Source organism: Streptomyces sp. B8-7 (genome assembly GCF_058833805.1).
This window is the reverse complement of record NZ_JBYRRL010000001.1, coordinates 1-56,122: the sequence shown is the minus strand read 5'-3', so window position 1 is coordinate 56,122 and position 56,122 is coordinate 1. Positions and strand designations below refer to the sequence as shown.

The following is a 56,122-nucleotide window of genomic DNA, read 5'->3' as shown; positions in this document are numbered from 1 at the left end:
GAGGCGGTCGCCGGGTGCCAGTCCCTCCGCGATCAGCCCCTTCGCCAGGGCCAGCACCTGGGCGGCGAACTCGGCCGCCGTCACGTCCTGCCAGCCGCCGTCCGGGGTACGGCGGGTGAGGACGGCGCGGTCCGGATCGGCGGCCGCGTTCTCGAACGGCAGGTCGGCGAGCGAGCCGTGCGTGACCGGCGGCACGAGGGGCGGTACGGCGGCCTCGCGCACCTCGCCGTCCAGTCGGCGCAGCTCCGGCTGCACGAGCACCGGGCCGGCGTCCGGGTCGTAGTCCACAGAGGACTCCGGGGAGGGCGGGGACGACGCCGCCGAGGACTCCACGGACGGCTGGGGTGCCGGCGCGGGCAGGAAAGGGCGCGAGGACGCGGAGGGGGCCGGGGTCGCGAGCGGAGGCGAGGACGCGGGCCGGAACGGGGACGGAGACGGGAGCGGGAAGGAGGACGGGTACGGGGACGGAGACGGGGGCCGGGAGGGGAATGGGGACGGGTATGGGGACGGCGACGGGGATGGGGACGGCGACGGCGACGGGGACGGCGACGGGGACGGCGACAGGGACGGGGACGGGGAATCGGACGAGTACGAGATCGGCATGTCGGCTCCTGAGACCTGTAGCTGCGTCCTGGACTGGCGGTATGGAGTACGCGGGGCCCGTACGGGGGTGTTCAGGGACCGCTGCCGCCGGGCGCGCGACGCACGGGGTCTTCGGCGGTCGGGGCGTGATCGTACGGGGCCCACGTGCGGGGGCGGTGCGGGTTCCGGGGTGGTCCGGAGGTGGTCCGGGGCCGGGCCTGTGCAGCCTCTCCCGGCGGCGCTCACCCCTTGCGGTTCTTGGGTTTACCTACGGTAACCTTACTGTCGAGTAGGAAGACAGAGCCGTGCGCCGAATCGCCGAACGCACCGGGAGCCGCCCCATGCCCGAGGTCACCCTCACCGGCCCGCCCGCCCTCGCCCCGCTCCTGCTGCGCGGCGCGCTGCGCTCCCCCTTCAAGCGGCCCGGACCGGATCCGGTGTGCCCGCGGGACCGGCTGGTGCTGCCCGGGGTGCGGGTCGATCCGGCGCGCCTCGCCCGGTACGAGCGGGTGTGCGGCTTCCCCACCGGGGAGGACTCGCTGCCGGTCACCTATCCGTATGTGCTCGGATTCCCGCTGGCGGTGCGGCTGATGAGCGTCCGTGAGTTCCCGCTGCCGCTGCTCGGCCTGGTGCACACCTCGGTCACGGTGACCCGGCACCGTGCGCTGCCGTCCGCCGCGGAGTACGAACTCGCCGTGCACATCGCCGGGTTGGCCCCGCACCGGCGCGGCACGGAGGCGACCGTCGTGACGCAGGCGCGGCTGGGCGGGACGGTGGTGTGGGAGTCCGCCAGCACCTATCTCGCGCGGCACCGCGACGGGCGGGGCACGGCGGTCGAGCGGCTCGGTGCGGAGCCGCTGCCGGTGCGGGCGCGCTGGGAACTCGGCGGGGACGTGGGGCGGCACTACGCCGCGGTCTCCGGCGACCACAACCCCATCCACCTCTCCCCGCTGGCCGCACGCGCGTTCGGCTTCCGCCGGGCCGTCGCGCACGGGATGTGGACCGTGGCCCGCTGCCTGGCCGCCTACGGGGTGGCACGGCAGTCGGCGGTGGAGGTCGCTGCGGAGTTCCGGGCGCCGGTGCCGCTGCCGGGTGCCGTGGAGTACGGAGCCGGCGGCGGCCGCTTCGAACTGCGCGGCGGCGGACGGCTGTTCCTCTCCGGCAGCGTCCGCCTGCACTGACCGTCCCGGTGACCGGGACGGCGGCCCGGGACAGTCGGCCGACCGGCCGGGCTCTGCCGGGGCTGCCCGGCCGGTGGCCCCGGCAGTCGCCGCTACGGCCGGCTCGGGTCGCGGCCCGTGGCGGAGCCGAAGCCCAGCCAGGTGTGCCGGTTGCCGGCCCAGCACCAGCCGATCTTGGGGGCGTTGCGGCGTTCGCGGCCGTCCCGCCCGGTGCCGTTGCTGACCCAGATCGCCGGGGTGCGGGCGTCCAGGGCACCGCCGGGCCTGCGCAGCCGGGAGCCGATGGTCATGAAGCAGTGCCCGCGCTCCAGGGCGGCGGGCTGCTGGAGCACCCAGTGGATGCCTTCGGTGAGCAGCAGGGGCGTTCGGCCCTCGGCGTGCAGGGCGGGCAGCGCCTCGTTCGGGCTCCAGCCGGCCATCCGGTCGCCGCGGTCGAGGCCGGTGAGGAGGTAGAGGGGGGTGTCGGGCAGCGTGACCGTGTCGAGCGGGGCGAAGAGGTCGACGTCGGTCATGTCGGAGACGACGAAGCCCGCCCGGCCGTGGTGCCGGAGCAGGGGGGCCAGGGCGGAGGCGGGGGCCCGGTCGGGGTGCACGGCGAGCAGGGCACGGCCACCGCCCGCCTCGGCCGTCGCGTTCCCCGCGCGCCCCTCGGCCGTTTCGGCGAAGGCGTGCACCTCGGCGGCGGACAGCCCCGCGACCTCGTGCACACCCGTCGCGACAAGCCGCTCGGCCTGGGCGCGGAGGGGCGGAAGGACGGGAAGGACGGGAAGGACGGGAAGAGCGGGGCCAGCGGGAAGATCGGGGCGAGCGGCGGAGGCGGCGGGCGAGTCGCCGGAGCCCGCGCACTCGGCGGACTCGGCGGCGGCGGTGGCGGCGCTGTCGGCGGCACTGTCGGCGGCGGCGCTGTCGGCGGCGGCGGCGGTGGCGGCGGCGTTGTCGGCGGAGGCGGCGTTGTCGGCGGCGGCGGCGCTGTCGGCGGCGGCGGTGGCGGCGTTGTCGGCGGCGGCGGTGGCGGCGTTGTCGGCGGCGGGCAGGGCGGCAGACCTGGCGTCGTGCACGATGCTCCCGGGGATGGCGGGTGGACGGTGCCGGGGTCAACGACACGAGCCGGTGGATCGTTCCCGGGGGCACCCGGTGTGCGGCGCTACCCGGGCGCTCCGCCCCGCTGCGTCAGCAGGCTGCCCAGCCCCTGCCAGGCGAAGTCCATCAGGGTGGCCGCGGTCTGCCGGGCGGTGACGCCCTCCGTGGCGTTGGCCCAGGTCGCGAGGGACTCGGCGGCACCCACCAGGGCCTCGGCCAGCCCCGCCACCTCGTGGTCGGTGAGGTCGCGGTCCGGGTGGGCCTCCCGGGCGGCGACGGCGAACAGGTCGGTGACGAAGGCCACCATCTCGGCGCGCAGCGCGGCGACCTCGCCGCGAAAGCGCTCACCGTGGGTACGGGCCTGGAGGTGCAGGACGGACCAGGCGTCGGGGTGCCGGGAGGTGTGGGTGAAGAAGGCCAGCAGGCCGTCCCACAGCCTCCGGTCCACGGGCTGGTCGAGGCGGACGGCGGCGCGGACGGCCCGGGTGAGGGCCGCGGCCTCGCGGCGGATGACCGCGGTGAAGAGGTCGTCCTTGGAGTTGAGGTACAGGTACACCAACGGCTTGGACACACCGGCGAGTTCGGCGATGTCGTCCATGGACGCGGCCGTGTAGCCCCGTTGACCGAAGATCCGTACCGCGGCGTCCAGCATCTGCTGTTCACGGACTGCGCGCGGCATCCGCTTGGTCTTCACAGCTCCCATGGGAGCAAGGGTAGTTACGAGGCCTGGGTGCGGGCCGCCTCGTCGAGCGCCGCGTCCTCCTGGCCGGCCTCGGCCTCGAAGCGCGCCTTGGCCCGCTCGACCCTGGGAGCGAGCTTCATCGAGGCCCGGTCGCGCTCCTTGCGCAGGGCCACGAAGCTGATGGGCGCCGAGATCACCAGGGACAGCAGCAGGATCCACATGCCGTTGGAGTCGCCGAGACCGCGGGGGAGGATGCCGTAGCGGACGAGGCCCCAGACGACCACGAGGCAGCCCGCGAAGATTCCGAGGCGCATCAGCGTGTAGCGGAGCATCGCATTTCCACTCTTCCGATTCCAAACAGGACGACAGTCCAGTGAACCACGGCGTACGGCCGATCTTGCAGGGGGCCTCGGGCGGCGGGGAGGCCGGGAGCGCCGCACGCGGGCTCCGGCGGGCCGGGACCGGGCCGCAGAGGGCCGCCGGCCGGAGGAGGTCCCGGCCGGCGGGAGCCGGCGGCCGGAAGGAGCTGCTCGTCCGGACGGAACCGCCCGCCGGGACGGAGCCGCTCGGCGCGAGAGGGGCCGGCTGCCGGGGCGCCGGTCCTCATCCGAGGGGCAGCAGCATGATCACGTCGTCGCGGTCGTCGCCGGGGGCCACCCGGATCGCGCCGGGGACCCGGCCGACCTCCTTGTACCCGCAGGAGCCGTAGAAGCGCTCCAGGCCGAGGCCGCCCCGGCAGGTGAGGCGGATCGCCTCGACGCCGTCCAGGGTGCGGGCCGCCCGCTCGGCGGCGGCGAGCAGGTCGCGGCCGGCGCCCCGGCCCTGGTGGCGGGGGTGGACCATCACCGTGTAGAGCCACACCCAGTGCGTCATCAGCCGGTGGGTGTTGCGGGTGAGGAAGGCGGCGGCCGCCACCCCGCCCTCCTCGTCGTGGCCGACGAGCAGCCGGGTGGTGCCCTCGGTCATCGCCGCGAAGTGCTTGAGCAGGGCCGGGCGGACGTCCTCCCGCGCGACCGGCGGCAGGAAGCCGACCGCGCCGCCCGCGTTGGAGACGTCCGCCCACAGGTCGAGGAGGCCGTCGCGCAGGTCCGGGGTGACGGCGGGGTCGAACGAGAAAGTAAGTGCCACACAGGCATCGTACCTATTACGTTCGAACGGCGGACGTCCCCCCGGCCAACGTGCGGCGAACCGCGGTCAGAGACGCATCGGCTGCGGCGACTCCCGGCGCAGCGGGTCCGGGCCGCCGTACTCGCGGATGACCTCGTAGCGCGTGTTGCGCTCCACCGGGCGGAAGCCGGCGTCACGGATCAGGTCCAGCAGGTCGTCCCGGGTGAGCTTGTTCGGGGTGCCGTACTGGTCCGCGTCATGGGTGATCTTGTACTCGACGACCGAGCCGTCCATGTCGTCGGCGCCGTGCAGCAGGGCGAGCTGGGCGGTCTGCACGCCGTGCATCACCCAGAACACCTTGACGTGCGGCACGTTGTCGAACAGCAGGCGGGACACCGCGAAGGTCTTCAGGGCCTCGGCCGGGGTGGCCATGGTGGTGCGGGCCTGGAGGGTGTTGCGGACCTTGCCGTCCTGCATGTCGACGAAGTCGTGCTGATAGCGCAGCGGGATGAAGACCTGGAAGCCGCCGGTCTCGTCCTGGAGCTCACGCAGCCGCAGCACGTGGTCGACGCGGTGGCGGGGCTCCTCGATGTGGCCGTAGAGCATGGTGCACGGGGTCTTCAGGCCCTTCTGGTGCGCCAGGCGGTGGATACGGGACCAGTCCTCCCAGTGGGTGCGGTGGTCCACGATGTGCTGCCGGACCTCCCAGTCGAAGATCTCCGCGCCGCCGCCGGTCAGCGACTCCAGGCCGGCGTCGATCAGTTCGTCGAGGATCTCCGAGGCCGACAGCCCGCTGATCGTCTCGAAGTGGTGGATCTCCGTCGCGGTGAACGCCTTCAGCGACACCTCGGGCAGGGCCGCCTTCAGCTCCCGCAGCGAACGCGGGTAGTAGCGCCAGGGGAGGTTCGGGTGCAGGCCGTTGACGATGTGCAGCTCGGTGAGGTTGTCGCCCTCCATCGCCCGGGCGAGCTTGACGGCCTCCTCGATGCGCATCGTGTAGGCGTCCTTCTCGCCGGGCTTGCGCTGGAAGGAGCAGTAGGCGCAGGACGCCGTGCACACGTTGGTCATGTTGAGGTGGCGGTTGACGTTGAAGTGCACGACGTCGCCGTTCTTGCGGGTGCGCACCTCGTGGGCCAGCCCGCCGAGCCAGGCCAGGTCGTCCGACTCGTACAGCGCGATGCCGTCCTCGCGGGACAGCCGCTCACCGGAGCGGACCTTCTCCTCCAGCTCGCGCTTGAGCCCGACGTCCATGCCAATGCCCTTTCTCCGACAGCCCGGCCCACGTTACTCCCCCGCCCGAGGCCCGCGGCCACCCGCACTCCCTCCGCCCCGGCAGGCGGCCGCCCGGGCCGGACCGGGTGCGCGCCCCGGCCGGCGGACGGGCCGGACCGGGGCGCACCGGGCCGCGCCGGGGACACCCGGGGCCGGGCGGCGTGCCCCTGGCCGGGGCGCGCCGGGGCCGGGGGCAAGCCCGGCCGGGAGCAGGCCCGGCCGGGGCGTGCCGGGTGGCTACACCTCCTCGGGCAGCTCGCCCACGCGGTTCTCCCACTTGGTGGAGAGCACGATGGTGGTGCGGGTCCGGGAGACGCCCTTCGTGCCCGACAGCCGCCGGATGATGCGCTCCAGCCCGTCCACGTCGCCCGCCCGCACCTTGAGCATGTACGAGTCGTCGCCGGCGATGAACCAGCAGTCCTCGATCTCGGTGAAGTCCTTCATCCGTCGCGCCACGTCCTCGTGGTCGGTGGCGTCGGACAGCGAGATGCCGATGAGGGCGGTGACGCCGAGGCCGAGGGAGGCGGCGTCGACCGTGGCCCGGTAGCCGGTGATGACGCCGGCCGCCTCCAGCCGGTTGATGCGGTCGGTGACGCTGGGGCCCGACAGGCCGACGAGGCGCCCCAGCTCCGCGTAAGAGGCCCGGCCGTTCTCTCTCAGGGCCTGGATGAGCTGCCTGTCCACCGCGTCCATGCGATCGAAGCCTTCCGAGATTCAAGAGGGACAAAAGAAAGAAAGAGGGACAAAGAGGAGTGGGGGGTTGGTCCGGCGGCCGGTCGCCCGGTGCGGGGCGCCCGCCGGTCAGGAGGGGCGCGCTCCGCCGAGGTCGCCCTCCCAGCGGCGGTAGAGGCCGTGTCGGACGCCCGCCGCGTCCAGCACGCGTCCGGCCACGAAGTCCACCAGGTCCTGGATGTGCGTGGCCCCGGCGTAGAAGGCGGGCGAGGCGGGCACGACGGCGGCGCCGGCGTCGTCGAGGGTGACCAGGTGGCGCAGGGTCTGCCCGTTCAGCGGGGTCTCCCGGACGGCCACGACCAGCGTGCGGCGCTCCTTGAGGGTGACGCTCGCCGCCCGCTGGAGCAGGTCCTTCGACAGGCCGAGCGCGACCCCGGCGACGCAGGCCGTGGAGGCGGGCACGATCAGCATGCCCCGGGTGGGATACGAGCCCGAGGACGGCCCGGCGGCCAGGTCCCCGGCGTTCCAGTACCGCACCGCCGACAGCTCGACGTCGAAGGTGCCGGGCTTGCCGTCGGCCCCGCGGCCCAGCCAGGCGCGCAGGTCGTCCCGCCAGTGCGCGTCCCGGAAGGAGATCCCGGTCTCGTCCAGCAGCGTCAGCCGCGAGGCCCGGCTGACCACCAGGTCGACGCTCTCCCCGGCCTCCAGCAGCGCCCGCAGCACAGCCGCCGCGTAGGGCGTCCCGGACGCCCCGGACACCCCCACGATCCAAGGCCTGCGCTGCGATTCTCCTGCGTTCACCTCTTGAGCGTACCGGTGGGACGGGTGTGGCTCAGGCCGGGGCGTGCGCCCGCGGGTCCACCGGCATGCGCCCGGTGGGGATCGTCGGCCGTCCCCAGGGGGCGTCGGCCTCGACGTCCGGGCCGTACGGAACCAGATCGCGTCCCCGGTGGCCGTCCGGTCCGGGGTTCCACAGCGTGGCCAGGTGCCCCTCGTCGAGCGGGTCCAGGACCAGGTGGTGGGCGGCCCCGCGCCCGGCGTACCGGAGGGGCTTGAGCTCGTGGTCCCGGCGGATGCTCTCGGGGGAGACCACCTCGGCGACGAGCTCGATGAGGTCGACGAGCTCGATGAGGTCGATGAGGTCGATGAGGTCGGCAGGGTACGCACTGCGGTTCGCGGCCTCGGCCCCGGCCCGGGTTCACGGCGAGGCCGGGGCAGAACTCGTCGGAGCCGTCGAAGACGAACGCCGCGCCGCTCACCAGGGCCAGGTCCGAGGGAAACGGGGCGTCGACGATCGCCCACAGCCGCTGAACGGTCTTCCCGTGGAACGGCCTGACCGGGTTCATCACGATGCCGCCTCGACGGTCTCCGTCAGAAAGCCGGGGAACATGTCCGCCGGCCTGCTGGGCCGCGCGTGCAGGCGGTCGGTTCCGGAGACGGTCACGGTGGCCTCCCTCGGGTCCCGTCCTCGATGGCTGGCCGCACCGTATTCAGACGGTCAGCCCCCGGGCCAGCAGGTCCAGCAGTGCGCACCCGAACAGGGCGATGCCGATGAACCCGTTGACGCTGAAGAACGCGCGGTTGAGGCGGGACAGGTCGTGCGGGCGGACGATGCTGTGCTCGTAGAGGAAGGCGCCGGCCACGACGAGCAGCCCCAGCCAGAAGAACGCGCCGGCGTCCGTGACCAGGGCGTACCAGGCGAGCAGGGCCGTCGTGACGGCGTGGCAGGCCCGGGCGCCCCGGATCGCCGCGGGGACGCCGAAGCGGGCCGGCACCGACAGGACCCCGGTCTCGCGGTCGGTCTCGACGTCCTGGCAGGCGTAGATCAGGTCGAAGCCGCCGATCCAGACGCCGACGGCCAGGCCGAGGATCACCGCGTCCCACGACCACTGCCCGGTGATCGCCAGCCAGCCGCCCACCGGGCCCATGGCCTGGGCGAGGCCGAGGATGGCCTGCGGGAAGTTCGTGAACCGCTTCCCGTAGGGGTAGACCACCATCGGGATCACCGCGACCGGCGCGAGCGCCAGGCAGAGCGGGTTCAGCAGGGCGGCCGCCCCGAGGAAGACGACCAGGGCGATCAGGGCGCCGGTCCAGGCGTGCCGCACGGACACCGCCCCGGTCACCAGCTCGCGCTGCGCCGTGCGCGGGTTGCGCGCGTCGATCTCCCGGTCGATGATCCGGTTGACGGCCATCGCGAAGGTGCGCAGGCCGACCATGCAGACGGTGACCAGCAGCAGCTTGCCCCAGTGGATGGTGCGGTCCCACTGGTACATGGCGGTGAGCGCGGCGATGTAGGCGAAGGGCAGCGCGAAGACCGAGTGCTCGATCATCACGAGCCTCAGGAACGCCCGGGTGCGTCCCGGCTGCGGGATCGCGGCGGAGGCGGAGCTCACCGGCGCCACCCCGCAGCGGTGGCGCCGCGGCCCGGAACGCTCGCCCCGTGCCCCGGAGCGTCCGCACCGTAGGCCGGAACCGCCGCGGCGCGTCCCGGAGCGTTTCCACAGTGCCCGGCCCGGTCCCCACAGTGCCCGGGCCGGTTCCCGCCGTGCCCCGGCGCGTCCCCGCCGTACGCGGGAACGTTCCCGCGGCGGCCGGGGCGGGCCGGCTCCGCGCCGCCCCGCGGCATCGTCTCGGCGCCCGTCACAGGCCGTACTCCTTCCAGCGTCGGGTGACCCGCTCGGCGGTCTCCGGGTCCGGCAGGACCATCTCGGGCCAGCCGCCGTCGCGCGTGTAGCCCTCCTCGGGCCACTTCCGGGTCGCGTCGATGCCCGCTTTCCCGCCCCAGAACTGCTGGTAGGAGGCGTGGTCGAGGTGGTCGACGGGTCCTTCCACCACGGTCAGGTCGCGGGCGTAGTCGGTGTTGCCCAGCGCCCGCCAGGCGACCTCGTGCAGGTCGTGGACGTCGCAGTCGGAGTCCACGACCACGATCAGCTTGGTCAGGGACATCATGTGGGCGCCCCACACGGCGTGCATGACCTTCTGGGCGTGCTTGGGGTACTTCTTGTCGATCGAGAGGATCGCGCAGTTGTGGAAGCCGCCCGCCTCGGGCAGGTGGTAGTCCACGATGTCCGGGATGATCACCTTCAGCAGCGGCAGGAAGAACCGCTCGGTGGCGCGGCCCAGCGGGCCGTCCTCCGTCGGCGGCCGGCCGACCACGATGGACTGCAGCAGCGGGCGCCGCCGCATCGTCACGCAGTCGACGGTGAGCGCGGGGAACGGCTCCTGCGGGGTGTAGAAGCCGGTGTGGTCGCCGAACGGCCCCTCCGGCAGCATCTCTCCCGGCTCCAGCCAGCCCTCCAGCACGACCTCCGCCTGCGCGGGCACCTGGAGCGGGACGGTCCTGCAGTCGACCATCTCGATCCGCTTGCCGGCGACGAACCCGGCGAAGAGGTACTCGTCGATGTCGCCGGGCAGCGGGGCCGTGGAGGCGTAGGTGACGGCCGGCGGGCAGCCGAAGGCGATCGCGACCGGCAGCCGCTCGCCCTTGCGGGCGGCGACCTGGTAGTGGTTGCGGCTGTCCTTGTGGATCTGCCAGTGCATCCCGATGGTGCGCCGGTCGTGCCGCTGGAGCCGGTACAGCCCGAGGTTGCGGACACCGGTCTCCGGGTCCCTGGTGTGGGTCAGGCCCAGGTTGAAGAAGGAACCGCCGTCCTGCGGCCAGGTGAACAGCGCCGGGAGCTCGTCCAGGTCCACCTCGTCGCCGCGCAGCACCACCTCCTGCACGGGCGCGCCGTCGGGCTTGACCTTCCTCGGCGGCACGTGCGCCATCGCGCCGAGCTTGCCGAACGCCTCCCGCACTCCGACGAAGCCCTGCGGCAGCTCCGGCTTCAGCAGGCCGCCGATCCGCTCGCTGATCTCGTCGTACGACTTCAGGCCGAGGGACTTCAGCAGCCGCCGGTCGGTACCGAAGACGTTCATCGCGAGGGGCATCGAGGAGCCCTTCACGTTCTCGAAGAGGAGTGCCGGCCCGCCCTGCTTGTTGACCCGGTCGACGATCTCCCCGACTTCCAGGTACGGGTCGACCTCCACCTTGACGCGCTTCAGGTCGCCCTCGCGCTCCAGTGCCCTGAGCAGGGAGCGAAGATCGTCGTAAGCCATGGGGCCCAGTATCCCCGAGCGGCTAACCTGAGGCCGTCACCGGGGCCGGACACGGAGCCCCACCGCGACCCCTGGGGGCTGTACTCCATGCTCAGGCTGCTGATGTACCTCGTGCCGCTGGCACTGACGATCTTCGCGCTGATCGACTGCCTGAACACGCCCGAGGACGAGGCCCGGCATCTGCCGAAGATCGCGTGGGTGTTCATCGTCCTGCTGTTCTGGATCGTCGGCCCGATCGCCTGGCTCGTCACGGGCAAGGTCCGCAACGTCCCGGCGGACGGCCGCACCCCCGCGGAGTGGCACCGCGACCACCGCGCCCGGTACGTCGCCCCCGACGACAACCCCGAGTTCCTCAAGTCCCTCGCCGAGGACAACAAGAAGGACGAGGCCCTGCTGAAGGACTGGGAGGCCGACCTGCGCCGCCGCGAGGAGGAGCTGCGCCGCAGGGAGCGCGGCGAGGAGCCGCAGGGCGACTGAGACGGGCCCGGCCCCGTCGTCGTCGGCGGCGGCCGGGAGCCGTCAGCCCTCCGGGGTACCGGGGTCCCCGGGGGTACCGGAGCCCCCGGGGGGGCCGGCCTGTTCCGCGCGCACGGACAGCCAGATGCGGTCCGGCAGGACCCGGGCCGCCTCGTCCAGGGACACGTCGTCGATGCCCGACAGCCAGCGGCGGGCCGTCGCCACGACGGGGCCGAGGACCAGGGACTCCATCAGGGGCACGGGCAGCGGGGCCACCTCACCGGTCTCGACGTGGTGGCCGATCCACGCGGCGAAGGCCGAGACGCGGGCCTCCTGGGAGTCGCGGAGTTCCGGCGCCTCGGCCATGCCCTGCTGGTCGGCGCGGGCGGAGTGCAGCAGCAGCGCCGCGGCGCGGTGTTCCTCGATGAACGTCAGATAGGCCCGGGTCAGTGCCCCGATGCCCGAGCGGGCGGTCCGGGTCTGCTGCAGCGCTCCGGCCAGCTCCCCCAGCAGGCGTCCCAGCCAGCGCCGCAGGAGCGCGTCGACCAGCCCGTCGATGCTGCCGAAGTGGTGGTAGAGGCTCCCGAGGCTGACCCCGCTGGTCCGGGTGATCGCACTGACGGTGAGGCCCTGATCGCCGGACTCGGCGTACACCCGCAGCGCGGCGTCCAGGAGCAGTTCGGCGGTCGCCTCGCCGCGTTGTTGCTTGGGGCTCATGCGACGAAAGCGTAGGTCATCCTTCCGTTTCTAAAATATTTTTCTAGAAACAGACTCCAGTTTTCGGCTGGAGTGATCCAGACTGGCCGCATGTCGCAGATACCGCAGCAGCCGAAGCCGCCCGGCGCCGGAACACCACCACCGGGCAGCGGTGCGAAGGGCTGCCTGGCCGTCCTCGCGGTGGCCGGGGCGCTCGTCCTCGGGGTCGGCCTGATCCTCCGTGCGAACGACGACGGCGACCGCGGCACCGCGTACCGGCCGGCCGCCACCTCGTCGCCGTACGCCACCTCGTCGCCGTACGTCCCGGACGAGCCGGCCGACTCCTACGGATCGGACGGGTCGGACGACTCCTACGGCTCGGACGGATCGGACGACTCCTACGGCTCGGACGGGTCGGACGGGTCGGACGGCTCCTACGGCTCCGGCTCCGACGCCGCCGCGGAGCCGGAGGAGCCCGACCCCTTCACCACCGGCACCTGTCTCAACGGGCAGCTGCCCGACTCCACGACCGCGCAGAGCGTCGACGTCGAGGAGGTCGACTGCTCGGCCTCCGACGCGCACTACAAGGTGATCCAGACGATCCCGTTCACCTCGGACATGAGCCGCTGCGAGGCCGACACGCGGACCGAGTACGCGTACCACTACCGCTACACGCTGAACGGGACGACCCTCAACGAGTACGTGTACTGCCTGGTCGGCCTGGGGGCCTACGCCCGATGAGCCAGGACCTGACGGGCAGCGGGGCGGAGCCGCCGGAGAGCGGCGGCTGCCTGGCGGCGAACCTGCTCGGCCAGGCCGTCTTCGTGGGCAGCCGCGACGGCTCGGCGTCCCGGAGCCGGTGGACCGGCTCCGGCGGCACCCTGGTCGGCGCCAACGGCGGCTGCCTCGACGTGGGAACGGCCAAGGGCTCCGTGACCACGGCGAGCTGCGCGGGCACGGCCTCGCAGCGCTGGACATCCCGGCACCCGCCCGCCCCGGCCCGGCCTGCGACATCCGGTACCGGCCCCCGCGGTGGGCCCCTGGTCAGCGCGGTGTGGTCCGTATCCGGCCGAGGAGGCGGTCGAAGCGGGTCCGCCAGTTCCGCTCCGTCTCCCCCTCGCCCTGGAACTCGTGGGTGAAGCGCAGCACGCAGGCGGTGTCGCCGTCACGCTCCAGGTGGAAGCGGACACGGCCGCCCTCCTCCAGCGTGTACTCGGCGACCCGGTCCACGTCCCAGGCCGTGACCCGGCCGGTGCCGAGGCCGCGGAGCGCGACCGCGCCGCCCAGCCGGGGCTCCAGGGCGTCGGCCGGCGCGAGCCAGCCCGCCAGCCCCTCGGGGGTGGCCAGGGCGGGCCAGACGCTGTCCATGGGCCTGGGCAGCCGTACCAGGAAGTGCAGGATGTGCGTGTTCCCGTGGGTCTGGCTGGTGCCCTGCTCGATGGATCCGGTCATGACACCAGCGTGACCCCGCGGGACGCGGCACGCACGCCCTCCGGGGTCACGGCGGCCGGGCCGCCGGCCGCTGCGGACCGGGCGGCTCAGAAGCCGACGGCTCGCAGCGCGTCCAGGCCGACGTCGGCGTAGGAGTGCTTGCCGGAGACGAAGATGTTGACGCCGTAGTAGTTGAACAGCCAGCAGCCGAAGGCGATCAGGGCCAGCCAGGCGGCCCTGCGGCCCTTCCAGCCGGCCGTGGCCCGGGCGTGCAGGTACCCGGCGTAGGCGACCCAGGTGATGAAGGACCAGGTCTCCTTGGGGTCCCAGCCCCAGTAGCGGCCCCAGGCGTCGCCGGCCCAGATCGCGCCCGCGATGATCGTGAAGGTCCACAGCGGGAAGACGGCCGCGTTGACCCGGTAGGAGAACTTGTCCAGGGAGGCCGAGGACGGCAGCCGGTCCAGCACGGAGTGGGCGAAGCTGCCCGGCCTGCCACCGGTGGCCAGCTTGTTCTCGTAGGAGTCCTTGAACAGGTAGAGGATCGTGGCGACGGCGCCCAGGTAGAAGACCGCGCCGCACAGGATCGCCGTCGAGACGTGGATGTACAGCCAGTACGAGTGCAGGGCGGGGACCAGCTGGTCGCTGGCGGTGTAGAGGACGGTGACGGCGAGGCCGAGGTCGAGCAGCACCGAGGTGGTCAGGAACAGGCCGATCCAGCGGACGTTCTTCCGCAGGGCCAGCAGCAGCAGGTAGACGCCGACCGCGACGGTGGAGAAGGTGATGTTGAACTCGTACATGTTGCCCCACGGCGCGCGCTCCACCGACAGGGCGCGGGTGAGGACGCCGCCGAACTCCACCAGGAAGGCGAGGGCGGTGAGGGAGACGGCGATCCGGCCGTAGAGGTCGCCCTGCTCGTCGCCGCCGTGCGCGCCGGGTCCGTCGGGCACGTCGCGGGAGCCCGCCGCGGCCCGCACGGTGACCCGCGGCCGCTCCAGCACCGCGGTGCCGCCGCCCGCCGAGTTCACCGTGACCGCGGGCGCGCCGGCCCGCTGCCCGGCGTCGCGGGGGGTGAGCGCGGCGGCGGTACGGCCGACCCTGCTGCGGCTGCCGAAGAGCCATTCGGCGATGTACGCGAAGAAGGCCAGGGTGTAGACGGCCATCGAGGAGTAGATCAGCGTGTTGCTGATGTTCGCGAGGTTCTCGTTGGTCGCGGCGGCCAGATCGCTCGCGGCGGCGAAAGTCACGGCTTGTCAGCCCCTTCGGCAGGTACGGCTGGGGGGTCGGGGGTGAGGGAGGCGGCGTCGCCCCCGGGCTTCGGGGCGCTCCCGGAGTCGGGGGCGCTGTCCGGGTCGGGGGCGCCCGGTGCCCGCTCGTACAGGGCGGCCGCGAGGTCGCCGAGTTCCTCGGGCAGCCTGGTGGACTCGCTGCGGCCGAGGCCGGCCATCTCCACCACGGTGACCCCGTCGTCGCCGGGGACGGCCCGCACCCAGACGCGGCGGCGCTGGATGAACAGGGAGCCCGCGAGGCCCGCGATCGCGGCGACGGCACCGGTCAGCGCCCAGCCGCCACCCGGCTCCTGCACGATCTGGAAGCCCGCCCACTCCCGGGTCTCCTTCTCGTACGTGATCGAGCCGGCGCCGTTCGGGAGCTGGAGGGTGTCGCCGGGACGCAGCTGCTTCTTCAGCAGGTTGCCGTCGGCGTCCTTGAACTCCTTCATGTGCGTCTTGTCCAGCTGGTACACGTTCTTCGGGATGCCGGAGTTCACGCCGAGGTCGCCGTGGTAGGCGTTCACCGCCATCATCGGGCTGATCAGCGCCGGGAACCGGGACACCATCGTGCCCTCGCTGTACGTGGGCAGGAACCAGATCTGGAAGCCGAGCTGCTCGCCCGTGCCCTGCGCGTTCCGGTAGCCGTCCAGGACGCGGACCACGCCGGAGGAGGTGACGTTGCCGTCCTGCGGGAGCAGCGGCACGGCGTCCTGGAAGACGATCTCGCCCTTGCCGTCGCGGACGGTCATGACCGGCGCGTAGCCGTGGCTGACCAGGTAGGCCTTGGCGTCGCCGATCCGGAGCGGCTCGTTGACCTCGACGGTGGTCTTCCGCTCCTCGCCGTCGGCGCCCTCGCTGTAGGTGAGGTCGGCCTCGTAGGTGCGGGGGGTGCCTCGGTTGGGGCCGGTCGGCTCGTAGGTGCCGGTGAAGCGGTCGAGGGTGAAGCTGAACGGCTCCAGGTCGTCGTTCCGGAAGAGGCTGCCGGACTTGAAGTCGTCGTACTGGGAGAGCGTGTTGGAGAACCCGTCGCCCTCGACGACCAGTTTGTTGCCCTCGGACTTGAACAGCTGGCCCCAGGCGAAGGCGACCAGCATCACGATCAGGGCGAGGTGGAAGACGAGGTTGCCGGCCTCGCGCAGATAGCCCTTCTCCGCGGCCACGGCGTCGCCGCTGAGGTGGGCGCGGAAGCGGCGCCGCCTCAGCAGGGCGAGTGCGGCCCCGCGGACCTCCTCGGGTGCGGCGGCGGTGCGCCACGTGGTGTGGGCGGGCAGCCGGGTCAGGCGGCGGGGCGCCCCCGGCGGGCGGCCGCGGAGCTGGCCGGTGAACTGCCAGGTGCGCGGGACGATGCAGCCGATGAGGGAGACGAACAGCAGGATGTAGATCGCGGAGAACCACACCGAGCTGTAGACGTGGAAGAGGCCGAGCCGGTCGTAGACGGGGGCGAGGGTGCCGTGCCGCTGCCGGAAGTCATCGACCTGGGTGATGTCGTTGCCGGTCTGCGGGATCAGTGAACCGGGGATCGCGGCGAGGGAGAGCAGCAGGAGCAGCAGCAGCGCCACCCGCATGGAGGTCAGCTGGCGCCAGAACCAGCGGACCCAGCCGGTCACGCCGAGGGCGGGCAGGCTCGGGGCCTCCTCCTGCGGCGCGGTGGACAGCTGGGTGCCGGCGGCGCCGAGGTCCTGGTCCTCGGGGGCGCTGGGCGTCGTCTTGGTCATGGATCAGATCCCCACCGTGAAGCCGTCGGACCAGTTCTGCATCTCCCGCACGAGACTGTCCCACGCCCCGGTCAGCAGCAGCACACCGGTGAGGATCATCATGGTGCCGCCGATGCGCAGCACCCACACGTAGTGCCGCTTGACCCAGCCGAACGCGCCGAGGGCCTTGCGGAAGGCGACCGCGGCCAGCACGAAGGGGATGCCGAGCCCCAGGCAGTAGGCGATGGTCAGGACGGCGCCGCGGCCGGCGCTGGCCTGCTCCATGGCGAGGGTCTGCACGGAGGCGAGGGTGGGGCCGATGCAGGGCGTCCAGCCGATGCCGAACAGCGCGCCGAGCAGCGGGGCGCCGGCCAGTCCGGCCGCGGGCCGCCGGTGGAACCGGAACTCGCGCTGGGTGAGCCAGGGCATCAGGCCCATGAAGAACACGCCCATGAGGATCATGAGCACGCCGAGCACCTTGGACAGGACGGCCTGGTGCTCGCGCAGGGTGTAGCCGAAGAAGCCGAACAGGGCGCCGCCGGAGACGAACACGACCGTGAAGCCGAGCACGAACAGCGAGGCGCCCGCCACCATCCGGCCGCGGCGGGCCTCGGCGAGGTCGGTGCCGCTGACGCCGGTGACGTAGGAGAGGTAGCCGGGGACGAGCGGCAGGACGCAGGGGGAGAAGAAGGAGACGAGACCGCCGAGGACCGCGAGCGGCAGCGCCAGCAGCAGGGCGCCGTGCAGGACGGTGGAGTTCGGGTCGGTGGCCGCGGCCAGGGAGGACAGCGCGGTCACGTCACTTCTCCGCGAGGACCGGGTCGATCATCTCGCGCAGCTTGCTCTCGCTCAGCGGCTGGAGCGCGCGGGCGGCGATCCCGCCCTCGCGGTCGATGACGAGGGTGGAGGGCACGAGCTGCGGGTTGAGGGTGCCCTTCTTGAAGCGGAGCAGCAGCTTGCCGGTCGGGTCGTACAGGCTGGGGTAGGTGATCCCCCACTCCTTCTCGAAGGCGACGGCGGGGACGGTGCTGGTGTCCCGGGTGTTGATGCCGACGAACTCGACGCCCTGGTCCTTGACGTCCTGGTAGACCTTCTGGAAGTTCTTCGCCTCGACCCGGCAGGGGCCGCACCAGGAGCCCCACACGTTCAGGACGAGGACCTTGCCGCGGTAGTCGCCGGTGCTGAGCCGCTTGCCGTCGAGGGTCTCGCCGTCGAGCACGGGCGCGGCACTCCGGTCGTCCTCGGCGGCGGTGGCGATGCCGTCGTCGCCGGTGACGAAGTTGGTGCCGCCGCCGCCTCCGGAGGTGCCCTGGGAGGTGCACGCGGACAGCGCCAGCGCGGTGACGACGGCACCGGCGGCGAGCAGGGTGGTACGGCTGGCGGCACTCATGTGAAAAGTTTCGCATGCCCGTTCTGCGGATCTTTCCCACCCCCCTCGCAGGTACGAAGCCCCATGTCAGGGCCGGTTCCGGGGGATTCCGGGAGGGTTCCGGGGGGTTCCGGGGGGTTCCGGACAGGTCCGCCCGCACCCGTCACCCGCCCGTCACCACGTCCGTCGCGGCGTCGGTCGCGGCGTGCGTCGCGGCGTCGGTCGCGGCGCGCGTCACGGCGTCGGTCACGGCGTCGGTCACAGCGCCCGTCACCAAGTCCGTCGCGGCGTGCGTCGCGGCGTCGGTCGCGGCGTGCGCGCGGCGACCGTGACGGCGCCCGCACGCCGACCGGGACGGCGTCCGTACCGCGTCTCGCGCGGCTGTCCGTACCGCGGCCCTCGCGGCGTCCGCGGCCGGTGCGGCACCCCTGCGGTCACAGGGCCTTCCAGCCTCCCGCGGGGGCCTGCCCCACACCCAGGGTGCGCAGCTTGCCGAGGACCTCGGGCCGCTGCACGTCCAGCCACTCCGTGAACTGCCGGAAGGACACCAGCCGGATGTCACCGCCCTTGTCCCGCTCGCGCGCCATGTGGACGAGCGCCTCCTCGACGGCGTCCATGTAGATCCCGCCGTTCCACTGCTCGAAGTGGTTGCCGATGAAGAAGGGCGCCCGATTCGTCTTGTATGCCCGCTTGAAGCCGGATATGTAGGCCTGGGCCGCCTGCTCGCGCCAGGCCGGGTGGTGGTGGGCCGGGGCGTTGGTGGAGTTCAGCGACTGGTTGGCGAGCATGTTGTAGTCCATCGAGAGGACCTCGAAGCTGCGGCCGGGGAAGGGTATCTGCTGCAGCGGCAGGTCCCAGACGCCCTGCTTCTTCACCGGCCACACCTGCAGGCCGCCCGGGGACGAGGCGTCGTAGCGCCAGCCGAGCTCGCGGGCGACGGGCAGCAGGTTGTCCTGGCCGAGCAGGCAGGGCGTGCGGCCGCCGACGAGTTCCTTGTCGTAGTCGAAGGGCAGCGGCGGCTCCTCGCTCCAGCCGGTGTTGGTGCGCCACTCCTTCACGAAGGCCTTCGCCTGGTCGATCTCGCTGCGCCACTGCCGGGGCGTCCAGTGGGCGACGGAGCCGTGCCCGTCGCCGCAGAAGTGCCCGTTGAAGTGGGTGCCTATCTCGTGGCCCTCCCGCCAGGCGCGGCGCAGCCCGGCCAGCGTCATCCGGATGTGCTCGTCGGTGAGGTAGCCGATGTCGGAGGCGCCGCGCCGGTTGTTGGGCGGGTCGTACAGGCGCTGCTTCGACTCGGGGAGCAGGTACAGCCCGGAGAGGAAGAACGTCATCGACGCGCCGTGCTTCTCGGCGAGGTCCAGGAACCGGGGGAACAGGCCGTTGCCGACCTCGCCCGCGCCGTCCCAGGAGAACACGACGAACTGCGGCGGCTTCTCGCCGGGCTCCAGCGGCACGGGGCGCTCGGGCTGACGGGGCTGCCGCCCGGTGAACGCGGTGGAGCCGTCACCGAGCGGGCGGACGGTGGGGGACGGCGAGCCCGGGGACCGGGAGGAGGAGTTCTTCCCGCCCCCGGCCGCGGCGCCGGAACCGGGGGTACGGCCCGTCCCGTCGGAGGAGGCGGAGGGGCCGCATCCGGCGAGTCCGACGGCGGCGGCCCCCGCGCCGAGTCCGAGTGCTCCCCTTCGGCTGACCGTTCGGCTGACCGTTCGGCTGACCGTTCGGGTGACCGTTCGGGTGACAGAGCGCATGGCGCCCCCCAGTTCGTCGCGTTCTCTCGTGGTCACCCGGGAAGAGGCCGCGGCGAACGGGGAGGTTCCGCCGTTTTGTGGCGATTCCGTAACGGGGCGAATCGCCCCCACCACGGGCCACCCGCGCCTCCCGGGGGCACCTCGACGCGCCCCCGGAGGGCGAAGCCCCCCGCGACCGAGCCCCGTACGCCCGAGCCCGGTACGACCGAGCCCCGTACACCCGAGGCCCGTACGCCCGAGGCCCGAAGGGGCACGCCTTCGGGAACGCCCCTGTGGGACTACGCCCCGAACGCCTTGTCCTGACCCTTGACCGGCTTGGCGCCGGCCCGCAGGTGCGCGGGGACCAGGTCCAGGGCGGGCTCGGTGTAGCCGACGGAGACGATCCGGTCGCCGTCGTAGGTGAAGGACGTCAGCGAGGCGAGCGTGCACTGGCGGCGGCGCGGGTCGTGCCAGAGCCGGCGCCGCTCGACGTGGGAGCGGACGATCCAGATCGGCAGCTGATGGCTCACCAGCACCGCCTCGTGCCCGCGGGCGGCGTCCCGGGCGGCGTCCAGCGCGTCCGTCATCCGCGCCACCTGGTCGGTGTACGGCTCACCCCAGGACGGCCGGAACGGGTTGACGAGGTGCTTCCAGTTGGCGGGCTTCTTCAGCGCGCCGTCACCGACGCCGAAGGTCTTGCCCTGGAAGACGTTCTCCGCCTCGATCAGCCGGTCGTCGGTGGCGAGGTCGAGCCCGTGCGCCTTCGCGATCGGCGTCGCGGTCTCCTGCGCCCGCTCCAGCGGGGAGGAGCAGACGTACCTCACGTCCCGCCCGGCGAGGTGCTCGGCGACCCGGTCGGCCATCCGCCGGCCCAGTTCGGACAGGTGGTAGCCGGGCAGCCGGCCGTACAGCACGCCGTCCGGGTTGGCGACCTCGCCGTGCCGCATCAGGTGTACGACGGTGATGTCCCGTCCGCTCATCGGCTGCTCCCCGCGCCTCGTCCGCTCGTTCCCCCCGCTCATGCGCCCGCCTCCGCCGGGTTCGCCTCGGCGGCGGCGCGGGCCGCCGCCGGGAGGGCGTCGGCGACCCGCTGCAGGGCGCGCTCGTCGTGCGCGGTGGACACGAACCAGGACTCGAAGGAGGACGGCGGCAGGTAGACGCCCTGCGCGAGCATCGAGTGGAAGAACGCGTTGAAGCGGAAGGACTCCTGCCGCTTGGCGTCCTCGTAGTCGCGCACCTCGCGGTCGGTGAAGAACACCGAGAACATGTTGGACGCGGTCTGCAGCCGGTGGGCGACGCCCTCCTTGGCGAGCGCGTCGGTGACCAGCGTCCGGACCTGCTCCGACACCGCGTTCACGGTGTCGTAGGCGGCGTCGTCCAGCAGGCGCAGCTGGGCGAGCCCGGCGGCGGTGGCGACGGGGTTCCCGGAGAGGGTGCCGGCCTGGTAGACGGGCCCGGCCGGGGCGAGGTGGGCCATCACGTCGGCACGGCCGCCGAAGGCCGCGGCGGGGAAGCCGCCGCCCATCACCTTGCCGAAGGTCATCAGGTCGGGAGCCACGCCCTCGACCCCGTACCAGCCGGCGCGGCTGGTACGGAAGCCGGTCATCACCTCGTCGGAGATGAACAGCGCGCCGTTCTTGGCGCAGGCGTCCTTGAGCCCCTGGTTGAAGCCGGGCCGCGGCGGGACGACGCCCATGTTGCCCGGGGCGGCCTCGGTGATGACACAGGCGATCTCGCCGGGGTGCCGGTGGAAGGCCTCCTGCACCGCTTCCAGGTCGTTGTACGGCAGCACGATCGTGTCGCCGGCCTGGGCGCCGGTGACGCCGGGGGTGTCCGGGAGGGCGAACGTGGCGACGCCGGACCCGGCCGCGGCCAGCAGCGAGTCGACGTGGCCGTGGTAGCAGCCGGCGAACTTGACCACCTTGGCGCGGCGGGTGAAGCCGCGGGCCAGCCGGATCGCCGACATGGTGGCCTCGGTGCCGCTGGAGACCAGCCGGACCTGCTCCAGCGGCGCGATGCGCGCGACCATCTCCTCGGCGAGGGCGACCTCGCCCTCGCCGGGCGTGCCGAAGGAGGTGCCGCGGGCGACGGCCTCCTGCACGGCGGCGACGACCCGGGGGTGGGAGTGGCCGAGGATCATCGGCCCCCAGGAGCAGACCAGGTCCACGTACTCGCGCCCGTCGGCGTCCGTGAGGTACGGGCCGGTGCCGGACACCATGAACCGGGGCGTGCCGCCCACCGCCCGGAAGGCGCGCACCGGGGAGTTCACCCCGCCCGGGGTGACGGCCGCCGCACGGTCGAACAGCTCCTGCGAGACGGGTGCTTCGTATGCATATGGCAGTTCGCTCATGACCTGCGACTTCTCCGACTTCTCGGACTCCGGTGGGCAGTGACCTGTTCAGGGTAGGCCGCGGCGGACGGCGATCGATCCCGCACCGCCCGGACGAGCATCTGCGAGACTGAGAGCTGACACACACACGTCATTCGGGCGACGGCGGTCAGGGGCTGCGAAGATCCTGCGGACAGGAGTTCCCACCGCACGTTTCGGCGGGCGGCCGTGGGGGAGGTCACTGACACGATGATCGGGTTGCGCGGCGGGGTCCTCGCGTCCTAGAAAAGCAGTCGGGTGGAGATATGCATCGCGGTGGCGGGCTGGGCGAGGGGACTGACGACCTGGGTCCTCGACGTGCCAGGCGGGGAAAGCACCGACGCGACGCGGAAGAGACGGGCGAGGCGCACCGGGCCCAGGCCGGGCCGGGTGAGCCGGAGGCGGCCGAGCGGCGGCGGGACCGCCGGGCGGAGCCCCTCGGGGCCGGGAGCAGGAATGGTGGTCGGGTGGGGGTGACGTACAAGTACTTCGGCGCGCCGGACGGCGCCACAGCGGCCCGCGTCCCGATCTCGATGCGGCCCGAGGAGCTGGGCGGCGACGAGCTCGGCATGAACGGCATGTTCACCAAGATCAAGCCGGAGACGATGGCCGCGATGGTCCTGACCGGCATCGAGGGCGTCCCGCTCCACAAGGTCCCCCCGCTCGAACTCGTCGTCCTGCACCCCGACTACGCCGTCGTCCGGCTCCCGATGACCGTCGTGGACCCGCTCCGCGACATCGGCGAGGAGGCCGTGGGCGCGGCCGCCTTCATCTGGTCCACCGTGCCCGACCGCGGCGGCCCCCGGGACGCCTTCGACGTCTACCAGCTCCTCCACGAGTGGCAGGACTTCTCCCACCGCCTCCACGAGGCCGGGCACCAGCCCTACTGCCTGGTCTGGCCGTGACCTGAGCGGTCCCCGCAGCCCGTCGCGGCGGGCCCGCTGTGCCGGGACGCCTTCCGGAGGGGAGACGCCTTCCGGAGGGGAACGGCCGCCCCGCACCAGGGCCGGGGCCGCCCTGCCGCACGGGTGGCTTTGCCACACTGGTCGGGTGGCCCCGACACTTCTGCTCGCCGAGGACGACCGTGCGATCCGGCACGCCCTGGAACGCGCCCTGACCCTGGAGGGGTACCGGGTGACCGCCGTCGCCGACGGGGTCGAAGCCCTCGCCGAGACCCACCGCACCCCGCCCGACGTGCTCGTCCTGGACGTGATGATGCCCGGCAAGGACGGGCTCCAGGTCTGCCGCGAGCTGCGCGCCGAGGGCGACCGCACGCCCGTCCTCATGCTGACCGCGCTGGTGGAGACCGCCGACCGGGTCGCCGGCCTGGACGCCGGAGCGGACGACTACGTCGTCAAGCCCTTCGACGTGGAGGAGGTCTTCGCCCGGCTGCGCGCCCTGCTGCGCCGCACCGGCCCCACCGCCGCCGCCCCCGCCCGGCCCTCCGCACCCGCCCCCGGCACCCTGGAGGCGGCCGGCGTACGGGTGGATGCGCAGGCCCGGCGGGCCTGGCGTGGCGACCGCGAACTGGAGCTGACCCGCACCGAGTTCGAGCTCCTCGAACTCCTCGCCCGGCACGCCGGCACGGTCCTGGACCACGCCACCATCTACGACCGCATCTGGGGCTACGACTTCGGCCCCGGCTCCAAGAACCTCGCCGTGTACGTCGGCTACCTGCGCCGCAAGCTGGACGAGCCCGGCGCGGCCCCGCTGATCCACACGGTGCGCGGGGTGGGCTACGTCCTGCGGGAGGGCTGAGTGGCCGGCGGCCGCCGGTGGCGGCTGGTGTCGCTGCGCACCACCTTCGCGCTGTCGTTCGCCGCGGTGACCGCGGGTGTCACCGTGCTCGTCGGCATCCTGTCGTACAGCGCCGCGGCCCGCCTGGTGCGGGTGGACCAGCAGACCGTGTTCGACGAGGTGGTGCAGGACGTACGGGCCGAGGTGCGGCGCGACCCGATGAACCCGGCCGACTTCTCCTCGGCCCCCGGCCACGACCTGGTGCGCCCGGCCCGCACCGACGTGCAGGTCCTCGGACCCGACGGGTCCGTCTTCGACGAGGGCAGCCCGGGCCTCCCGGTCGCCGGGGACGACGTACGGATCGCGGGTGCCGCCACGGCCGGAGGCCTGGTGGTGCACCGGGACGTCGGCGTCGGCGGCGACGTGTACCGGGTGGCCACCGTCGCCCTCGGCGGCGGCCGGGGCGCGGTACAGGTCGGGCAGCAGTTCAGCGACACCGAGGACCTGCTGCGGGTGCTGCAGCGGCGCACCCTGGGCACGGTCGGCGCCGTCGTGCTCGGCGCGGGCCTGTTCGGCTGGTGGCTGGCCTGGCGGATCACCCGGCGGCTGGTGGTGCTCACCTCCGCCGCCGAGGCCGTCGCCCGCACCCGCCGGCTCGGCATCCAGGTCCCGGTGTCCGGCCACGACGAGGTGGGGCGGCTCGGCCGCGCCTTCGACCGCATGCTGGGCCGCCTCGCCCAGTCGGAGGAGGACCAGCGGCGGCTGGTCCAGGACGCCGGGCACGAGCTGCGCACGCCGCTGACCTCCCTGCGGACGAACATCTCGCTGCTGAAGCGGATGGACGAGCTGCCCGACCGCGCCCGGGAGGAACTGGTCGCCGACCTCGCGGAGGAGGCACGGGAGCTGACCGACCTCGTCAATGAGCTGGTCGACCTGGCCGCCGGCCAGTCCGACAGCGAGCCGCCCCAGCGGGTGGACCTCACCGAGGTGGCCGAGGAGGTCGCCGCGCAGGCCCGGCGGCGCACCGGCCGGGAGATCACGGTCCGCACCGACGGCCCGACCGTCACCCAGGGCCGCGCCGGTCTGCTGACCCGGGCGGTGTCCAACCTCGTCGAGAACGCGGCGAAGTTCGACCCCGGCGGAACCGGCGCCATCGAGATCCGGGTGAGCGGCGGACCGGGCGCACCCGTGCGGGTGGAGGTGCTCGACCGGGGACCGGGCATCACCGAGGACGACCTCGCCCGCGTCTTCGACCGCTTCTACCGGGCGGCCGACGCACGTGCCCTCCCCGGCTCGGGCCTCGGCCTGTCCATCGTCCGCGAGATCGCCCTCGCACACGGCGGGTCCCCCTTCGCCCGCTCCCGCCCCGGCGGCGGCACCGTCATCGGCTTCACCCTCCGCCCCACACCCGCCGGCCCCGCGCGCCCCCCGCACCCTCCCCGCTGAGCCCCGGAGCCCCGCGGACACGTCCGGTGTGCGGAGGATCCGGGCCGGCCGGCCCGGTCCGGACCCGCTCCTCCCCCGGGAACACCTCTCCGGCCGTGGCCCCGTTCCCCCGTTTCCCCGCGTGCGGGGGAGCCCCCCGGGGCGTCAGGGGACCAGGACGAGGCGGCCGCGGAGTGCGCCTCAGCGCTACGGCGCCGGCCCGGACGGGCCCTGACGCGCCGCCGCGGCGGGCCCGCCGCGGCGGAGAGACCGTCAGAAGTAGTACGTGTCCCCGGTGTCCAGCACCAGCACCCGCTGCCGGTCGTTGGCCCGGTTCCGGTCCACCGCGCCCCCGCCCCACACCGTGTCCAGCTCCAGCAGCGCCTCCGACGGCCCGCCGCGCAGTCGCACCGACAGCTCCGTCCGCTCCCTCGGGCCGTCGGCGGGCAGCGCGCCCGTCCGGCACACCACCGCCTGCGCCCCGTACCGCGCGCAGCCCTGCGGCAGCTCCTGCCGGTCGGCGAGCGGGGCCGACCACCGCAGCCGTACGGTCGCGTCGGCCACCGCGTCGGGCCCGTGGTTGCGCGCGGCGAACCGCACCCGCATCCGCCCGTCGGCCATCACCGCGAACCCGTGGTACGCCAGGTCCGCCTCCGGCCCCACCGCCCGATCCGGCCCGGCCACCGCCACCGCCACCGCCGGAGCGACGGCGGCCGCCGCCCCGGGCTCACCGGTCCCGTCGACCGCCCCGGCCGCTCCCGTGGTTCCGGCGAACGCCAGCACCGCACCGCACACCCACAGCCCCCGTGCCGCCCTGCGCATGCCCCTCACCAGCCCTCCAGACCTCGCCGGGACCGCTCGGTACGCGCCCGGCACGCACCGCTATGCATCCCACGCCCCGGCCCCGTGCAGGCGCCGTCCATCAGGTGACAGGCACCGTCCGGCGGGGGACGCGGGCCCGGCGTGCCAGGCTGGGGGCATGCTGATCGCCCGTTCCGCCGCCCTGTTCGTCGCGGCCGCCGTGCTGGAGATCGGCGGCGCCTGGCTGATCTGGCAGGGCCTGCGCGAGCACCGCGGGCCGCTCTGGATCACCGGCGGGGTCCTCGCCCTGGGCGCCTACGGGTTCGCCGCCGCCTTCCAGCCGGAGGCGCACTTCGGCCGGGTCCTCGCCGCGTACGGCGGGATCTTCGTGGCCGGTTCCCTGCTGTGGGGCGTGGTCGCCGACGGCTTCCGGCCCGACCGCTGGGACGTGACCGGCGCGCTGGTCTGCCTGGCCGGGATGGCCGTGATCATGTGGGCCCCGCGGGGCGGCTGACCGCGCGGCGCCGGACCACGCGACGGCCGGCCGCGGGACCGCCGGTGGCGGGGCGGCCGGGCGCGGGGCGGCGCCGGGCTCCGCCTATCCTGGCAGGAGCCCGAGCACCCCTAGCACCCCGAGCACCCCGAGCACACGGTCCCAGCCCCAGGAGCAGCCCCATGGCCACCGCCGCCCCGTCCACCGCCGCCCGCATCGCCGTGGTCACCGGGGCGAGCAGCGGGATCGGCGCCGCCACCGCGCGGCGGCTCGCCGAGGCCGGCTACCGCGTCGTGCTGACGGCGCGCCGCAAGGACCGTGTCGAGGCGCTCGCCGAGGAGATCGTCGCGGCGGGCGGTTCGGCGACGGCGTACCCGCTGGACGTGACGGACCGGGCGGCGGTCGACGAGTTCGCCACGGCGTTCCGGACGATCGGCGTGCTGGTCAACAACGCCGGCGGAGCGCTCGGCGCCGACCCGGTCGCCACCGGCGACCCGGCGCACTGGCGCGCGATGTACGAGACGAACGTCATCGGCACCCTGAACCTCACCCAGGCCCTGCTGCCCAAGCTGGAGGCGAGCGGCGACGGCACGGTGGTCGTGGTGTCCTCCACGGCGGGCCTCGCCACCTACGAGGGCGGCGCGGGCTACGTCGCCGCCAAGCACGGCGAGCACGTCCTCGCCGAGACGCTCCGGCTGGAGATCGTGGGCCGGCCGGTCCGGGTGATCGAGGTCGCACCGGGCATGGTGAAGACCGACGAGTTCGCGCTGACCCGGTTCGGCGGCGACACGGAGAAGGCGGAGAAGGTCTACGCGGGTGTGGCGCAGCCCCTCACCGCCGACGACGTCGCCGACACGATCAGCTGGGCCGTGACCCGCCCCAGCCACGTCAACATCGACCTGCTGGTGGTCCGCCCGCGCGCCCAGGCCTCCAACACCAAGGTGCACCGGGAGCAGGGGTGACCGGGACCACGCCCGGCCCCGAGCCCGAGCCCGGCCCCGCGCCGGGCCCGGCGGCCGGCTCCGCCCCGGACCCCGGGCCGCGTCCCGCGGCCGGTCCCGAGTCCCCGGAACACCTCCGGGCCCGCCAGGCGCGGGAGAAGCGCGACGAGCGCCAGATGTGGATGTGGCTCGCCTACTTCCTCTTCGGCATCCACGTCGTGGCGCTCGTCATGATCTACGCGGTCCGGCACGCGAAGTAGCGGCCCCGGCCGTGCACCCGGCACCCCGCGCACCGGCAGAGACCGGCGGACACCGGCGGACACCGGCGGACACCGGCAAACTGCGGCAGACGGCGGCGGACACCGGCAGACGGCGGCAGCGCAGACGGCGGGCTGCCGGTGCCGCCCGGCCGTCGTCTCACCCCTTCACACAGACGACCTGCTTCAACTTGGCGACCACCTCGACGAGGTCCCGCTGCTGGTCGATGACCTGCTCGATGGGCTTGTAGGCGCCGGGGATCTCGTCCACGACGCCGGAGTCCTTGCGGCACTCCACGCCCCGCGTCTGGTCCTCCAGGTCCCGGGTCGAGAACCGCCGCTTGGCCGCGTTGCGGCTCATGCGCCGGCCGGCGCCGTGCGAGGCGGAGTTGAAGGACTTCTCGTTGCCGAGGCCCTTCACGATGTAGGAGCCGGTGCCCATCGAGCCCGGGATGATGCCGTACTCGCCCGCCCGCGCGCTGATGGCGCCCTTGCGGGTGACGAGCAGGTCCATGTCCTCGTAGCGTTCGCGGCTCACGTAGTTGTGGTGGCAGCTCACCTCGGGCTCGAAGGTCACCCGGGCCTTCCTGAACTCCTTGCGGACCACGTCCTGCAGAAGCGCCATCATCAGCGTCCGGTTGTACCTGGCGTACTGCTGGGCCCAGTACAGGTCGTGCTCGTAGGCGGCCATCTGCGGGGTGTCCGCGACGAACACGGCGAGGTCGCGGTCGACGAGGCCCTGGTTGTGGGGCAGTTCCCGGGCCGTGGCGATGTGGTGCTCGGCGAGCTCCTTGCCGATGTTCCGGGACCCGGAGTGCAGCATCAGCCAGACGGACTGCTCGCTGTCGACGCAGACCTCCACGAAGTGGTTGCCGCCGCCGAGCGTCCCCATCTGCTTCAGGGCGCGGTCCTGGCGGAACCTGACCGCCTCGGCGACCCCGTCGAACCGCCCCCAGAAGTCGTCCCAGCCGGCGGTGGCCAGGCCGTGGAAGCCTCCCGGGCCGACCGGGCTGTCGTGCATGCCCCGCCCGACCGGGATGGCCTGCTCGATCCTCGACCGCAGCCGCGACAGGTCACCGGGCAGGTCGTTCGCGGTGAGGGAGGTCCGGACCGCGGACATGCCGCACCCGATGTCCACACCCACCGCGGCCGGGCAGACCGCCCCGCGCATCGCGATGACGGACCCGACCGTCGCGCCCTTGCCGTAGTGGACGTCCGGCATCACGGCGAGCCCCTCGATCCACGGCAGCGTGGCCACGTTCCGCAGCTGCTGCATGGCGACGTCCTCGACCGTCGCGGGATCGGCCCACATCCGGATGGGCACCTCGGCCCCGGGCACCTCGACGTACGACATATCGTCCTCATTCCCCCGTGAGACAACAGAAGTCATCAATCGCAAAACCGACGCCAAGGTCAATGAAAGGGACAGGGGACCGGCGTTCACAGCAGTGCGTGCGATACACATTGTCTGCGGGTCGCACCCCCGCGCGGCAACCGAATAAGCAGCCCGGCCATCGGTCCGGCCATCGGTCCGGCCATCGGTCCGGGCAGCAGTCCGGGCAGCAGTCCGGACGTCGGCGCAGTCGCCGACGCGCCGGCGGGCCCGCCCGCCGGCACACCGGCCGGCACGCCGTCGAAGGAGAGAGAGGAGCCCCACCGTGCAGCGGAAGGCCTTCGTACCCGGCACCGTCGCCCTCGTCGCGGCGCTGCTGGCCGGCTGCACCGGCGGCTCCGACCGTGCCGCGACCGCGGACGGCTCCAACCCGGAGGACTCCGGCGCCGGCGCGGCGACCGCCGAACCGGGCCGCTACCGCACGCTCCCCGAGGCCTGCGCCGCGGTCGGCCCGGACACCCTGGACGCCCTCCTGCCCGGCCTGCGCGAGATCGCCGACGAGTCCCGGCGCGAGCAGGCCTACGAGGGTGAGGCCACGCTCACCTACGACACGGACCGCAAGGTCGGCTGCCGCTGGAAGGTGGAGTCCGCGGCGGCCACGGACCATCTGCTGGTCGACTTCGAGCGCGTGGTGTCCTACGACGCTGCGGTCAGCGACGACAGCGAGGCCGAGACCCTCTTCGCCGGCAAGGTCCTCGACGCGGACCTGCCCGAACCGGCCGACTCCGGCTCCCCCGCGTCCGACACCACGCCCTCCGGGTCCACGACCCCCTCTGCCCCGCCCCCCGCGTCGCCCTCGTCGTCTTCGTCGTCTTCGTCGTCTTCGTCGTCTTCATCTTCTTCGTCCTCCGCTTCGTCCTCCTCTTCCCCGGCGGCCGCGTCGCGGACGGGGGCCGCCGGGGGCGGAGCGGGCAGCGCCGAAGGGTCCCCGGGCAGCGGCACGGCGGACCCGGCCCCGTCCGGCACACCCGCCGACGTCCGGCCCCGCCTCCTCGACGGGCTCGGCGACGAGGCGTTCCTCGACGACGAACTGCGCAACTCCGGCTCGACAGCCAAGCGCCGCACCGTCACTGTGGCGTTCCGCACGTCGAACGTCATCGTGACCATCGAGTACGAGGAGCAGCCGGCGACGCTGGGAGGCGTGCCCGACAGCAAGGAAATGCAGGACAGGGCACGGAAGCTGGCCTCCCGGCTCGCCGACTCGCTGTCGGGGTAGCCCTCTTGCACGGCGGGACCACGCCCCCGGACAGAGGACCCGAAGCGCGTCCGGCCGCGGCCCTCACCGCGTACCGTGGCCCCTCGGACCCGATCCGACCGCAGGAACCACGAGTGTCATGAGTGAAGGAACCATGCAGCGACGAGCACAGCGAGCCGACCTCGGGGCACGTCCCACGCCGTTCCGGCCGTGGGCACGCGACCAGCGCGACGAGCGCAGCGAGCGCGGGCGGCGGGCGGTACGGCGGCGCCGGGCCCTGGCCGGCACGGCCGTCCTGCCCGTGGTGCTGCTGGCAGCGGCCTGCTCCGGGGACTCCGGCTCCGACTCCGGCTCCGGCTCCGGCTCCGTTACGAAGGCCGGGCAGCCGACGGCGACCGCCTCCGCGAGCCCCTCGCCGACCGTCCGAGCGGCCGTCTACACCAGCCTGCCCGAGGCGTGCGGCGTGCTGTCCGAGAAGACGCTCAAGGACCTGGTTCCCCAGGCGGGCAAGTCCGGCAAGGAGGGCAGCTCGAACGACGTGGAGTCGCGCGGCAGCTGCTCCTGGGACAGCCTCGACAACAACGGCGTCAAGGGCTCCCAGTTCCGCTGGCTCAACGTCTCGCTGCTGCGCTTCGAGTCGGACGTCACCCGCGGCGCGGGCGACGAGCTGGCCGAGGAGTACTACGACCGTCAGGTCGAGGACGCCCAGGGCGCGAGCGGCGCCAAGAACGTGAAGTCGGCCCCGGTCGCGGGCACCGGCGACGAGGCGACGGCGGTCCGTTACGACCTGAAGAAGAAGGAAGGCGCCTTCAAGCAGCAGACGGTCGTGGCGCGCGTGGAGAACGTCGTCGTGACGGTCGACTACAGCGGCGCCGGCCTGGCGGGTGACAAGACCCCGGACGCCGACGAGCTGATGAAGGACGCGCAGAAGGCCGCCAAGGAGGCCGTCGCCGCGGTGCAGCGGACGAGCGGCGGCAGCACGACCGGCTCGGCCTCTCCCTCGGTCTCCGGCTCCCCGAAGAGCTCCGGCTCGCCCGAGCCCTCCGGCTCCACGGCCAAGTCCGCCTCCTAGGGCGTGTTTCGAAAGTAGCGTCGTCTGCCCGAAGGGCAGGTCTGGCGGCGTCTGGTGCGTGCGATCGCAAGGCGGAGGGTCGCCCCGATACTGGATGTATCGGGGCGAGCCCGACAACGCGGCGAGCGTGCGTGCCAGACGCCGCCAGGCAGGCGGGACTTTCGAAACACGCCCTAGCAGGCCGGTTCGAGCGAGCCCGCGGTCCGCGGGGGCCGGGCCCGCCGCCGGTCCGCGGAATCGGTCACCGGACCGGCCATCCGTCCCCCGCACAGATGTGCCACTCTGTTGGCCGCACAACAGCACGCAGCGGGAGGGGAGCACGGGTGGCCGCGCCACTACAGCTGACACGGATGCACCGCGTTCTCATCGGTGTGGTCGTCCTCGGTGCCGTGATCATCGCCGGCATCGGTTTCGCGGGGTCCTACGCGGCCGTGCGGGAACTGGCCGTGAAGAAGGGCTTCGGGGACTTCTCCTACGTCTTCCCGATCGGCATCGACGCGGGCATCTGCGTGCTGCTCGCGCTGGACCTGCTGCTGACCTGGATCCGCATCCCCTTCCCGCTGCTGCGGCAGACGGCGTGGCTGCTGACGGCCGCGACGATCGCCTTCAACGGCGCCGCCGCCTGGCCCGACCCGCTGGGCACCGGCATGCACGCGGTGATCCCGGTGCTGTTCGTGGTCGCCGTGGAGGCCGCCCGGCACGCGATCGGCCGGATCGCCGACATCACCGCCGACAAGCACATGGAGGGCGTGCGGCTGACCCGCTGGCTGCTCTCCCCGGTGCCGACCTTCCTGCTGTGGCGGCGCATGAAGCTGTGGGAGCTGCGCTCCTACGACCAGGTCATCAAGCTGGAACAGGAACGCCTGGTCTACCAGGCCCGGCTGCGCTCCCGCTTCGGCCGCGGCTGGCGCCGCAAGGCACCGGTGGAGTCCCTGATGCCGCTCAGGCTGGCCCGCTACGGCGTCCCGCTCGCCGAGACCGCCCCCGCCGGCCTCGCCGCCGCGGGCATCGACCCGGCCGTCCTGCCGGCGGTGACCCGGCAGCCCGAGCTCGCCCCCGCCGCCGAGGCGGCCGCGCCCGCCGCAGCCACACCCGTCGCCGGGGCCGCCGGGGCCGCTCCCGCCGTGCGGCCGCCGGGACCGGCGGCCGGCCCGGCCGAGGACCGCAGCCAGTGGCTGCACTCCCGCGACCCGCGCGCGGTCGAGTACCACGGCGGCTACGACCCCGACTACGACCCGGACCACGACCCGGACTTCGAGCATCAGGCCGGCCCGGCGTTCGATCCCGGGTTCGGTCCCGGGTTCGGTCCCGGGTTCGGTCCGGGCACCGAACAGGCACCGTACGAGCCGCCCTACGACGACTTCCCGCCGGAGGGCTTCCCTCACGAGGACTTCCCCCACGAGGAGGTCCCGGGCCGGAGCGCCCCGCGCATCCCGCAGCAGGGCGTCCCGCCGCAGCAGACCCCGCAGCAGCGGGTCACGCGGCAGGAGCCCCTGCCCGAGCCGGAGCCCTCCCCGGAGGAGACGGGCAGCTTCCCGATCCCGGTGGGACCCAACCGCACCCGGCTGATGGGGGAGGGCGGCGGCTCGGAGCCGGACGAGGAGTCGTACTACCAGGTCTTCAAGCAGTCGATCAACGGCAGCTACCCCACCCCGCGCGAGCTGATGGACAACGTGGAGGCGGAGTTCGGTCTCAGCCTCGCCCCCGAGGACGCCAAGCGCATGGTCAACCGCTTCACCAACCGCCACAACGCGGAACTGGAGGAGGACCACATCGCCTGAGCGGCCGGAGCACGCGGGCGGTCCCGGACCCGGGCGCCGAGGGACCGCCGCACGACCCACGCCGCACGCCGTCCGCCGCACGCGGGAACGCGGGAACGCAGGAAGAGGGGCCCTCTCCCGAGGGCCCCTCTTCCCGCGTTCGGGTGCTCGGCGTTCCGCTGCTTCGTGTTCTCGTGCGTTCAGCCTCGGCCGGTCACGCCCCGAGCAGGGCCCGTACCCGCTCCTGCCCCACCGCGAGGAGCAGCGTGGGCAGCCGCGGGCCCGTGTCACGGCCCACGAGCAGGTGGTAGAGCAGCGCGAAGAAGGTCCGCTGGGCGGTCTTGATCTCCGGCGGCAGCTCCTTGGGCGTGGCGTCCGCGGCGAACCCGGCCTGCACCTTGGGCACGCCGTAGACGAGGTGCGTCAGACCGTCGAGCGACCAGTGGCCGGCGAGGCCGTCGAGCAGCAGCCGCAGCGAGTCCCGCGCCTGGTCGTCGAGCGAGGCGAGCAGCTCGGTGTCGGGCTTCTCGCGCACGATGGTGCGCTGGTCGGCGGGCACCTGGGTGTTGATCCACGCCTCGGCCCGGTCGTAGCGCGGCCGCGCCTCGTCGAGGGAGCCCAGCGGCTGCCCGGGGTCGAGCTCGGACAGGATGCGCAGGGCCTGGTCCTCGTGTCCGGCGGTGATGTCCGCGACCGAGGCGAGGGTCCGGTACGGCAGCGGGCGGGGGGTGCGCGGCAGCTCCCCGGCGGCGGTGCGCACGGCCCGCGCGTGCGCGGCGACGTCGGCGGGCAGCGCGGAGCCGTCGGCGACCTTGCCGTCGAGCTTGTCCCACTCGTCGTAGAGCCGCTGGATCTCCTGGTCGAAGGCGATCTTGAAGGACTGGTTGGGGCGGCGGCGGGCGTAGAGCCAGCGCAGCAGCTGCGGCTCCATGATCTTCAGCGCGTCGGCGGGTGTGGGCACGCCGCCGCGGGAGGAGGACATCTTCGCCATGCCGGAGATGCCGACGAAGGCGTACATCGGGCCGATCGGCTGCTCGCCGCCGAAGATCCCCACGATCTGGCCGCCGACCTGGAAGGACGACCCGGGCGAGGAGTGGTCGACGCCGCTGGGCTCGAAGACGACGCCCTCGTACGCCCACCGCATCGGCCAGTCGACCTTCCAGACGAGCTTGCCGCGGTTGAACTCGTTCAGCCGGACGGTCTCGGAGAAGGCGCACGCGGTGCAGGAGTACGTCAGCTCGGTGGTGCCGTCGTCGTAGGAGGTGACGGTGGTCAGGTCCTTGCCGCAGTTGCCGCAGTACGGCTTGTAGGGGAAGTACCCGGCGGTGCCGGAGCTGCCGTCGTCCTCCGCCGCGGCGCCGGAGCCCTCGGCGGCCTCCAGCTCGGCCTCGTCGGCGGGCTTCTGCTGCTTCTTCGGCGCGGCCTTCTTCGTGCGGTACTGGGCGAGGATCGCGTCGATGTCGGCGCGGTGGCGCATCGCGTGCAGGACCTGCTCGCGGTAGACGCCGGAGGTGTACTGCTCGGTCTGGCTGATCCCGTCGAACTCCACGCCCAGCTCGCCGAGCGACTCGACCATGGCGGCCCTGAAGTGCTCGGCCCAGTTGGCGTGCTCGGAGCCCTTCGGCGCGGGCACCGCGGTCAGGGGCTTGCCGATGTGCTCGGCCCAGGACTCGTCGACGCCCGCGACACCGGCCGGCACCTTGCGGTAGCGGTCGTAGTCGTCCCACGAGATGAGGTGGCGCACCTCGCGGCCGCGGCGCCGGATCTCGTCCGCGACCAGGTGCGGGGTCATGACCTCGCGGAGGTTGCCCAGGTGGATGGGCCCGGAGGGGGACAGCCCGGACGCGACGACGACGGGTTTGCCGGGGGCCCGACGCTCCGACTCCTCGATGACCTCATCCGCGAAACGGGAGACCCAGTCGGTGGTCTCGGTGCTCTGAGCCACGATCGGCACGTCCTCTTGGTTCTGAAGGGCTGTCCTGCAGGCTGACCCCCTCATTCTCACAGACGGGGTCACGCCCGGGAAAACCGCTTTACCCCCCATGGGATACTGGCCGGGACCATCCAGCCCACGAGGAGAACGGCACCCCACCCCATGGCTTCGGTCCAGTCCCTCAGCGACTCCGTCCAGCAGCACCTCGCCTCCGCTCTCTCGGCCGCCGTGCCGGAGGCCGCCGGAGCGGACCCGCTGCTGCGCCGAAGCGACCGGGCCGACTTCCAGGCCAACGGCATCCTGGCGCTGGCGAAGAGGGCGAAGGCGAACCCGCGGGAGCTGGCGGCCGAGGTCGTCGGGCGGGTCGTCACCGGCGACGCACTGATCGGCGCCGTCGAGGTGTCCGGGCCCGGCTTCCTGAACGTCACGATCGCGGACCGGGCGATCACCGCGACCCTGGCCGCGCGGTACGCGGACGACACCGGCCGCCTCGGTGTGCCGGTCGCGGACAGCCCGGGCACCACGGTGATCGACTACGCCCAGCCGAACGTGGCGAAGGAGATGCACGTCGGCCATCTGCGGTCCGCGGTGATCGGCGACGCGGTGGTGCGGATGCTGGAGTTCACCGGGGAGAAGGTGGTGCGCAGGCACCACATCGGCGACTGGGGCACCCAGTTCGGCATGCTCATCCAGTACCTGGACGAGCACCCGCACGAGCTGGACCACAAGTCCGCCGAGGTGACCGGCGAGGAGGCGATGTCGAACCTCGACCGCCTCTACAAGACGTCCCGCAAGCTCTTCGACTCCGACGAGGACTTCCGGACGCGGGCCCGGCGCCGGGTGGTGGACCTCCAGGCGGGCGACCCGCACACCCTCGCCGTCTGGCAGAAGTTCGTGGACGAGTCGAAGATCTACTTCTTCTCCGTCTTCGACAAGCTGGACATGCGGATCGCCGACGAGGACATCGTCGGCGAGTCGGGTTACAACGACATGCTCGCCGAGACCTGCCGCCTGCTGGAGGAGTCCGGCGTGGCGGTCCGCTCGGAGGGCGCGCTGTGCGTGTTCTTCGACGACATCCTGGGCCCGGACGGCAAGCCGGTCCCGCTGATCGTGCAGAAGTCCGACGGCGGCTACGGCTACGCGGCCACCGACCTGTCCGCGATCAGGGACCGGGTGTTCGGCCTGAAGGCGGACAGCCTGATCTACGTCGTGGACGCCCGTCAGTCGCTGCACTTCAAGATGGTCTTCGAGACGGCCCGGCGGGCGGGCTGGCTGAGCGACGAGGTGCACGCCCACCAGCTCGCCTTCGGCACGGTGCTCGGCAAGGACGGCAAGCCGTTCAAGACCCGTGAGGGCGAGACGGTCAAGCTGGTGGACCTGCTGGACGAGGCCGTCGACCGCGCGTCGGCGGTGGTCCGGGAGAAGGCGCAGGACCTGTCGGAGGCGGAGATCGCCGAGCGGGGCACCCAGGTGGGCGTCGGCGCGGTGAAGTACGCGGACCTGTCGACGTCGGCGAACCGCGACTACAAGTTCGACCTGGACCAGATGGTCTCGCTGCACGGCGACACCAGCGTGTACCTCCAGTACGCCTACGCCCGGATCCGGTCCATCCTCCGCAAGGCCGGCGAGGTCCGCCCCGCCGCGCACCCGGAGCTGGAGCTGCACCCGGCCGAACGGGCCCTGGGGCTGCACCTGGACGCGTTCGCCGAGACGGTGTCGGAGGCGGCGGCGGAGTACGCCCCGCACAAGCTGGCGGCGTACCTGTACCAGCTGGCGTCCCTGTACACGTCCTTCTACGACAAGTGCCCGGTGCTCAAGGCCGGGACGCCGCAGCAGGTCGAGAACCGCCTCTTCCTGTGCGACCTGACCGCCCGGACCCTGCACCAGGGCATGGCCCTGCTGGGCATCCGGACGCCCGAGCGCCTGTAGGCAGGTGAGGCGGGGCGCCCCGGCGGGGGTCCCGCGGTGAGACGACGCGAAGGCCGCCCGGTGCGTACCGGGCGGCCTTCGCGCTGAGCGGGGGCGTCAGGCCTGGGCGGGGACGGCCTTCGGGTTCTCGCCGTACTTGTTGGCGCCGGGCTGGCCGTCGAGGCACAGGAAGACCAGCAGCGCGATGCCGCCGACCAGCGGGACGAACGCGATGAGGAACCACCAGCCCGAGCGGCCGGTGTCGTGCAGGCGGCGCACGGTGACACCCAGGCTGGGCAGCAGCAGGCCGAGGGCCAGCAGGCCGCCGAGGACCGACGCGCCGAGCAGGGCGTTGTCGACGATCATGGCCACGGCCGCGAAGATCATGTAGAAGAGGAAGTACATCCAGTACTCCTTGCGGCGCGCGCGCCCGCTGAACACCGCGTACTTCTTGACGACCTCGACGAACCAGTTCACGTGTAACCCCCCAGGGATCGATGTGCGACGGCCTCCTCACCGATCGGATTCGGCCAGAGGCAGACGGTACGAACTTGGCGGGTGCCCGTCAACATGGTTCGCGTGCCTGATCAGGACGGGTGAACCCCGGCAACCGCCCCGCCCGGCGGGGCGCAACCGTGCGATTCCGGACGCGTCGACACTCCGGCACCGTGCCGGACCCCCTCCCGACGTGGGGCTTCGCCCCCGTCGACACCCGGTGGTCACCGCACCGTAGGCGATCCGTTGCCTCCGCTATGCCGTTTCGACGCCGGACCGATCCCGAAACGTTGCCGCCCGCACCGCCCGGCCGCCCGCTACGAACGTCCCGCGGCGAGCAGGCGGGCCGCCTCGACCGCCCAGTAGGTGAGGATGTTCCGCGCCCCGGCGCGCCGGATGCCGGTGAGCGTCTCCAGGACCGCCCGGTCCCGGTCGATCCAGCCCTTCTCGGCGGCGGCCTCGACCATCGCGTACTCGCCGGAGATCTGGTACGCCGCGACGGGCACGTCCACGGCGTCGGCGACCCGCGCGAGGATGTCGAGGTAGGGGCCGGCGGGCTTGACCATCACCATGTCCGCCCCTTCCGCGAGGTCCAGCTCCAGCTCCCGCAGCGACTCGCGCAGGTTGGCGGGGTCCTGCTGGTAGGTCTTGCGGTCACCTCTGAGCGAGGAGCCGACGGCCTCCCGGAACGGGCCGTAGAAGGCGGAGGCGTACTTCGCGGTGTAGGCGAGGATCGCCACGTCCTCGCGGCCGATCTGGTCCAGCGCGTCGCGGACGACGCCGATCTGCCCGTCCATCATCCCGCTCGGGCCCACGACATGGGCTCCGGCGTCGGCCTGCACCTGCGCCATCTCCGCGTACCGCTCCAGGGTGGCGTCGTTGTCGACCCGCCCGTGCGCGTCCAGCACCCCGCAGTGCCCGTGGTCGGTCGTCTCGTCCAGGCACAGGTCGGACATGACCAGCAGGTCGTCGCCGACCTCGGCCCGCACGTCCCGCAGGGCGACCTGGAGAATCCCGTCGGGGTCGGTCCCGGGCGTGCCCAGGGCGTCCTTCTTCGCCTCCTCCGGCACGCCGAACAGCATGATGCCGGAGATCCCGGCCGCCACCGCCTCCGCAGCCGCCTTCCTGAGGCTGTCCCGGGTGTGCTGCACGACCCCGGGCATCGCCCCGATCGGCACCGGCTCGCTCACGCCCTCCCGCACGAACGCGGGCAGGATGAGGTCGGCCGGGTGCAGCCGGGTCTCGGCGACCATCCGCCGCATCACAGGACTGGTGCGCAGCCGCCGGGGACGCGTACCGGGAAACGATCCGTACTTCGTCATCCCCCCAACCTACGCCCGCCCCCGCACCCCCCTTGCCAACACCGAGTCGGCACCCCGGAGCCACCACCCCGGGGGCGCGGCGACTGCGCGACCAACCACCACACCACCACCCCAGCGACGCGGCGAACTACGCGACCAACCACCACACCACCACCCCAGGGGCGCGGGGAACTGCGCGACCAACCACAACGACGCCGCACCCGACACACGACGGACCACCCACTACCCGGGGGCGCGGCGAACTACGCGACCAACCACCACACCACCACCCCAGGGGCGCGGGGAACTGCGCGACCAACCACAACGACGCCGCACCCGACAACCCACAGGCACACCCCCAAGGGGCGCGGGGAACTGCGCGACCAGCCACGACGACGCCGCACCCGACCGCGGGACACACGCCCTCCAGCGCATGCCCCTCAGCGGAGGCACGCCCAGCCGAGAGGCGCCCCCTCGGCGGAGGCCCGCCCAGCCGAGAGGCGCCCCCTCAGCGGAGGCCCGCCCAGCCGAGAGGCGTCACGTCGCAGCGCGACGCCTCCGCGTCCCGGGACGCCGCTCACTGGGCCGCGTCACCGCGTCCCCCGCCTCCACAGCCGCATCCCGCCGCCGCGCACCGAAGTCCGCCAGCGCCTCCGCCAGCTTCAGCGCGGACGGCTCCGGAGCCATGACGTCGACCCGCAGCCCGTGCTCCTCCGCGGTCTTGGCCGTGGCCGGCCCGATACACGCGATCACCGTCACGTTGTGCGGCTTGCCCGCGATGCCGACCAGGTTCCGCACGGTCGAGGACGACGTGAACAGCACCGCGTCGAACCCACCGCCCTTGATCGCCTCACGGGTCGTGGCCGGCGGCGGCGACGCCCGCACGGTCCGGTACGCGGTGACGTCATCGACCTCCCAGCCCAGCTCGATGAGCCCGGCGACGAGCGTCTCCGTCGCGATGTCGGCGCGCGGCAGGAACACCCGGTCGATCGGGTCGAACACCGGGTCGTAGGGCGGCCAGTCCTCCAGCAGGCCCGCGGCCGACTGCTCGCCGCTGGGCACCAGGTCGGGCTTCACGCCGAAGGCGACCAGCGCCTTCGCGGTCTGCTCGCCGACGGCGGCGACCTTGATACCGGCGAAGGCCCGCGCGTCGAGCCCGTACTCCTCGAACTTCTCCCGGACCGCCTTCACCGCGTTGACGGAGGTGAACGCGATCCACTCGTAGCGGCCGGTGACCAGGCCCTTGACCGCCCGCTCCATCTGCTGCGGGGTGCGCGGCGGTTCGACGGCGATGGTCGGCACCTCGTGCGGCACGGCCCCGTAGGACCGCAGCTGGTCGGAGAGCGACGCGGCCTGTTCCTTGGTGCGCGGGACGAGGACCTTCCACCCGAAGAGCGGCTTGGACTCGAACCACGACAGCTGCTCGCGCTGGGCGGCGGCGCTGCGCTCCCCGACCACGGCTATCACCGGCCGGCCGCCCTCCGGCGAGGGCAGCACCTTGGCCTGCTTCAGGGTCTGTGCGACGGTGCCGAGGGTGGCGGTCCAGGTGCGCTGGCGGGTGGTCGTACCGGCGACGGTGACGGTCAGCGGGGTGTCGGGCTTGCGGCCCGCCGCGACCAGTTCACCCGCGGCCGCGGCCACGGAGTCCAGCGTCGTGGAGACCACGACCGTGCCGTCGGAGGAGCCGACCTCGGCCCAGCACCGGTCGGAGGCGGTGCGGGCGTCCACGAACCGGACGTCCACGCCCTGCGCGTCACGCAGCGGGACACCGGCGTACGCGGGCACGCCGACGGCGGCCGCGATACCGGGGACCACCTCGAAGGGCACACCCGCGGCGGCGCAGGCGAGCATCTCCTCGGCGGCACAGGTGTCCAGTCCGGGGTCGCCGCCGACGGCTCGGACGACCCGCCTGCCGCCCCGCGCGGCCTCCATGACAAGATGTGCGGCATCCCGCACCGCGGGAGACACAGCGGTGGTTGACGGCCCGTCAGCGACCGTCTGCTGAGACGTGCCCGCGCCCGGACCGGTGTCCGGGGAGGGATCGGCGTCGGTGTCGACGACGCTCACCCCCGGCCTCGCGTGCGTGCGCACGACGTCGAGCACGTCGTGCTCGGCGACGAGGACGTCCGCGTGCGCCAGCGCCTCCACGGCGCGCAGGGTCAGCAGTCCCGGATCTCCGGGTCCGGCACCGAGGAAGGTGACGTGCCCGTGTTCCGGACCGGCGGGAAGAGTGGTGGGGCTCACTGTGCTCGCTCCCCCATCAGACCGGCCGCGCCCTGGGCGAGCATCCCGGCCGCGAGGTCACGGCCGAGTGCCACTGCCGCCGCGTGCGTGTGGGGCACGGGACCGGTGGTGGACAGCTGCACCAGCGAGGTGCCGTCGGGGGTGCCGACGACGCCGCGCAGGCGCATTTCCTTGACAATCTGCCCGTCGGCCAGCAGGTCGGCCAGCGCGCCCACCGGGGCGCTGCAGCCGGCCTCCAGGGCGGCGAGCAGTGAGCGTTCGGCGGTCACGGCGGCCCGCGTGTGCGGGTCGTCGAGCTCGCCGAGCGCGGCGATCAGAGCGGCGTCGCGGGGTGTGTTCCCCGCCCGGCACTCGATCGCCAGGGCCCCCTGGCCGGGGGCGGGCAGGACGGTGTCGGCCGACAGGAAGTCGGTCACCTCGTCGGCGCGGCCGATCCGGTTGAGTCCGGCGGCGGCCAGCACGACCGCGTCGAGTTCGCCGTCGTGGACGTAGCGGATGCGGGTGTCGACGTTGCCGCGGATCGGGACGGTCTCGACCGCCAGGCCGTGGGCGCGGGCGTACGCGTTGAGCTGCGCCATGCGGCGCGGCGAGCCGGTGCCGATCCGGGCGGGCCGGCCCTCGGCGGACGCGGCCAGGTCGGTGAACTTCAGCGCGTCGCGGGCGACGAGGACGTCCCGCGGGTCCTCGCGCCCGGGTACGGCGGCCAGCACCAGGCCCTCGGGCTGCGCGGTGGGCAGGTCCTTGAGGGAGTGCACGGCGAAGTCGACCTCCCCGGCGAGGAGCGCCTCGCGCAGGGCGGTGACGAACACGCCGGTGCCGCCGATCTGGGCGAGGTGCTCGCGGGAGGTGTCACCGTAGGTGGTGATCTCCACGAGGTCGACCGGTCGCCCGGTCACCCGGCGCACGGCCTCGGCGACCTGCCCGGACTGGGCCATGGCGAGTGTGCTGCGCCGCGTGCCCAGCCTCAGTGCCTTCTGCGTCATGCCGGCCCTCGGTTCTTCTCGGTGCTGTCCTCGGCCCGGGAGACGGCGGCGACCGTCTCCTGGTCGAGGTCGAACAGGGTCCGCAGCGCGTCCGCGTATCCGGCCCCGCCGGGTTCGGCGGCGAGCTGCTTGACCCGTACGGTCGGCGCGTGCAGCAGCTTGTCGACGACGCGCCGCACGGTCTGGGTGATCTCCGCCCGGTGCCTGTCGTCGAGGCCGGGCAGCCGCCCCTCGAGGCGGGCGACCTCGCTGGCGACGACGTCGGCGGCCATGGCGCGCAGGGCGACCACGGTCGGCGTGATGCGCGCGGCGCGCTGCGCGGCGCCGAACGCCGCCACCTCGTCGGAGACGATGCGGCGGACCTGGTCCACGTCGGCCGCCACGGGCCCGGCCGCCGCGGTTCCCGGGTCGGTGGCGGAGGCCTCGGCGAGCGACTCGATGTCGACCAGCCGCACCCCGGCGAGCCGGTGCACGGCGGCGTCGATGTCCCGCGGCATCGCCAGATCCAGCAGGAAGAGCGCGGGCTCGGGGCGCGGCGGCCCGGCCATCGGCTCGGGCCGGCGCCGCTCGGGGATCCGGCCGGCCGTGGCCGCGGTCGCGGCGAGCGCGGTGATCAGGTCGGCGTCGGTCTCGGGGGTGCGCCGGGCGCCCTCGCGGCGGGCGGTGCCGGTGCCCGCGGCCCAGGCCGCGTGCTGCTCCAGCGCCGCCGCGTCCATCCCCGCCACGGCCGCCTCGCCCAGGACGGAGAAGCCGGGCTGGACGGCGGTCAGGTCGAGCGGGCAGGACTCCTCGGCGGCGGCGCGGCGGCCCCCGGTCCGGGCGGCCGGGGTGCGCGGCGGCTCCGGGGTCCGCTCGGCGGGCAGCCCGGTGCGGCCCTCGACGGCCGCGGCGACCGCGCCGGCGTCCAGGACCAGCCCGGTGGCACCGGTGCAGGAGACGACGACGTCGGCACGTGTCAGCTCGTCCGGCACCGCTTCCATCGGTACCGCGCGGGCCGCCACGTCCGCCCCGTACGGCCCGTCGGTGCCGTACGGCCCGTCCGCCCCGTCGCGGCCGGAGCCCTCGGTGCGGCGCTGTCCGTACTGCTCCCCGACGAGCTGCGCCAGGCGCTCGGCCCGTTCGACGGTGCGGTTGGCGACGACGATCTCGGCGACCCCGGCGCGTGCGAGCGTGGCGGCGGCCAGCGAGGACATCGAGCCGGCGCCGATGACCAGGGCGCGGCGGCCGCGCGCCCAGCCGGTGACGTCCGCGCCCGCGGCGAGCTGTGCCAGGCCGAAGGTGACCAGGGACTGTCCGGCGCGGTCGATGCCGGTCTCGGAGTGGGCGCGCTTGCCGACCCTGAGCGACTGCTGGAACAGGTCGTTCATCAGCCGGCCGGCACTGTGCATGTCCTGCGCGCGGGCCAGGGAGTCCTTGATCTGGCCGAGGATCTGGCCCTCGCCGACGACCATCGAGTCCAGCCCGCACGCCACCGAGAACAGGTGGTGCACGGCCCGGTCCTCGTAGTGCACGTAGAGGTACGGGGTGAGTTCGTCGAGGCCGACGCCGCTGTGCCGGGCGAGCAGTGTGGACAGCTCGGCCACCCCGGCGTGGAACTTGTCCACGTCGGCGTAGAGCTCGATGCGGTTGCAGGTGGCCAGCACCGCGGCCTCGCCGGCCGGTTCCGCGGCGACGGTGTCCTGGAGCAGCTTGACCTGGGCGTCCGCGCTCAGCGCGGCCCGCTCCAGCACGCTGACCGGGGCGCTGCGGTGACTCAGTCCCACGACGAGGACACTCATGCCGGCATCACGGCGGGTACGTCCCCGTCGGGCCCCTGCTCGGCGGACTCCTTGCGGGCGGCGGACGGCACGGCCGCCCCGGCGGCGCTCTCCTCGCCGGCCTTGCGCTGCTCGTGGAACGCGAGGATCTGCAGCTCGATGGAGAGGTCGACCTTGCGCACGTCGACGCCGTCCGGGACGGTCAGCACGGTCGGCGCGAAGTTCAGGATGGAGGTGACCCCGGCGGCCACGAGCCGGTCGCAGACCTGCTGGGCGGCACCGGCGGGGGTGGCGATCACACCGATGGACACCCCGTTGTCCTGGATGATCTTCTCCAGGTCGTCGGTGTGCTGCACGGGGATGCCGGCGACGGGCTTGCCCGCCATGTTCGGGTCGGCGTCGATCAGCGCGGCGACGCGGAACCCGCGGGAGGCGAAGCCGCCGTAGTTGGCGAGGGCCGCGCCGAGGTTGCCGATACCGACGATGACAACCGGCCAGTCCTGGGTGAGGCCCAGTTCGCGGGAGATCTGGTAGACGAGATACTCGACGTCGTAGCCCACACCGCGGGTCCCGTAGGAGCCGAGGTAGGAGAAGTCCTTGCGCAGCTTCGCCGAGTTGACCCCGGCGGCGGCCGCGAGCTCCTCCGAGGAGACGGTCGGCACCGAGCGCTCCGACAGCGCGGTGAGGGCGCGGAGGTACAGCGGTAGCCGGGCGACGGTGGCCTCGGGAATCCCTCGGCTGCGGGTCGCCGGTCGGTGAGTTCGGCCAGTTGCCACGGTGCTCCTGCGGGTAGAGCGGGGCTGTGGGCGGCCATACGTCCCCGGACCGCCCCGTCGACAGCAGGCTATGTCTTTGTGAACGCGTGCACAAAGATGGTGTCCGATTTGCCCGGCCAACGTGACCGGGGTCACGCGACCCCGGCACACCTGCGGGGAACCCGTGCGCAGGCGCACATGTTCCTTCACTCCTGAGGGCAAAACCGCACACTCTCCTCGATGATCCATGCCCCCGAGACCGGCACACCGTCGATCCTAAGCGACTTTCCGGACGACTTGGACTGGTCGGTCAGTGACGTGTTCCTCAGGCACGGTGCCGACCGGAGCCCGCCGGGTGCCACCGGACGCCCCGGCACACGGCGCCTACCCCGTCAGGGCACGGCGCAGCCGCCCCTCGTCCACCCGCCAGAACGTGTGCTGTTCACCGTCGACCAGGACGACCGGGATCTGCTCCCAGTACCGGCGGTGCAGCTCCTCGTCCTCGGTGATGTCCCGCTGCTCCCAGGGCACACCGAGTTCCGCGCACACCTTCTCGATCACGAGCTGTGCGTCGTCACACAGATGGCACCCCGGCTTGCGGACGAGCGTGACGAGCCGGTCCTGGGGTGCACGGGCCGCTGCCTTGCGGCGGAAAACGGGACTCATACCGGCCATTGTTCAACGCCGGCGACGCGGAGAGTTCACGTCCTCCCCACCTGGGCGGTCCGGCAGCCCCGAACAGACTGGCTATGCTCACGCCATGGCCGCTCTCGGATGGCTCACTTCCCGTAAGCGCTCCGCCACGGCGCGGAGCGTGCTGGCAGGCGAGGCCTCGGCGGAGGCCGCACGCAAGTCCGTGCCGGAGGCCCCCGAGGAGGAGCCCGAGTTCCCGGTGCTCGGCGACGACAGAGCCGCGGCGTTCTTCGACCTCGACAACACCGTGATGCAGGGCGCCGCGCTGTTCCACTTCGGGCGGGGCCTGTACAAGCGGAAGTTCTTCGAGACGCGCGACCTGGCCCGGTTCGCCTGGCAGCAGGCCTGGTTCCGGCTGGCCGGCGTCGAGGACCCCGAGCACATGCAGGACGCCCGCGACTCCGCGCTGTCCATCGTCAAGGGCCACCGCGTCGCCGAGCTGCAGTCCATCGGCGAGGAGATCTACGACGAGTACATGGCCGGGCGCATCTGGCCCGGCACCCGCGCCCTCGCCCAGGCCCATCTGGACGCCGGTCAGAAGGTGTGGCTCGTCACCGCCGCCCCCGTGGAGATCGCCCAGGTCATCGCCCGCCGCCTCGGCCTGACCGGCGCCCTCGGCACGGTCGCGGAGTCCGTCGACGGCGTCTACACCGGCCGCCTGGTGGGCGAGCCCCTGCACGGCCCCGCCAAGGCCGAGGCGGTCCGCGCGCTGGCCGCGGCGGAGGGCCTGGACCTCGCCCGCTGCGCCGCCTACAGCGACAGCCACAACGACATCCCCATGCTGTCCCTGGTCGGCCACCCCTACGCCATCAACCCGGACACCAAGCTGCGCCGGCACGCCCGGGACCTGGACTGGCGCCTGCGCGACTACCGCACCGGCCGCAAGGCGGCCAAGGTGGGCCTCCCCGCCGCCGCGGGCGTCGGCGCGGTCGCGGGCGGCACGGCGGCGGCCATCGCCCTGAGCCGCCGCCGCCGCTGAACCCGGCACCGCCGAACACATCGGGGCCGAACGCACCAGGGCCGAACACATCGGGGGCGAACGCATCGGGGGCGAACGCATCGGGGCCGTACACGTCACGGCCGGACACGTCATGGCCGAACACGTCACGGCCGTACACGTCACGGCCGACGCGGCACCGCGGGCACGGCGCGGCCGGACACACGGGCGGACCGCGGCCGCCGCGCCCGCGGCGACGTGCGCCACGGCCGCAGACCGGCGGCAGACCGGCCGCGCGACGCGAGCGCGCCCGCGCCTTTGGCGCACCGGACCGCCCGGCCGGGCCGCGGACCCGCGCCGCCGCGCCCGAACCGAGCGACGTACCCCGCCCGCCCGGCCGCCACTCCCCCGGTCCGCACATCGCGCGCGATTGTCCGCGCACAGCCACAACCCGCCCCGCATCGCGCCGGAATCCGAACCGAACCGATCAACAACCTGTCACTCTCCGCCATGCGATCGGACGTCAATCGGTTACACAAGCGACGTAATCGATGATTTGAGCAACTGGGTGTAGCAGTGCCTGCACGAAGCGTTATTCTCCTCAGACGCAATCCGGTACCCCCTCCGTCGCCACGACGGGTGAAAGGTCCCGTACTGCACGTGATGGAAGCTCTGCCTCTGGGAGTCCCGTGTACCCACACGTCGGGGTTGACGCCTCGGGCCTGGCTACGCTGCGCGCTACGGTCCTCGACCTGCTGCGCGGCCTCGTCCCCACCGCGTACGCCGTCCCCGCCTTCGCCGCCACCGCGCCGCTCGGCCCGTGCTACGCACTGGCCGAAGGCGGCGCCACGGTCGGCAGACGCGGACGCTCCGCCGGCGCGGCCACCACCGCACGCCGTCCGGCCGCCGACAGCGACAGCGCCCGGATGATGGACCTCGTCGAGCGCGCCCAGGCCGGCGAGGCCGAGGCGTTCGGCCGGCTCTACGACCAGTACAGCGACACCGTGTACCGCTACATCTACTACCGGGTCGGAGGGAAGGCGACCGCCGAGGACCTGACGAGCGAGACCTTTCTGCGGGCGCTGCGCCGCATCGGCACCTTCACCTGGCAGGGCCGCGACTTCGGCGCCTGGCTGGTCACCATCGCCCGCAACCTCGTCGCCGACCACTTCAAGTCCAGCCGCTTCCGGCTGGAGGTGACCACCGGGGAGATGCTCGACGCCAACGAGGTCGAGCGCTCCCCCGAGGACTCCGTCCTGGAGTCCCTGTCGAACGCGGCACTCCTGGACGCCGTACGCCGGCTCAACCCCCAGCAGCAGGAGTGCGTGACGCTCCGCTTCCTCCAGGGGCTGTCCGTCGCGGAGACCGCACGCGTCATGGGCAAGAACGAGGGCGCCATCAAGACGCTCCAGTACCGCGCCGTGCGGACACTCGCCCGGCTGCTCCCGGACGACGCCCGCTGAACCCCGACACGCGACCCTGGGTGACAATCAACTCACGGTCCGTGAAAGTCCGTTGACTTCTCGATCCGATCATCCGCCGTCCGTAACCCAAGTGCCGCGCCGCTCGTTGTGCGGGATGCAGGCTCCCTGTGGTCACGTCCGGACCAGACCCGGTCACTCGATCGGGTGGAAGCGGTCGATGGCGTGCAACCCCAAGGATCCCCAGGGAGTCGACCGTCATGACGAGAGGAGGTGCCGCCAGTGATCGCGAACGTATCGGCGCACCGGCGGGCGAACGCCTTCGCCCAGGCCCTGGAGGAGCAGTCCGAGCAGGGCACGGCGGCCGATCAGTCCGCAGCCCCGGCTCCGGTGACTGCGGAACACACCGATCAGGACCGCCTGTTGGCCCTGGCCACCGGTCTCGGCGAGCTCCCCAGACCGGGACTGGACCCGGAGGTCAAGGTCGTCCAGCGCGCGCGGCTGGTGGCCGCCATGGAGGCCATGCTGGCAGGCGTCGCGGGAGGCGAGGCGGCGGACCCTTCGGTGCCCGAGCAGCGCCGGGCGCGAGGCGCTCACCGGGCGACCACCCTGGGCAAGTTCCGGCCACGCACCCGGCTGGCCAAGGGCCTCACCGCCGGCGGGCTGAGCGTCGGGGTCGCCGCGGGTGCGTTCGGCGGGGTCGCCGCCGCCAGCTCCGACGCCCTCCCCGGTGACTCGCTCTACGGCCTCAAGCGCGGCATCGAGGACTTCAAGCTCTCCTACCTGGCCGACGGCAACACGGAGCGCGGCGAGGTCTACCTCGACCACGCCTCCACCCGGCTCAGCGAGGCCCGCCGGCTGATGGAGCGCGACCGCGGCGGCCCGCTCGACCACGAGTCCCTGGGCGAGGTCCGCCGCGCGCTGTCCGGCATGCGGCACGACGCCGCCGAAGGCCACCGCCTGCTGCGCGAGGCGTACGAGCGCGACCCCGACTCACTGGGCCCCATCCAGGCCCTCTCCGTGTTCTCCCGTTCCCACCGCGAGGTCTGGGGCGCCCTGCGCGAGCGGCTGCCCGTGCAGCTCGGAGACGTCAGCGAGGAGGTGTCGTCGGTCTTCGACGCCATAGACGAAGAGGTCGCCCCCCTGCAGTCCCTCCTCCCGCAGCCGCCCGCCGAGAGCGGCGGCGGACGCGGCGGCACGGGCGACCGGCAGGGCGGCGGCCCGTCCACGCCGACCGGGCCCTCCGGGAAGACCGGCCGCTCCACCGCGCCCAGCGCGGACAGCAGCGCCGACGACCCGGGCCGGCGCGCCGGCGGCAGCCCCAGCAGTCCGCCGGGCTCCGCCCCCGACGGCGGCCTCCTCGGCGGCGCCGGCGGTCTCCTCGACCCGCCGGAGCAGGGCACCGGCACCGCCGCTCCGTCACAGGCCCAGAGCGGGACGCCCGTCCCCGAGCCGGACGTCACGCTCCCGCCGCTGCTCCCGGGTCTTCTGCCCGGGCTCGGCATCGACGGCCAGGACGCGGAGTAGCGCGCACCCGCAGGCCCGACCGACGGGGGGTGTCCCTCTCCCATCCCGGGAGAGGGACACCCCCCGTCGCCGCGCACGGAACGTCGCCGGGCGCGGCCGCACCCGGCGCGGACGAGAACGGGAACAACCGCCGGACGAAGCCCGGGAGCAGGCCGGCGGAACGGCCGCCACCACGACCCGAAGCAGGCCGGAAGAAGCCCGGGGCCAGGCCCCGCGGAGGGCACCCTCAGAAGAACACCGACCTGCGCTGCACCAGCAGCTTGTACAGGGTGTGCTGGATCTGCTCGCGGACCTGGTCGGTCAGGTTGAACATCAGCATCGGATCCTCCGCGGCCTCCGGTGGATGGCCGTCCGTGGGGATCGGCTCGCCGAACTGGATGGTCCACTTCGTCGGCAGCGGGACCGCGCCGAGCGGGCCGAGCCAGGGGAAGGTCGGCGTCAGCGGGAAGTACGGGATCCCGAGGACCCGGGCCACGGTCCTGGCGTTGCCGATCATCGGGTAGATCTCCTCCGCCCCGACGATCGAGCAGGGGACGATCGGGGCGCCCTGACGCAGCGCCGTGGAGACGAAACCGCCCCGGCCGAAGCGCTGGAGCTTGTAGCGCTCGCCGAACGGCTTGCCGATGCCCTTGAACCCCTCCGGCATCACCCCGACCAGCTCGCCCTCGCCCAGCAGACGCTCGGCGTCCTCCGCGCAGGCCAGGGTGTGGCCCAGTTTCCGGGCGAGTTCGTTGACCACCGGCAGCACGAACACCAGGTCCGCGGCCAGCAGCCGCAGATGGCGGCCCGCCGGATGGTGGTCGTGCACGGCCACCTGCATCATCAGGCCGTCCAGGGGCAGCGTGCCGGAGTGGTTGGCGACGATCAGCGCACCGCCCTCGGCCGGGATGTTCTCCATCCCCTTCACCTCGACCCGGAAGTACTTCTCGTACACCGGGCGCAGCAGGGACATCAGGACCTGGTCGGTGAGCTCCTCGTCGTAGCCGAAGTCGTCGACCTCGTAGTCCCCGGTGAGGCGGCGGCGCAGGAAGGCGAGCCCGCTCGCCACCCGCCGCTCCAGGCCGCCCGGCGTCTCCCCCGGGTCCGAGGGCTGTCCGGCATCCGGCGCCGGGACGTCGTCCTGCTGCCCCGCCGCCCGGGTGGGCAGCGGCTGGACCTCGTGCACCGGCGTGGTCCCCGAGCCCTTCAGCCTGCCGCCCGCCGCGCGGCGCCGCGCGGGCCGCTGTGCCGCGCCCCCGCGGGACCGGTCGTCGTCGAACGGAATGACCTTGGCGTCCGCCATCGTTGCTGCGCTCCTCAGTCGGCGTCGTGCGCCGGGGGGTGGCCGCCGCCCGCGAGGGGCAGCGCGGCGATCCGGTCGACGGCCCCCGCGAGGGCCTCGGGCGGCAGCAGTCCGGGACCACGGCCACGTACGAAGTCCGCGAACGTCTCCGCGGTGGTGTGTCTCGGCTCGAATCCCAGCGTCTCGCGCATCTGGTCCGTCGCCACGACCCGGCCGTGGGTGAGCAGCCGGATCTGCTCGGGCGAGAAGTCCGTCACTCCCAGCGTACGCACGGCCGTGCCGGCCCAGGTGACCGCGGGCAGCAGCAGCGGCACGGTGGGGCGGCCCAGTCGCCGGGAGCACTGGGAGAGCAGCAGGACGCCGTCCCCGGCGATGTTGAAGGTGCCGCTGTTCAGGGTGCCGCGGGCCGGCTCGTGGGAGGCGATCCGCAGCACCTCGATCACGTCGTCCTCGTGCACGAACTGCAGCCGCGGGTCGTAGCCGAACACGGTGGGCAGCACCGGCAGCGAGAAGTAGGAGGCGAGCGGCGAGTCGGCGCTGGGGCCGAGGATGTTGGCGAACCGCAGCACGCACACCGCCACGTCCGGCCGGCGCCGGGCGAAGCCGCGCACATAGCCCTCGACCTCGACGGTGTCCTTCGCGAAGCCGCCGCTGGGCAAGGACTTGGGCGGGGTGGTCTCGGTGAAGACGGCCGGATCACGCGGGGCCGAGCCGTACACGCTGGTACTGGACTTCACCACCAGGCGTCTGACCGCGGGCGACTTCTGGCAGGCGCCGAGCAGCTGCATCGTGCCGATGACGTTGGTCTCCTTGACCGTGGTCCGGCTGCCGCTGCCCAGCGCGGTCGCGGTGACGTCCATGTGGACGACCGTGTCGGCCCCGGTCTCGGCGAGCACCCGCGCGATGGCGGGCTGCCGGATGTCGGCCCGGATGAAGTCCGCACCGCCCAGGTGGTGCGCGGGCGGCATCGCGTCCACGGCGATCACCCGCTCCACCTCGGGGTCGCGTTGGATCCGTCGTACGAACCGGCCGCCCAGCCTGCGGGCCGCTCCGGTGACGAGCACGACCTTGCCCAAGATCAGCGCCTTCCTTCCGCCTCACGGTTTCCTGGCCCGTACCCTGCCGCGTTCCCCGTGTGCCGCCAACCTAGCGGGTCGACGTTGCGCTGTGATGACCCCCTGCTGCGTGAAGTGACGAGAAAACACGGTCGTACGACCAGCCGGCCCGTCTCCCCGGGCCCGCCTCGCCGCGAGGAGGCCGGGAACGGCGCGTGGCCCCCCACCGGAGAACGGTGGGGGGCCACGGGGTGACGCCGTCGCCGGGTGTCCTGCCGCAGCCGGCCGGCTGCGGCAGGACACCCGCGGCGCCTACTTCTTGTTGCGGCGCTGAACGCGCGTGCGCTTGAGCAGCTTGCGGTGCTTCTTCTTAGCCATCCGCTTGCGCCGCTTCTTGATAACAGAGCCCACGACTACCCTCGCTCACTTCTCATCACTCGGTGTTTGGGCGCCATGGGCCCACACGACCTACGAGGGGCTAGCCTAACCCGCCCGAGCGCTGAGGCCGTAATCGAGGACCGCCGAGGAGCACCGTGGAGGACCGGGGAGGGTGAGGAGGCCTCCGGGCGACCCGGAATGCCCGAGATGCCCGGAACGGGCCTCCTCGCCGTCGGCCGTCAGACGGTTTCCACCCCCACGTAACTGTCCCGCAGATATTCGTGTACCGCTTGCTCCGGGACGCGGAACGACCGGCCGACCCGGATCGCGGGCAGATGACCGCTGTGCACCAGCCGGTACACGGTCATCTTCGACACTCGCATCACCGAGGCGACCTCCGCCACGGTGAGGAACTGAACCTCGTTCAGAGGCCTCTCGCCAGCTGCAGCCATGACACACCTGAACCTTCCGCACTCGACGGGCACCGGCTTCCCCTCCGGTGACTCTTCGTCGTTGCGTGCTCACTCCCCAGACTAGGGGCGGGTGATGCGAGTGGGGAAGAGGTGCACCCATCGGCGGCCTACTGTGACAGACACGCTCGTTTGAGTACGTAGCGGGTAAGCGGGCGGTAGTAATCAGACCGCACACCGTCATCAAGTGGAACGACGACGGACACCACTCCCTCGGCCTCTCCCACGAAGGGTGCGGGGTCGTCGGCATCGGCCAGCCCGATGGCCTCGAACCCCAGCTGACCTGCCCCGCAGACCCAGCCGTGATCCCCGATGACGAGCTCCGGCAGCGGCCCGCCGGCCTCCGCCGCGGCGGCCAGCGCGGTCCGAACCGGCAGCGGTGAGTGGGTGTGCGCGCCGGTCGCACCACCGGGGCTCCGGGCACCGGGCCTCCGCACCAGCGCGACTCCCCGTACGTAGCCGAGCTGGTGGGTGCGTAGACCGAACCGGGTCGTTATGTCGACACAGCGACCCGTCGCCGGAGTGAGGACAGTGCATCCCGCCGTCGACAGGGCGTCCGCGAGAGCGGCGTAGAAACCCAGGAGGCGGTGGGGGTGCCCGGTACCCAGCAGCACGGGTGCCCTGCGCCGGGCGGCGCCCGCGACCCGGGCCGCGAACGCGTCCAGCGCGCCGAGCGTCCGCTGCGGATCGATCACATCATGCCCCGATGTGCAGCGCGGATCGGCCGAAACCCCACACCTCTCCGACATCAGGGCGACCAGGTCGGTCATCCCCCAGGACCGTTCGGGATCGATCCCGATCAGCACCCGGGGGTCGCGGGCCGCGAACAGGCGATAGCTCCGCAGGCTCTCCTCGCGCGAGGTCGCCACCGTCCCGGCGATCCGGGTGGCGAGGAGGTGCTCACGCAGGGCCTGGGGGCTCACCATGCGGCGATGGTGGCGGAGGCGGCTCGCGCTCCGCGGCGGAACCGGCGGAACTGTGCACGGTTGGCCTAACGGCGGCGCCGGGACGGGGACGGCCCGTCGCCCCGGGACGCACCTGCGACGCCGTGCGCCCCGGCTCGGGGGCCGCCCTCAGGCCAGCAGTCCCCGCAGCGGGAACACGGCCTGCCGGGTGGCCCGTACGGCCTGGTCGAGGCGGTCGGCGGGGTCGTAGCCGGCCTCCCAGTCGGCGAAGGTCACCGGCCACCGCCCGTCGGTCATCCGCATCGGGGCCAGCTGCCGGGTGCGGGCGTACACCTGCTGCCGCCAGCTCTCGGGGATGACGGTCTCCGGCGCGATCTCGCGGCCGGCGGCGATGCCCACGAGGTGCGTCCAGGAGCGGGGGACCACCTCGACCACGGCGTAGCCGCCTCCGCCGAGGGCGATCCACCGCCCGTCGGCGTACTCGTGGGCGAGCGCGTGGCAGGCCGACTGGACGGCCCGCTGCGCGTCCAGGGAGACGGCGAGATGGGCGAGAGGGTCCTCGAAGTGGGTGTCCGCGCCGTGCTGGGTGACCAGCACCTGCGGCCGGAAGCCGGCGATCAGCTCGGGCACCACCGCGTGGAAGGCGCGCAGCCATCCCGCGTCCCCGGTTCCGGCCGGCAGTGCCACGTTCACGGCGCTGCCCGCGGCGGACGGCGCCCCGGTCTCCTCCGGCCAGCCGGTCCGCGGGAACAGCGTCCGGGGGTGCTCGTGCAGGGACACGGTGAGCACCCGCGGGTCCTCCCAGAACGCGGCCTGCACCCCGTCCCCGTGATGCACGTCGACATCCACGTAGGCGACGCGTTCCGCGCCCAGCTCCAGCAGCCGGGCGACGGCGAGGGAGGCGTCGTTGTAGACGCAGAACCCGGCCGCGGCGCCGGGCATGGCGTGGTGCAGCCCGCCGGCGAAGTTCACCGCGTGCAGCGCCTCGCCGGACCACACGGCCTCCGCCGCCCCCACCGACAGGCCCGCGATGAGCGCCGACACCTCGTGCATCCCGGCGAACGCCGGATCGTCCAGGGTGCCGAGGCCGTACGCTCCGTCCGCCGACGCGGGGTCCGCGGAGGCGGCCTTCACGGCCTGGACGTAGTCGTCGCGGTGGACGAGCCGCAGCGTGGACTCCCCGGCCGGCTTGGCCGACACGACCTGGATGTCGCGGTCGAGGCCAAACGCCGCCACCAGTCGCCGGGTCAGGTCCAGCCGGACCGGATCCATCGGATGGTCCGGACCGAAGTCATAGCCCGTTACTGCCTCGTCCCACATCAGCTGTGCGCGGCCGCTCATGCCCGTCACCGTATCGGTCTCCTCCAACGGTGAACGACCTGGCATACCCGAGCGTCACCAGCACCAGCGCCATCGGCACGAGCATCGCCCCGCGGTAGCTCCAGACGTCGCCCAGTGTGCCGACCAGCGGTGAACCGATCAGGAACCCGACGTAGTTGAAGACGTTCAGCCGTGCGACCGCCGCGTCGGAGTCCCGCGGGAAGAGCCGGCCGGCCGCCGCGAACGTCTGCGGCACCAGCACGCACAGTCCCAGCCCCACCAGCGTGAACCCGAGCATGCCCGGCCAGGGGCCGGGCGCCCCGGCCACCACCGCGAACCCGGCGGCGGCGAGCAGCGTCCCGCCGCGGACCACCGCCACCGCACCGAAGCGCCGTACCCCGAAGTCCCCGAGCGCCCTCCCCACCAGCGTGGTCACCATGTAGACGTTGTACGGCACCGTCGCGAGCTGCTCGGAACTGCCGAGCACGTCCTGGAGGTACTTGGCGCTCCAGTTGGAGACCGTCGAGTCGCCGATGTAGGCGAAGGTCATCACCAGGCACAGCGGCAGCAGCAGCCTGAAGACGACCGCCCGGCTCCCCCCGGCACCGCCCTCCGTGCCGCTGCCCGCGCCGTCGCCCGCACCCGCACCCGCATCCGCACCCGCACCGTCGCCTCCGCCGACGCCTCCGCGGACGGGGTCCGGTCCGCCGTGGCCGCCCGGCCGGTCCCGGTGGTCGACGTACCAGCGGCTGCCCACCAGGCAGAGCGGCACCAGCAGGCCGGCCACCGGCAGATACGACACCCACAGGGCCAGCCCCCCGTGGGCACCGGCCCAGGCGAGGGACGCTCCGAGGATGCCGCCCAGACTGTAGGCCGCGTGGAAGCCGAGCATGATGCTGCGCCCGTAGGCGCGTTGCAGACTCACTCCGAGCATGTTCATGGAGGCGTCGAGTGCGCCGACGGCGAGTCCGAACGCGCCCAGGGCCAGAGCGAGTTCACCGAGCCGGTCGCCCGCTCCGACGCCGAGCAGCGACAGCAGCACGACCGGCTGCGACCAGCGCAGCACGGCACTGGGCCGGATGCGCCGCACCAGCCACTCGGTGCCCACACTGCCGGCTCCGGCGAGCACCGGCACGGCCGCGAGGAACGCGGGCAGCAGCGCGTCGGAGACCCCGTACCGGTCCTGGATGGCCGGGATACGTGTCACGAGCAGGGCGAAGGCGACGCCCTGGGCGAAGAATCCGAACCCCAGCGAGGCCCTGCCGCGCCGCAGCACATCAGTCATGGCGGCGAGCGTAGGCCCGGACCGGACCGCCTGGATACGGAGAAGTTGAAGTTTCCTCAGCTTCGGTGGAGGAACGCGTCGAGCTCCGGCATGGTGGAGAACAGCCGTGTCGCGTCCGCGAGTCTCGCGGCGGGCGTCATGGCGGTGAACCCGTACACGTCCATGCCGGCGGCGACGGCGGCCTGGACGCCGAGGGGGCTGTCCTCGACGACGAGGCACCGGCCGGGCTCGGCCCCCATGCGGGCGGCCGCGTGGAGGAAGAGGTCGGGTGCGGGCTTTCCGCGTCCGACGTCCTGGGAGCTGAAGATCCGTCCGTCGTCGAACCACCGGTCCAGCCCCGTGGTCCGGTGTCCCACCCGGATCCGTTCGTGGCTGCCGGAGGACGCCACGCAGTACGGCACTCCGTCCTCGCTCAGTCGCTCCAGCAGGTCGGCGGCGCCGTCCACCGCCTTCAGTTCACGTTCGAAGGCGGTGAACACGCGGGTGTGGAAGACCTCGTCGAAGTCCGCCGGCAGCCGCTGCCCCGTCCGCTCCTCGACCAGGTCGTGGATCCGGTGCATCGCGGACCCCATGTAGTCGCGGACGGAGTCCTCGTACGTGGTGGGGTGGCCCACCTCCGTCAGGTACTCGGCCAGCAGCCGGTTGGAGATGGGTTCGCTGTCGACGAGGACGCCGTCGTTGTCGAAGATGACGAGATCGTGGTTCATACCGCGAGCCTA

53 protein-coding genes and 1 pseudogene (1 of these 54 cut by a window edge) are annotated in these 56,122 nt (G+C 73.1%); 16 read left to right on the top strand and 38 right to left on the bottom strand.

What is annotated here, in order from left to right:
- On the bottom strand, positions 1-288 hold the beginning of the coding sequence (locus AC5K6T_RS00270) for an AMP-dependent synthetase/ligase (protein WP_493204715.1). It extends 1,620 nt beyond the left edge of the window; 288 of the gene's 1,908 nt are visible here — the first part of the coding sequence; it begins with the start codon at positions 286-288; its stop codon lies off the left edge, out of view.
- A 635-nt stretch (positions 289-923) separates the two neighbouring features.
- Between AC5K6T_RS00270 and AC5K6T_RS00265 the strand changes: the two genes are divergently transcribed.
- Positions 924-1,763, top strand: coding sequence for a MaoC/PaaZ C-terminal domain-containing protein (locus AC5K6T_RS00265; RefSeq protein ID WP_493204714.1), 840 nt, complete (start codon positions 924-926; stop codon positions 1,761-1,763).
- Positions 1,764-1,855: 92 nt separating this feature from the next.
- Here AC5K6T_RS00265 and AC5K6T_RS00260 read toward each other — a convergent pair.
- The 10 genes and pseudogenes from AC5K6T_RS00260 to AC5K6T_RS00215 form a co-directional block, all read right to left on the bottom strand.
- Positions 1,856-2,527: pseudogene (locus AC5K6T_RS00260) on the bottom strand (DUF5701 family protein); the annotation flags it as partial.
- A 380-nt stretch (positions 2,528-2,907) separates the two neighbouring features.
- A complete protein-coding gene (locus tag AC5K6T_RS00255; RefSeq protein WP_493204713.1) occupies positions 2,908-3,546 on the bottom strand; it encodes a TetR/AcrR family transcriptional regulator in 639 nt (212 codons plus the stop codon).
- 14 nt (positions 3,547-3,560) lie between these two features.
- Entirely contained in the window at positions 3,561-3,857 is a 297-nt protein-coding gene (locus AC5K6T_RS00250; RefSeq protein ID WP_493204712.1) for a DUF4229 domain-containing protein, read from the bottom strand.
- A gap of 271 nt (positions 3,858-4,128) precedes the next feature.
- Entirely contained in the window at positions 4,129-4,653 is a 525-nt protein-coding gene (locus AC5K6T_RS00245) for a GNAT family N-acetyltransferase (RefSeq protein WP_493204711.1), read from the bottom strand.
- 66 nt (positions 4,654-4,719) lie between these two features.
- On the bottom strand, positions 4,720-5,883 hold the full coding sequence (gene mqnE / locus AC5K6T_RS00240; RefSeq protein ID WP_493204710.1) for an aminofutalosine synthase MqnE: 1,164 nt from the start codon (positions 5,881-5,883) through the stop codon (positions 4,720-4,722).
- A 258-nt stretch (positions 5,884-6,141) separates the two neighbouring features.
- Positions 6,142-6,597: an Lrp/AsnC family transcriptional regulator gene (locus tag AC5K6T_RS00235; RefSeq protein WP_493204709.1), complete on the bottom strand. Its 456-nt coding sequence runs from the start codon at positions 6,595-6,597 to the stop codon at positions 6,142-6,144.
- Positions 6,598-6,705: 108 nt separating this feature from the next.
- Positions 6,706-7,377 carry a UbiX family flavin prenyltransferase gene (locus AC5K6T_RS00230; protein ID WP_493204708.1) on the bottom strand — a complete coding sequence of 224 codons (672 nt, stop codon included), beginning with the start codon at positions 7,375-7,377 and terminating at the stop codon, positions 6,706-6,708.
- A 31-nt stretch (positions 7,378-7,408) separates the two neighbouring features.
- Complete coding sequence (locus AC5K6T_RS00225) at positions 7,409-7,669, bottom strand: hypothetical protein (protein WP_493204707.1); 261 nt, start codon at positions 7,667-7,669, stop codon at positions 7,409-7,411.
- A 397-nt stretch (positions 7,670-8,066) separates the two neighbouring features.
- On the bottom strand, positions 8,067-8,969 hold the full coding sequence (mqnP, locus tag AC5K6T_RS00220) for a menaquinone biosynthesis prenyltransferase MqnP (protein ID WP_493204706.1): 903 nt from the start codon (positions 8,967-8,969) through the stop codon (positions 8,067-8,069).
- 247 nt (positions 8,970-9,216) lie between these two features.
- Entirely contained in the window at positions 9,217-10,674 is a 1,458-nt protein-coding gene (locus tag AC5K6T_RS00215) for a menaquinone biosynthesis decarboxylase (RefSeq protein ID WP_493204705.1), read from the bottom strand.
- Between the two features lie 87 nt (positions 10,675-10,761).
- On the opposite strand from AC5K6T_RS00215, the gene AC5K6T_RS00210 reads away from it, so the two are divergent.
- Positions 10,762-11,151: a PLD nuclease N-terminal domain-containing protein gene (locus AC5K6T_RS00210; RefSeq protein ID WP_493204704.1), complete on the top strand. Its 390-nt coding sequence runs from the start codon at positions 10,762-10,764 to the stop codon at positions 11,149-11,151.
- 42 nt (positions 11,152-11,193) lie between these two features.
- Here AC5K6T_RS00210 and AC5K6T_RS00205 read toward each other — a convergent pair whose 3' ends face one another.
- The gene (locus AC5K6T_RS00205) at positions 11,194-11,847 is read right to left on the bottom strand and encodes a TetR/AcrR family transcriptional regulator (RefSeq protein ID WP_493204703.1); all 654 of its coding nucleotides are present in this window, start codon (positions 11,845-11,847) and stop codon (positions 11,194-11,196) included.
- A 90-nt stretch (positions 11,848-11,937) separates the two neighbouring features.
- Here AC5K6T_RS00205 and AC5K6T_RS00200 point away from each other — a divergent pair, with 90 nt between their 5' ends.
- Entirely contained in the window at positions 11,938-12,567 is a 630-nt protein-coding gene (locus tag AC5K6T_RS00200; RefSeq protein WP_493204702.1) for an LppU/SCO3897 family protein, read from the top strand.
- A gap of 303 nt (positions 12,568-12,870) precedes the next feature.
- On the opposite strand, the gene AC5K6T_RS00195 is transcribed toward AC5K6T_RS00200, so the two are convergent.
- The 8 genes from AC5K6T_RS00195 to hemL all read right to left on the bottom strand — a co-directional run bounded on the left by AC5K6T_RS00195 (position 12,871) and on the right by hemL (position 21,662).
- Positions 12,871-13,278: an SRPBCC family protein gene (locus AC5K6T_RS00195; protein WP_493204701.1), complete on the bottom strand. Its 408-nt coding sequence runs from the start codon at positions 13,276-13,278 to the stop codon at positions 12,871-12,873.
- Between the two features lie 86 nt (positions 13,279-13,364).
- The gene (gene ccsB / locus AC5K6T_RS00190) at positions 13,365-14,501 is read right to left on the bottom strand and encodes a c-type cytochrome biogenesis protein CcsB (RefSeq protein WP_493204700.1); all 1,137 of its coding nucleotides are present in this window, start codon (positions 14,499-14,501) and stop codon (positions 13,365-13,367) included.
- A complete protein-coding gene (gene resB / locus AC5K6T_RS00185; RefSeq protein WP_493204699.1) occupies positions 14,498-16,240 on the bottom strand; it encodes a cytochrome c biogenesis protein ResB in 1,743 nt (580 codons plus the stop codon). The genes ccsB and resB overlap by 4 nt, the downstream gene beginning before the upstream one ends.
- Before the next feature lie 3 nt (positions 16,241-16,243).
- On the bottom strand, positions 16,244-17,017 hold the full coding sequence (locus tag AC5K6T_RS00180; protein WP_493204698.1) for a cytochrome c biogenesis CcdA family protein: 774 nt from the start codon (positions 17,015-17,017) through the stop codon (positions 16,244-16,246).
- A gap of 1 nt (position 17,018) precedes the next feature.
- On the bottom strand, positions 17,019-17,609 hold the full coding sequence (locus tag AC5K6T_RS00175) for a TlpA family protein disulfide reductase (RefSeq protein WP_493204697.1): 591 nt from the start codon (positions 17,607-17,609) through the stop codon (positions 17,019-17,021).
- A gap of 413 nt (positions 17,610-18,022) precedes the next feature.
- The gene (locus AC5K6T_RS00170) at positions 18,023-19,333 is read right to left on the bottom strand and encodes a polysaccharide deacetylase family protein (protein ID WP_493204696.1); all 1,311 of its coding nucleotides are present in this window, start codon (positions 19,331-19,333) and stop codon (positions 18,023-18,025) included.
- Positions 19,334-19,611: 278 nt separating this feature from the next.
- Positions 19,612-20,292, bottom strand: coding sequence for a histidine phosphatase family protein (locus AC5K6T_RS00165; RefSeq protein WP_493204695.1), 681 nt, complete (start codon positions 20,290-20,292; stop codon positions 19,612-19,614).
- Between the two features lie 38 nt (positions 20,293-20,330).
- Positions 20,331-21,662: a glutamate-1-semialdehyde 2,1-aminomutase gene (gene hemL / locus AC5K6T_RS00160; protein ID WP_493204694.1), complete on the bottom strand. Its 1,332-nt coding sequence runs from the start codon at positions 21,660-21,662 to the stop codon at positions 20,331-20,333.
- 284 nt (positions 21,663-21,946) lie between these two features.
- On the opposite strand from hemL, the gene AC5K6T_RS00155 reads away from it, so the two are divergent.
- The 3 genes from AC5K6T_RS00155 to AC5K6T_RS00145 all read left to right on the top strand — a co-directional run bounded on the left by AC5K6T_RS00155 (position 21,947) and on the right by AC5K6T_RS00145 (position 24,863).
- The gene (locus tag AC5K6T_RS00155) at positions 21,947-22,585 is read left to right on the top strand and encodes a hypothetical protein (protein ID WP_493204693.1); all 639 of its coding nucleotides are present in this window, start codon (positions 21,947-21,949) and stop codon (positions 22,583-22,585) included.
- Positions 22,586-22,730: 145 nt separating this feature from the next.
- Complete coding sequence (locus AC5K6T_RS00150; RefSeq protein ID WP_493204692.1) at positions 22,731-23,438, top strand: response regulator transcription factor; 708 nt, start codon at positions 22,731-22,733, stop codon at positions 23,436-23,438.
- Positions 23,439-24,863, top strand: a complete 1,425-nt coding sequence (locus AC5K6T_RS00145; RefSeq protein ID WP_493204691.1) for an ATP-binding protein — start codon at positions 23,439-23,441, stop codon at positions 24,861-24,863.
- Positions 24,864-25,115: 252 nt separating this feature from the next.
- On the opposite strand, the gene AC5K6T_RS00140 is transcribed toward AC5K6T_RS00145, so the two are convergent.
- On the bottom strand, positions 25,116-25,664 hold the full coding sequence (locus AC5K6T_RS00140) for a hypothetical protein (protein ID WP_493204690.1): 549 nt from the start codon (positions 25,662-25,664) through the stop codon (positions 25,116-25,118).
- Positions 25,665-25,821: 157 nt separating this feature from the next.
- Between AC5K6T_RS00140 and AC5K6T_RS00135 the strand changes: the two genes are divergently transcribed.
- From AC5K6T_RS00135 to AC5K6T_RS00125, 3 genes are all read left to right on the top strand, one after another.
- Entirely contained in the window at positions 25,822-26,157 is a 336-nt protein-coding gene (locus tag AC5K6T_RS00135; RefSeq protein WP_493204689.1) for a YnfA family protein, read from the top strand.
- A gap of 161 nt (positions 26,158-26,318) precedes the next feature.
- On the top strand, positions 26,319-27,098 hold the full coding sequence (locus AC5K6T_RS00130; protein WP_493204688.1) for an SDR family NAD(P)-dependent oxidoreductase: 780 nt from the start codon (positions 26,319-26,321) through the stop codon (positions 27,096-27,098).
- Positions 27,095-27,337, top strand: a complete 243-nt coding sequence (locus AC5K6T_RS00125) for a hypothetical protein (RefSeq protein ID WP_493204687.1) — start codon at positions 27,095-27,097, stop codon at positions 27,335-27,337. Before AC5K6T_RS00130 ends, AC5K6T_RS00125 begins: the two co-directional genes overlap by 4 nt.
- 157 nt (positions 27,338-27,494) lie before the next feature.
- On the opposite strand, the gene AC5K6T_RS00120 is transcribed toward AC5K6T_RS00125, so the two are convergent.
- Positions 27,495-28,688, bottom strand: a complete 1,194-nt coding sequence (locus AC5K6T_RS00120) for an RtcB family protein (protein ID WP_493204686.1) — start codon at positions 28,686-28,688, stop codon at positions 27,495-27,497.
- A gap of 304 nt (positions 28,689-28,992) precedes the next feature.
- On the opposite strand from AC5K6T_RS00120, the gene AC5K6T_RS00115 reads away from it, so the two are divergent.
- From AC5K6T_RS00115 to AC5K6T_RS00105, 3 genes are all read left to right on the top strand, one after another.
- Complete coding sequence (locus AC5K6T_RS00115; RefSeq protein ID WP_493204685.1) at positions 28,993-29,943, top strand: DUF3558 domain-containing protein; 951 nt, start codon at positions 28,993-28,995, stop codon at positions 29,941-29,943.
- Positions 29,944-30,061: 118 nt separating this feature from the next.
- Entirely contained in the window at positions 30,062-30,994 is a 933-nt protein-coding gene (locus AC5K6T_RS00110; protein ID WP_493204684.1) for a DUF3558 domain-containing protein, read from the top strand.
- Between the two features lie 350 nt (positions 30,995-31,344).
- A complete protein-coding gene (locus AC5K6T_RS00105) occupies positions 31,345-32,775 on the top strand; it encodes a DUF2637 domain-containing protein (RefSeq protein ID WP_493204683.1) in 1,431 nt (476 codons plus the stop codon).
- A 193-nt stretch (positions 32,776-32,968) separates the two neighbouring features.
- On the opposite strand, the gene lysS is transcribed toward AC5K6T_RS00105, so the two are convergent.
- Positions 32,969-34,708 carry a lysine--tRNA ligase gene (lysS, locus tag AC5K6T_RS00100; protein WP_493204682.1) on the bottom strand — a complete coding sequence of 580 codons (1,740 nt, stop codon included), beginning with the start codon at positions 34,706-34,708 and terminating at the stop codon, positions 32,969-32,971.
- 141 nt (positions 34,709-34,849) lie between these two features.
- Here lysS and argS point away from each other — a divergent pair, with 141 nt between their 5' ends.
- The gene (gene argS / locus AC5K6T_RS00095; RefSeq protein ID WP_493204681.1) at positions 34,850-36,616 is read left to right on the top strand and encodes an arginine--tRNA ligase; all 1,767 of its coding nucleotides are present in this window, start codon (positions 34,850-34,852) and stop codon (positions 36,614-36,616) included.
- Between the two features lie 96 nt (positions 36,617-36,712).
- Here argS and AC5K6T_RS00090 read toward each other — a convergent pair whose 3' ends face one another.
- From AC5K6T_RS00090 to AC5K6T_RS00060, 7 genes are all read right to left on the bottom strand, one after another.
- Positions 36,713-37,072, bottom strand: a complete 360-nt coding sequence (locus AC5K6T_RS00090) for a DUF805 domain-containing protein (RefSeq protein WP_493204680.1) — start codon at positions 37,070-37,072, stop codon at positions 36,713-36,715.
- A 335-nt stretch (positions 37,073-37,407) separates the two neighbouring features.
- Complete coding sequence (gene hemB / locus AC5K6T_RS00085; RefSeq protein ID WP_493204679.1) at positions 37,408-38,412, bottom strand: porphobilinogen synthase; 1,005 nt, start codon at positions 38,410-38,412, stop codon at positions 37,408-37,410.
- A gap of 516 nt (positions 38,413-38,928) precedes the next feature.
- On the bottom strand, positions 38,929-40,635 hold the full coding sequence (locus AC5K6T_RS00080) for a bifunctional uroporphyrinogen-III C-methyltransferase/uroporphyrinogen-III synthase (protein ID WP_493204678.1): 1,707 nt from the start codon (positions 40,633-40,635) through the stop codon (positions 38,929-38,931).
- Positions 40,632-41,618, bottom strand: coding sequence for a hydroxymethylbilane synthase (hemC, locus tag AC5K6T_RS00075; protein WP_493204677.1), 987 nt, complete (start codon positions 41,616-41,618; stop codon positions 40,632-40,634). Before hemC ends, AC5K6T_RS00080 begins: the two co-directional genes overlap by 4 nt.
- The gene (locus tag AC5K6T_RS00070; RefSeq protein ID WP_493204676.1) at positions 41,615-43,396 is read right to left on the bottom strand and encodes a glutamyl-tRNA reductase; all 1,782 of its coding nucleotides are present in this window, start codon (positions 43,394-43,396) and stop codon (positions 41,615-41,617) included. Before AC5K6T_RS00070 ends, hemC begins: the two co-directional genes overlap by 4 nt.
- Complete coding sequence (locus tag AC5K6T_RS00065; protein ID WP_493204675.1) at positions 43,393-44,151, bottom strand: redox-sensing transcriptional repressor Rex; 759 nt, start codon at positions 44,149-44,151, stop codon at positions 43,393-43,395. Before AC5K6T_RS00065 ends, AC5K6T_RS00070 begins: the two co-directional genes overlap by 4 nt.
- A 363-nt stretch (positions 44,152-44,514) precedes the next feature.
- Positions 44,515-44,805: a glutaredoxin family protein gene (locus AC5K6T_RS00060; protein ID WP_493204674.1), complete on the bottom strand. Its 291-nt coding sequence runs from the start codon at positions 44,803-44,805 to the stop codon at positions 44,515-44,517.
- Positions 44,806-44,890: 85 nt separating this feature from the next.
- Between AC5K6T_RS00060 and AC5K6T_RS00055 the strand changes: the two genes are divergently transcribed.
- From AC5K6T_RS00055 to AC5K6T_RS00045, 3 genes are all read left to right on the top strand, one after another.
- On the top strand, positions 44,891-45,802 hold the full coding sequence (locus AC5K6T_RS00055; RefSeq protein ID WP_493204673.1) for an HAD family hydrolase: 912 nt from the start codon (positions 44,891-44,893) through the stop codon (positions 45,800-45,802).
- A gap of 647 nt (positions 45,803-46,449) precedes the next feature.
- Complete coding sequence (locus AC5K6T_RS00050) at positions 46,450-47,223, top strand: ECF subfamily RNA polymerase sigma factor, BldN family (protein ID WP_493204672.1); 774 nt, start codon at positions 46,450-46,452, stop codon at positions 47,221-47,223.
- Positions 47,224-47,463: 240 nt separating this feature from the next.
- Positions 47,464-48,708 carry a DUF5667 domain-containing protein gene (locus tag AC5K6T_RS00045; protein ID WP_493204671.1) on the top strand — a complete coding sequence of 415 codons (1,245 nt, stop codon included), beginning with the start codon at positions 47,464-47,466 and terminating at the stop codon, positions 48,706-48,708.
- A gap of 226 nt (positions 48,709-48,934) precedes the next feature.
- Here the strand turns inward: AC5K6T_RS00045 and AC5K6T_RS00040 are convergent, their stop codons facing one another.
- From AC5K6T_RS00040 to AC5K6T_RS00005, 8 genes are all read right to left on the bottom strand, one after another.
- Positions 48,935-49,990: a lysophospholipid acyltransferase family protein gene (locus tag AC5K6T_RS00040; RefSeq protein ID WP_493204670.1), complete on the bottom strand. Its 1,056-nt coding sequence runs from the start codon at positions 49,988-49,990 to the stop codon at positions 48,935-48,937.
- 14 nt (positions 49,991-50,004) lie between these two features.
- On the bottom strand, positions 50,005-51,066 hold the full coding sequence (locus AC5K6T_RS00035; protein ID WP_493204669.1) for an NAD-dependent epimerase/dehydratase family protein: 1,062 nt from the start codon (positions 51,064-51,066) through the stop codon (positions 50,005-50,007).
- Between the two features lie 291 nt (positions 51,067-51,357).
- Positions 51,358-51,456, bottom strand: coding sequence for a 30S ribosomal protein bS22 (locus AC5K6T_RS00030; RefSeq protein WP_003948845.1), 99 nt, complete (start codon positions 51,454-51,456; stop codon positions 51,358-51,360).
- A 206-nt stretch (positions 51,457-51,662) separates the two neighbouring features.
- Positions 51,663-51,875: a helix-turn-helix domain-containing protein gene (locus AC5K6T_RS00025; protein WP_158712621.1), complete on the bottom strand. Its 213-nt coding sequence runs from the start codon at positions 51,873-51,875 to the stop codon at positions 51,663-51,665.
- Between the two features lie 128 nt (positions 51,876-52,003).
- A complete protein-coding gene (locus AC5K6T_RS00020) occupies positions 52,004-52,819 on the bottom strand; it encodes a phosphatase (RefSeq protein WP_493204668.1) in 816 nt (271 codons plus the stop codon).
- A gap of 147 nt (positions 52,820-52,966) precedes the next feature.
- Positions 52,967-54,139: an acetoin utilization protein AcuC gene (locus AC5K6T_RS00015; protein WP_493204667.1), complete on the bottom strand. Its 1,173-nt coding sequence runs from the start codon at positions 54,137-54,139 to the stop codon at positions 52,967-52,969.
- Positions 54,090-55,403, bottom strand: coding sequence for an MFS transporter (locus tag AC5K6T_RS00010; RefSeq protein ID WP_493204666.1), 1,314 nt, complete (start codon positions 55,401-55,403; stop codon positions 54,090-54,092). The genes AC5K6T_RS00015 and AC5K6T_RS00010 overlap by 50 nt, the downstream gene beginning before the upstream one ends.
- A 56-nt stretch (positions 55,404-55,459) precedes the next feature.
- The gene (locus AC5K6T_RS00005; RefSeq protein ID WP_493204665.1) at positions 55,460-56,110 is read right to left on the bottom strand and encodes an HAD family hydrolase; all 651 of its coding nucleotides are present in this window, start codon (positions 56,108-56,110) and stop codon (positions 55,460-55,462) included.
- Between the last annotated feature and the right edge of the window lie 12 nt (positions 56,111-56,122).

Bases quoted from the DNA above. Each gene is read 5' to 3' on its own strand.
- AC5K6T_RS00210 (WP_493204704.1), top strand. From the start codon at position 10,762: ATGCTCAGGCTGCTGATGTACCTCGTGCCGCTGGCACTGACGATCTTC.
- AC5K6T_RS00215 (WP_493204705.1), bottom strand. From the start codon at position 10,674: ATGGCTTACGACGATCTTCGCTCCCTGCTCAGGGCACTGGAGCGCGAG.
- hemL (WP_493204694.1), bottom strand. From the start codon at position 21,662: ATGAGCGAACTGCCATATGCATACGAAGCACCCGTCTCGCAGGAGCTG.
- AC5K6T_RS00005 (WP_493204665.1), bottom strand. From the start codon at position 56,110: ATGAACCACGATCTCGTCATCTTCGACAACGACGGCGTCCTCGTCGAC.
- AC5K6T_RS00265 (WP_493204714.1), top strand. From the start codon at position 924: ATGCCCGAGGTCACCCTCACCGGCCCGCCCGCCCTCGCCCCGCTCCTG.
- AC5K6T_RS00130 (WP_493204688.1), top strand. From the start codon at position 26,319: ATGGCCACCGCCGCCCCGTCCACCGCCGCCCGCATCGCCGTGGTCACC.
- resB (WP_493204699.1), bottom strand. From the start codon at position 16,240: ATGACCAAGACGACGCCCAGCGCCCCCGAGGACCAGGACCTCGGCGCC.
- AC5K6T_RS00040 (WP_493204670.1), bottom strand. From the start codon at position 49,990: ATGGCGGACGCCAAGGTCATTCCGTTCGACGACGACCGGTCCCGCGGG.
- AC5K6T_RS00060 (WP_493204674.1), bottom strand. From the start codon at position 44,805: ATGGCCGGTATGAGTCCCGTTTTCCGCCGCAAGGCAGCGGCCCGTGCA.
- AC5K6T_RS00135 (WP_493204689.1), top strand. From the start codon at position 25,822: ATGCTGATCGCCCGTTCCGCCGCCCTGTTCGTCGCGGCCGCCGTGCTG.
- AC5K6T_RS00055 (WP_493204673.1), top strand. From the start codon at position 44,891: ATGGCCGCTCTCGGATGGCTCACTTCCCGTAAGCGCTCCGCCACGGCG.
- AC5K6T_RS00195 (WP_493204701.1), bottom strand. From the start codon at position 13,278: ATGACCGGATCCATCGAGCAGGGCACCAGCCAGACCCACGGGAACACG.
- AC5K6T_RS00015 (WP_493204667.1), bottom strand. From the start codon at position 54,139: ATGAGCGGCCGCGCACAGCTGATGTGGGACGAGGCAGTAACGGGCTAT.
- AC5K6T_RS00205 (WP_493204703.1), bottom strand. From the start codon at position 11,847: ATGAGCCCCAAGCAACAACGCGGCGAGGCGACCGCCGAACTGCTCCTG.
- hemB (WP_493204679.1), bottom strand. From the start codon at position 38,412: ATGACGAAGTACGGATCGTTTCCCGGTACGCGTCCCCGGCGGCTGCGC.
- AC5K6T_RS00120 (WP_493204686.1), bottom strand. From the start codon at position 28,688: ATGTCGTACGTCGAGGTGCCCGGGGCCGAGGTGCCCATCCGGATGTGG.
- AC5K6T_RS00250 (WP_493204712.1), bottom strand. From the start codon at position 3,857: ATGCTCCGCTACACGCTGATGCGCCTCGGAATCTTCGCGGGCTGCCTC.
- AC5K6T_RS00110 (WP_493204684.1), top strand. From the start codon at position 30,062: ATGAGTGAAGGAACCATGCAGCGACGAGCACAGCGAGCCGACCTCGGG.
- AC5K6T_RS00010 (WP_493204666.1), bottom strand. From the start codon at position 55,403: ATGACTGATGTGCTGCGGCGCGGCAGGGCCTCGCTGGGGTTCGGATTC.
- AC5K6T_RS00025 (WP_158712621.1), bottom strand. From the start codon at position 51,875: ATGGCTGCAGCTGGCGAGAGGCCTCTGAACGAGGTTCAGTTCCTCACC.
- argS (WP_493204681.1), top strand. From the start codon at position 34,850: ATGGCTTCGGTCCAGTCCCTCAGCGACTCCGTCCAGCAGCACCTCGCC.
- AC5K6T_RS00105 (WP_493204683.1), top strand. From the start codon at position 31,345: ATGCACCGCGTTCTCATCGGTGTGGTCGTCCTCGGTGCCGTGATCATC.
- hemC (WP_493204677.1), bottom strand. From the start codon at position 41,618: ATGACGCAGAAGGCACTGAGGCTGGGCACGCGGCGCAGCACACTCGCC.
- AC5K6T_RS00175 (WP_493204697.1), bottom strand. From the start codon at position 17,609: ATGAGTGCCGCCAGCCGTACCACCCTGCTCGCCGCCGGTGCCGTCGTC.
- AC5K6T_RS00165 (WP_493204695.1), bottom strand. From the start codon at position 20,292: ATGAGCGGACGGGACATCACCGTCGTACACCTGATGCGGCACGGCGAG.
- AC5K6T_RS00155 (WP_493204693.1), top strand. From the start codon at position 21,947: ATGCATCGCGGTGGCGGGCTGGGCGAGGGGACTGACGACCTGGGTCCT.
- AC5K6T_RS00070 (WP_493204676.1), bottom strand. From the start codon at position 43,396: ATGAGTGTCCTCGTCGTGGGACTGAGTCACCGCAGCGCCCCGGTCAGC.
- AC5K6T_RS00255 (WP_493204713.1), bottom strand. From the start codon at position 3,546: ATGGGAGCTGTGAAGACCAAGCGGATGCCGCGCGCAGTCCGTGAACAG.
- mqnE (WP_493204710.1), bottom strand. From the start codon at position 5,883: ATGGACGTCGGGCTCAAGCGCGAGCTGGAGGAGAAGGTCCGCTCCGGT.
- AC5K6T_RS00170 (WP_493204696.1), bottom strand. From the start codon at position 19,333: ATGCGCTCTGTCACCCGAACGGTCACCCGAACGGTCAGCCGAACGGTC.
- AC5K6T_RS00140 (WP_493204690.1), bottom strand. From the start codon at position 25,664: ATGCGCAGGGCGGCACGGGGGCTGTGGGTGTGCGGTGCGGTGCTGGCG.
- AC5K6T_RS00020 (WP_493204668.1), bottom strand. From the start codon at position 52,819: ATGGTGAGCCCCCAGGCCCTGCGTGAGCACCTCCTCGCCACCCGGATC.
- AC5K6T_RS00235 (WP_493204709.1), bottom strand. From the start codon at position 6,597: ATGGACGCGGTGGACAGGCAGCTCATCCAGGCCCTGAGAGAGAACGGC.
- AC5K6T_RS00200 (WP_493204702.1), top strand. From the start codon at position 11,938: ATGTCGCAGATACCGCAGCAGCCGAAGCCGCCCGGCGCCGGAACACCA.